General features: G+C 64.8%; 50 protein-coding genes and 1 pseudogene (1 of these 51 running past the window's edge). 30 read left to right on the top strand and 21 right to left on the bottom strand.

Annotation, left to right across the window (positions count from 1 at the left end; translation table 11 throughout):
• From H2052_RS06885 to H2052_RS06845, 9 genes are all read left to right on the top strand, one after another.
• On the top strand, positions 1-116 hold the end of the coding sequence (locus H2052_RS06885) for an efflux RND transporter periplasmic adaptor subunit (RefSeq protein ID WP_293779521.1). 1,054 nt of this gene lie to the left of the window's left edge; the window shows 116 of its 1,170 coding nt (coding positions 1,055-1,170); its start codon lies beyond the left edge, outside the window; the stop codon is at positions 114-116.
• Position 117: 1 nt separating this feature from the next.
• Entirely contained in the window at positions 118-3,402 is a 3,285-nt protein-coding gene (locus tag H2052_RS06880; protein WP_293779519.1) for a CusA/CzcA family heavy metal efflux RND transporter, read from the top strand.
• Between the two features lie 82 nt (positions 3,403-3,484).
• Entirely contained in the window at positions 3,485-3,880 is a 396-nt protein-coding gene (locus tag H2052_RS06875; RefSeq protein ID WP_293779517.1) for a DUF305 domain-containing protein, read from the top strand.
• 1 nt (position 3,881) lies between these two features.
• On the top strand, positions 3,882-4,523 hold the full coding sequence (locus tag H2052_RS06870) for a cation transporter (RefSeq protein WP_293779515.1): 642 nt from the start codon (positions 3,882-3,884) through the stop codon (positions 4,521-4,523).
• A 55-nt stretch (positions 4,524-4,578) separates the two neighbouring features.
• Positions 4,579-7,068, top strand: coding sequence for a heavy metal translocating P-type ATPase (locus H2052_RS06865; RefSeq protein ID WP_293779513.1), 2,490 nt, complete (start codon positions 4,579-4,581; stop codon positions 7,066-7,068).
• 38 nt (positions 7,069-7,106) lie between these two features.
• Complete coding sequence (locus tag H2052_RS06860) at positions 7,107-7,589, top strand: SRPBCC family protein (protein ID WP_293779511.1); 483 nt, start codon at positions 7,107-7,109, stop codon at positions 7,587-7,589.
• Positions 7,590-7,594: 5 nt separating this feature from the next.
• Positions 7,595-8,032 (top strand): disulfide bond formation protein B, encoded by a 438-nt coding sequence (locus tag H2052_RS06855; protein ID WP_366484326.1) that lies wholly within the window; start codon positions 7,595-7,597, stop codon positions 8,030-8,032.
• Entirely contained in the window at positions 8,029-8,673 is a 645-nt protein-coding gene (locus tag H2052_RS06850) for a thioredoxin domain-containing protein (protein WP_293779507.1), read from the top strand. The genes H2052_RS06855 and H2052_RS06850 overlap by 4 nt, the downstream gene beginning before the upstream one ends.
• 180 nt (positions 8,674-8,853) lie before the next feature.
• Entirely contained in the window at positions 8,854-9,159 is a 306-nt protein-coding gene (locus H2052_RS06845; protein WP_293779505.1) for a hypothetical protein, read from the top strand.
• 27 nt (positions 9,160-9,186) lie between these two features.
• Here H2052_RS06845 and H2052_RS06840 read toward each other — a convergent pair whose 3' ends face one another.
• Together H2052_RS06840 and H2052_RS06835 are read right to left on the bottom strand one after the other, a co-directional pair.
• Complete coding sequence (locus H2052_RS06840; RefSeq protein ID WP_293779503.1) at positions 9,187-9,846, bottom strand: class I SAM-dependent methyltransferase; 660 nt, start codon at positions 9,844-9,846, stop codon at positions 9,187-9,189.
• Between the two features lie 47 nt (positions 9,847-9,893).
• Complete coding sequence (locus H2052_RS06835; protein ID WP_293779501.1) at positions 9,894-10,448, bottom strand: AraC family transcriptional regulator; 555 nt, start codon at positions 10,446-10,448, stop codon at positions 9,894-9,896.
• A gap of 343 nt (positions 10,449-10,791) precedes the next feature.
• Between H2052_RS06835 and H2052_RS06830 the strand changes: the two genes are divergently transcribed.
• Positions 10,792-12,744 (top strand): cytochrome c/FTR1 family iron permease, encoded by a 1,953-nt coding sequence (locus tag H2052_RS06830; protein ID WP_293779698.1) that lies wholly within the window; start codon positions 10,792-10,794, stop codon positions 12,742-12,744.
• Between the two features lie 68 nt (positions 12,745-12,812).
• On the opposite strand, the gene H2052_RS06825 is transcribed toward H2052_RS06830, so the two are convergent.
• Positions 12,813-13,451 carry a cation transporter gene (locus tag H2052_RS06825; protein ID WP_293779499.1) on the bottom strand — a complete coding sequence of 213 codons (639 nt, stop codon included), beginning with the start codon at positions 13,449-13,451 and terminating at the stop codon, positions 12,813-12,815.
• Positions 13,452-13,519: 68 nt separating this feature from the next.
• Between H2052_RS06825 and H2052_RS06820 the strand changes: the two genes are divergently transcribed.
• Positions 13,520-13,978 (top strand): helix-turn-helix domain-containing protein, encoded by a 459-nt coding sequence (locus H2052_RS06820; protein ID WP_293779497.1) that lies wholly within the window; start codon positions 13,520-13,522, stop codon positions 13,976-13,978.
• On the opposite strand, the gene H2052_RS06815 is transcribed toward H2052_RS06820, so the two are convergent.
• The 10 genes from H2052_RS06815 to H2052_RS06770 form a co-directional block, all read right to left on the bottom strand.
• On the bottom strand, positions 13,947-14,309 hold the full coding sequence (locus H2052_RS06815) for a copper-binding protein (RefSeq protein WP_293779496.1): 363 nt from the start codon (positions 14,307-14,309) through the stop codon (positions 13,947-13,949). The genes H2052_RS06820 and H2052_RS06815 overlap by 32 nt on opposite strands.
• Positions 14,310-14,330: 21 nt before the next feature.
• The gene (locus tag H2052_RS06810; RefSeq protein ID WP_293779494.1) at positions 14,331-17,465 is read right to left on the bottom strand and encodes an efflux RND transporter permease subunit; all 3,135 of its coding nucleotides are present in this window, start codon (positions 17,463-17,465) and stop codon (positions 14,331-14,333) included.
• The gene (locus H2052_RS06805) at positions 17,462-18,697 is read right to left on the bottom strand and encodes an efflux RND transporter periplasmic adaptor subunit (protein WP_293779492.1); all 1,236 of its coding nucleotides are present in this window, start codon (positions 18,695-18,697) and stop codon (positions 17,462-17,464) included. The genes H2052_RS06810 and H2052_RS06805 overlap by 4 nt, the downstream gene beginning before the upstream one ends.
• Positions 18,694-19,923, bottom strand: a complete 1,230-nt coding sequence (locus tag H2052_RS06800) for a TolC family protein (protein WP_293779490.1) — start codon at positions 19,921-19,923, stop codon at positions 18,694-18,696. Before H2052_RS06800 ends, H2052_RS06805 begins: the two co-directional genes overlap by 4 nt.
• A 64-nt stretch (positions 19,924-19,987) precedes the next feature.
• The gene (locus tag H2052_RS06795) at positions 19,988-20,254 is read right to left on the bottom strand and encodes a hypothetical protein (RefSeq protein ID WP_293779488.1); all 267 of its coding nucleotides are present in this window, start codon (positions 20,252-20,254) and stop codon (positions 19,988-19,990) included.
• Between the two features lie 66 nt (positions 20,255-20,320).
• Positions 20,321-20,686, bottom strand: coding sequence for a hypothetical protein (locus tag H2052_RS06790; RefSeq protein ID WP_293779486.1), 366 nt, complete (start codon positions 20,684-20,686; stop codon positions 20,321-20,323).
• Between the two features lie 110 nt (positions 20,687-20,796).
• Positions 20,797-21,567, bottom strand: coding sequence for an arsenical resistance protein ArsH (gene arsH / locus H2052_RS06785; RefSeq protein WP_293779484.1), 771 nt, complete (start codon positions 21,565-21,567; stop codon positions 20,797-20,799).
• 5 nt (positions 21,568-21,572) lie between these two features.
• Complete coding sequence (gene arsB, locus H2052_RS06780) at positions 21,573-22,634, bottom strand: ACR3 family arsenite efflux transporter (protein ID WP_293779482.1); 1,062 nt, start codon at positions 22,632-22,634, stop codon at positions 21,573-21,575.
• A gap of 3 nt (positions 22,635-22,637) precedes the next feature.
• Positions 22,638-23,066 (bottom strand): arsenate reductase (glutaredoxin), encoded by a 429-nt coding sequence (gene arsC, locus H2052_RS06775; protein ID WP_293779480.1) that lies wholly within the window; start codon positions 23,064-23,066, stop codon positions 22,638-22,640.
• Between the two features lie 10 nt (positions 23,067-23,076).
• The gene (locus H2052_RS06770) at positions 23,077-23,406 is read right to left on the bottom strand and encodes a metalloregulator ArsR/SmtB family transcription factor (RefSeq protein WP_293779478.1); all 330 of its coding nucleotides are present in this window, start codon (positions 23,404-23,406) and stop codon (positions 23,077-23,079) included.
• A gap of 617 nt (positions 23,407-24,023) precedes the next feature.
• Here H2052_RS06770 and H2052_RS06765 point away from each other — a divergent pair.
• From H2052_RS06765 to H2052_RS06750, 4 genes are all read left to right on the top strand, one after another.
• Positions 24,024-24,467 carry a DUF2958 domain-containing protein gene (locus tag H2052_RS06765; RefSeq protein WP_293779476.1) on the top strand — a complete coding sequence of 148 codons (444 nt, stop codon included), beginning with the start codon at positions 24,024-24,026 and terminating at the stop codon, positions 24,465-24,467.
• A gap of 93 nt (positions 24,468-24,560) precedes the next feature.
• Positions 24,561-26,294 (top strand): ParB/RepB/Spo0J family partition protein, encoded by a 1,734-nt coding sequence (locus H2052_RS06760; protein ID WP_293779474.1) that lies wholly within the window; start codon positions 24,561-24,563, stop codon positions 26,292-26,294.
• A 159-nt stretch (positions 26,295-26,453) separates the two neighbouring features.
• Positions 26,454-26,915 (top strand): MucR family transcriptional regulator, encoded by a 462-nt coding sequence (locus H2052_RS06755; protein ID WP_293779472.1) that lies wholly within the window; start codon positions 26,454-26,456, stop codon positions 26,913-26,915.
• Between the two features lie 364 nt (positions 26,916-27,279).
• Positions 27,280-27,606, top strand: a complete 327-nt coding sequence (locus tag H2052_RS06750) for a DUF736 domain-containing protein (protein WP_293779696.1) — start codon at positions 27,280-27,282, stop codon at positions 27,604-27,606.
• Positions 27,607-27,657: 51 nt separating this feature from the next.
• Here H2052_RS06750 and H2052_RS06745 read toward each other — a convergent pair whose 3' ends face one another.
• Positions 27,658-28,968, bottom strand: coding sequence for a tyrosine-type recombinase/integrase (locus tag H2052_RS06745; RefSeq protein ID WP_293779470.1), 1,311 nt, complete (start codon positions 28,966-28,968; stop codon positions 27,658-27,660).
• Positions 28,969-29,412: 444 nt separating this feature from the next.
• On the opposite strand from H2052_RS06745, the gene H2052_RS06740 reads away from it, so the two are divergent.
• The 5 genes from H2052_RS06740 (at position 29,413) to mdoH (ending at position 38,392) form a co-directional block, all read left to right on the top strand.
• Entirely contained in the window at positions 29,413-32,241 is a 2,829-nt protein-coding gene (locus H2052_RS06740; RefSeq protein ID WP_293779468.1) for a TonB-dependent receptor, read from the top strand.
• Between the two features lie 125 nt (positions 32,242-32,366).
• Positions 32,367-33,773 (top strand): metallophosphoesterase family protein, encoded by a 1,407-nt coding sequence (locus H2052_RS06735; protein WP_366484324.1) that lies wholly within the window; start codon positions 32,367-32,369, stop codon positions 33,771-33,773.
• 2 nt (positions 33,774-33,775) lie between these two features.
• Positions 33,776-34,822 (top strand): phytase, encoded by a 1,047-nt coding sequence (locus H2052_RS06730; RefSeq protein WP_293779464.1) that lies wholly within the window; start codon positions 33,776-33,778, stop codon positions 34,820-34,822.
• 97 nt (positions 34,823-34,919) lie between these two features.
• Positions 34,920-36,464 (top strand): glucan biosynthesis protein, encoded by a 1,545-nt coding sequence (locus tag H2052_RS06725; RefSeq protein ID WP_293779462.1) that lies wholly within the window; start codon positions 34,920-34,922, stop codon positions 36,462-36,464.
• An 83-nt stretch (positions 36,465-36,547) separates the two neighbouring features.
• A complete protein-coding gene (gene mdoH / locus H2052_RS06720) occupies positions 36,548-38,392 on the top strand; it encodes a glucans biosynthesis glucosyltransferase MdoH (RefSeq protein WP_293779460.1) in 1,845 nt (614 codons plus the stop codon).
• On the opposite strand, the gene H2052_RS06715 is transcribed toward mdoH, so the two are convergent.
• Positions 38,343-38,732: a YbaN family protein gene (locus H2052_RS06715; RefSeq protein WP_293779458.1), complete on the bottom strand. Its 390-nt coding sequence runs from the start codon at positions 38,730-38,732 to the stop codon at positions 38,343-38,345. The genes mdoH and H2052_RS06715 overlap by 50 nt on opposite strands.
• A 136-nt stretch (positions 38,733-38,868) precedes the next feature.
• Here H2052_RS06715 and H2052_RS06710 point away from each other — a divergent pair, with 136 nt between their 5' ends.
• Both H2052_RS06710 and H2052_RS06705 read left to right on the top strand, forming a co-directional pair.
• The gene (locus tag H2052_RS06710; protein WP_293779456.1) at positions 38,869-39,168 is read left to right on the top strand and encodes a metalloregulator ArsR/SmtB family transcription factor; all 300 of its coding nucleotides are present in this window, start codon (positions 38,869-38,871) and stop codon (positions 39,166-39,168) included.
• Positions 39,150-39,806, top strand: a complete 657-nt coding sequence (locus H2052_RS06705; RefSeq protein ID WP_293779454.1) for an SdpI family protein — start codon at positions 39,150-39,152, stop codon at positions 39,804-39,806. Before H2052_RS06710 ends, H2052_RS06705 begins: the two co-directional genes overlap by 19 nt.
• A gap of 42 nt (positions 39,807-39,848) precedes the next feature.
• On the opposite strand, the gene H2052_RS06700 is transcribed toward H2052_RS06705, so the two are convergent.
• Positions 39,849-43,061 carry an autotransporter domain-containing protein gene (locus H2052_RS06700; protein ID WP_293779452.1) on the bottom strand — a complete coding sequence of 1,071 codons (3,213 nt, stop codon included), beginning with the start codon at positions 43,059-43,061 and terminating at the stop codon, positions 39,849-39,851.
• A 157-nt stretch (positions 43,062-43,218) separates the two neighbouring features.
• On the opposite strand from H2052_RS06700, the gene H2052_RS06695 reads away from it, so the two are divergent.
• Genes H2052_RS06695 through H2052_RS06685 form a run of 3 tightly spaced genes read left to right on the top strand, consistent with a single transcriptional unit; the run spans position 43,219 to position 48,576 of the window.
• Positions 43,219-43,983 (top strand): hypothetical protein, encoded by a 765-nt coding sequence (locus H2052_RS06695; RefSeq protein WP_293779450.1) that lies wholly within the window; start codon positions 43,219-43,221, stop codon positions 43,981-43,983.
• Positions 43,883-45,391, top strand: a complete 1,509-nt coding sequence (locus H2052_RS06690) for a DNA polymerase Y family protein (RefSeq protein ID WP_293779448.1) — start codon at positions 43,883-43,885, stop codon at positions 45,389-45,391. The genes H2052_RS06695 and H2052_RS06690 overlap by 101 nt, the downstream gene beginning before the upstream one ends.
• Positions 45,388-48,576, top strand: coding sequence for an error-prone DNA polymerase (locus H2052_RS06685; RefSeq protein ID WP_293779446.1), 3,189 nt, complete (start codon positions 45,388-45,390; stop codon positions 48,574-48,576). Before H2052_RS06690 ends, H2052_RS06685 begins: the two co-directional genes overlap by 4 nt.
• Positions 48,577-48,579: 3 nt before the next feature.
• Here the strand turns inward: H2052_RS06685 and H2052_RS06680 are convergent, their stop codons facing one another.
• The 4 genes from H2052_RS06680 to H2052_RS06665 all read right to left on the bottom strand — a co-directional run bounded on the left by H2052_RS06680 (position 48,580) and on the right by H2052_RS06665 (position 52,587).
• Positions 48,580-49,365 carry a GNAT family N-acyltransferase gene (locus H2052_RS06680; RefSeq protein WP_293779444.1) on the bottom strand — a complete coding sequence of 262 codons (786 nt, stop codon included), beginning with the start codon at positions 49,363-49,365 and terminating at the stop codon, positions 48,580-48,582.
• 85 nt (positions 49,366-49,450) lie between these two features.
• The gene (locus H2052_RS06675; protein ID WP_293779442.1) at positions 49,451-50,611 is read right to left on the bottom strand and encodes a serine hydrolase; all 1,161 of its coding nucleotides are present in this window, start codon (positions 50,609-50,611) and stop codon (positions 49,451-49,453) included.
• A 10-nt stretch (positions 50,612-50,621) separates the two neighbouring features.
• Positions 50,622-51,200 carry an NAD(P)H-dependent oxidoreductase gene (locus H2052_RS06670; protein ID WP_293779416.1) on the bottom strand — a complete coding sequence of 193 codons (579 nt, stop codon included), beginning with the start codon at positions 51,198-51,200 and terminating at the stop codon, positions 50,622-50,624.
• 7 nt (positions 51,201-51,207) lie between these two features.
• Positions 51,208-52,587, bottom strand: coding sequence for an L-serine ammonia-lyase (locus H2052_RS06665; protein WP_293779694.1), 1,380 nt, complete (start codon positions 52,585-52,587; stop codon positions 51,208-51,210).
• Between the two features lie 241 nt (positions 52,588-52,828).
• Between H2052_RS06665 and H2052_RS06660 the strand changes: the two genes are divergently transcribed.
• Both H2052_RS06660 and H2052_RS06655 read left to right on the top strand, forming a co-directional pair.
• Positions 52,829-53,326, top strand: a complete 498-nt coding sequence (locus tag H2052_RS06660) for a MarR family transcriptional regulator (protein ID WP_293779414.1) — start codon at positions 52,829-52,831, stop codon at positions 53,324-53,326.
• Positions 53,323-54,003 (top strand): GNAT family N-acetyltransferase, encoded by a 681-nt coding sequence (locus tag H2052_RS06655; protein WP_293779412.1) that lies wholly within the window; start codon positions 53,323-53,325, stop codon positions 54,001-54,003. Before H2052_RS06660 ends, H2052_RS06655 begins: the two co-directional genes overlap by 4 nt.
• Here the strand turns inward: H2052_RS06655 and H2052_RS06650 are convergent.
• On the bottom strand, positions 53,944-54,552 hold the full coding sequence (locus H2052_RS06650; protein WP_293779410.1) for a GNAT family protein: 609 nt from the start codon (positions 54,550-54,552) through the stop codon (positions 53,944-53,946). The genes H2052_RS06655 and H2052_RS06650 overlap by 60 nt on opposite strands.
• Before the next feature lie 323 nt (positions 54,553-54,875).
• Here H2052_RS06650 and H2052_RS06645 point away from each other — a divergent pair, with 323 nt between their 5' ends.
• The 3 genes and pseudogenes from H2052_RS06645 to H2052_RS06635 form a co-directional block, all read left to right on the top strand.
• Entirely contained in the window at positions 54,876-56,243 is a 1,368-nt protein-coding gene (locus tag H2052_RS06645) for a site-specific integrase (protein WP_293779408.1), read from the top strand.
• 160 nt (positions 56,244-56,403) lie between these two features.
• Positions 56,404-56,760, top strand: a complete 357-nt coding sequence (locus H2052_RS06640; protein ID WP_293779406.1) for a hypothetical protein — start codon at positions 56,404-56,406, stop codon at positions 56,758-56,760.
• Between the two features lie 128 nt (positions 56,761-56,888).
• Positions 56,889-57,671: pseudogene (locus tag H2052_RS06635) on the top strand (TolC family protein); the annotation flags it as partial.

Genomic DNA, 57,671 nt, shown 5'->3' with positions numbered 1-57,671 from the left:
AGCGCGGCGGCGGCCGCATCGAGATCGTCGACGGCGTAAAGCCTGGCGAGGTCATCGCAACGCGCGGTGCCTTCCTGCTCAAGGCCGAAATCGGCAAGGGCGAGGCGGAGCATTGAGATGATCGAAAAACTCCTCGACGCGTCGATACGCTTTCGCTGGGGTGTGGTCATCCTCACCCTCATCATCTCGGCTTATGGCCTCACGCAGCTCTTGAAGCTGCCCGTCGATGCCGTGCCCGACATCACCAACAAGCAGGTGCAGATCAACACCGTCCAGCCCAATCTCGGGCCGCTCGACATCGAACGCCTCGTGACCTTCCCCATCGAAACCGCGATGGCTGGCATTCCGGGACTGGAAAGTTCGCGATCGATCTCGCGCAACGGGTTCAGCCAGGTCACGGTGATTTTCGAAGATCATACCGATCTCTATTTCGCGCGGCAGCAGGTCGCCGAGCGCCTCAATCAGGCTCAGGGCACCTTACCCGACGGCGCCGAACCCCAGATGGGGCCGGTCTCGACGGGCCTTGGCGAAGTGCTGATGTACACGGTCGATTTTGCGCCGACCGCGACCAAGGACAATCCGAAAATTCCAGGGAAGCCGGGTTTCCAGCCCGACGGCTCCTACATGACTCCAACCGGCGAAATCCTCGTCGATGATGTTGCCAAGCTTGGCTATCTGCGCACCGTGCAGGATTGGGTTATCCGTCCGCAGCTGCGAACGGTGCCGGGTGTCGCCGGCGTCGATTCTATCGGCGGCTATGAAAAACAGTTCGTCGTCCAGCCCGACGCGACCAAATTGGCGAGCTACGGCATCTCTTTCTCCGAGCTTGCCGAAGCTCTCGAGCGAGCCAACATCTCGGTCGGCGCGAACTTCATCGAACGCGGCGGAGAGGCCTTCCTCGTCCGCGCCGACGGCCGCATCCGCTCGCTCGACGAAATCGGCCGTGCGACCGTTGCTAGCCGCGGCGGTGTTCCCGTCATGGTCCGCGACATCGCGACGGTGCAGATCGGCGGTGAACTGCGCACCGGCTCGGCGTCGGAAAATGGCAAAGAACTTGTCGTTGGCACAGTGTTGATGCTTGCCGACGGCAACAGCCGGATCGTGGCCTCGGCCGCCGCTGAGCGCCTGAAGGATGTTGCGAAATCGATGCCGCCGGGCATCGTCGTAAAACCGGTGCTCGACCGATCGCAGCTCGTCGATGCAACGATCGGCACCGTCGAGAAGAATCTCGCCGAAGGCGCGCTACTCGTCGCGGCGGTGCTGTTCTGGCTGCTCGGTAATTTCCGCGCCGCGGTAATCGCGACCTTGGTGATCCCGATCTCGTTCCTGATCATGGGCACGGGCATGAATATTACCGGGACATCGGGCAATTTAATGAGCCTTGGCGCGCTCGACTTCGGACTGATCGTCGATGGTTCGATCATCATCATCGAAAACTGCCTCAGGCGGCTGGCGGAACGACAACATCATGAAGGCCGATTGCTTTCGCTGAGCGAGCGGCTGCACGAGGTGTTCGAAGCCTCGCGCGAAATGGTGAAGCCAACGATCTACGGGCAGGCAATCATCTTTCTCGTATTCGTGCCTTTGCTCACCTTCACCGGCGTCGAAGGCAAGACCTTCTCGCCGATGGCGATTACGGTGCTGCTGGCGCTCGCCGGTGCGTTCGTTGCATCGCTCACCTTCGTCCCGGCAATGGTCGCGCTGCTCATTCGCGGCGAAGTCGCTGAGAAGGAAGTGCGCGCGATCGCTTGGGTGAAGACGCGCTACGAGCCCGTGCTCAAGCGCGTCATCGCGCGCCCTTGGCCGTGGATCGGTGCAGGTGGCGGGACTTTTGCCGCCGCCATCCTCGTCTTCGGGATGCTTGGCAGTGAGTTCATCCCCGTGCTTGGCGAGGGCAATCTCGCAATGCAGGCGCTGCGCATCCCCTCGACATCGCTGAACAAGTCGCAGGAAATGCAGCTGCAGGTCGAAAGGGCGGTCTCGTCGCTTCCCGAGGTCGCCTTCATCTACTCGAAGACGGGTACGGCGGAGGTCGCCAGCGATCCGATGCCCCCCAACGCGTCGGACACCTTCATCATCTTGAAGCCGCGCGATGCCTGGCCCGATGGCGTGAGCACCAAGGACGACGTCATCGAGCGGGTGGAGAAGAAGCTCGAACCGCTCGTCGGCAACGCCTTCGAGATCAGCCAGCCGATCCAGCTACGGTTCAACGAACTGATCGCGGGCGTACGCGGTGACATCGCGATCAAACTCTACGGCGATGATCTCGATGAAATGGGCCGCGCCGCGCAGCAGGTGGCGGCGATCCTGAACACCGTTCCGGGTGCCGCCGACGTCAAGGTCGAGCAAACCGCGGGCTTCCCCGTGCTTGATGTCCAGTTCGACCGCGACGCGATCGCGCGTTACGGCCTGACGCTTCAGGATGTCAGCGATACGGTCGCCGCGGCCCTTGGGGGGCGCGAGGCAGGGATCGTGTTCGAAGGCGACCGGCGCTACGATATTGTCGTCCGGCTCGACCGGGCCACGCGCGACGATCTCGACGCGGTAGGTGCGCTTCCCGTGCTCCTTCCGGGCGAAGGCGGCGCGCGGGCATCGGTGCCGCTCAGCGAATTGGCGAGGTTCGGCTTTTCGGAAGGCCTGAATCAGGTCAGCCGCGAAAACGGCAAGCGGCGCGTCGTGGTGCAAGCCAATGTCCGCGGCAATGACCTGGGCTCGTTCGTCGCCGAAGCGCAGGAAAAGGTGAATGCGCAGGTCAAGCTTCCCACCGGGAGCTTTATCGAATGGGGCGGGCAGTTCGAAAATCTGCAAGCTGCGTCGGCGCGTCTGTCGATCGTTATCCCGATCATCTTCGTCGCCATCTTCGGCATATTGTTCATGGCACTGGGCGGCGTGCGCCAGGCGATTGCTGTCTACTCGGCAATTCCCCTCGCGCTCGCCGGCGGCGTCTTCTCGCTGCTCCTGACCGGGCTTCCCTTCTCGGTCTCGGCGGCGGTGGGCTTCATCGTGCTGTCGGGCGTGACGGTGCTTAACGGTCTTGTCGTGATGTCGAGCATCAACCAGCGCATCGACGAAGGCAAACCTGTCGATGTCGCCATTGGTGAAGGCGTGATGGAGCGTGTCCGGGCGGTGCTGATGACGGGGATCGTCCCCGCGATCGGCTTCGTGCCGATGGCGCTGGCCACCGGGACCGGCGCCGAGGTGCAAAAACCGCTCGCGATCGTCGTGATCGGCGGGTTGATTACCTCGACGCTGCTGACCTTGTTCGTCCTCCCCGCTATCAGCCATCTGCTGCTCCGCGGACGACACAACAAGCATGTGGCTGGCGACTACACCGACGTTACCGCGCTCGGCGAACGGGTCTTCCTGCCGGGCGACGACAAGAAGGGCGGGCAGCCCGAGTGAGCAAAGTTCATGTTAGTGCTGCGCGATATGGCGAAACCGATGGTGGCTATCCGCCGCCATCGGCTTTTCCGGAGGCCGTCCGATGAAGTTTCAAATTCTCCTGCCGGCAATGTTCCTCGCTGCGTGCGCGCCCGCGAAACAGGATAGCGCCGCGGACGGCGCGGGGCATGGCGCCATGCAGCATGCGGCGGCGACCTCCACTTCCAAGGCCTTTGGGGCGGTCGCCGATGGGATGTACAAGGATATGGCGGTCGTCCTCACCGGCGACGCCGATACCGACTTCATGCGCTCGATGGTCCCGCATCATGAAGGCGCGGTGGCGATGGCCAAGGTCGTGCTTGAACATGGCAGTGGCCCCGAAGTGCGCGCGCTCGCCCAATCGGTAATCGCGGCGCAGGAAAAGGAGATCGCTGTCATACTAAACTGGCTGGAACGGCGCGACCAGGCGGGGCGCCCAAGTCCGGGCACGGCGAACTAAAATGGCTGCGGCACCCGAACCTCCCGCCGCCGCAATCGATCCCGATGACGGCGGCGAACGCCCTGACGAACGGCGCACCTTGTGGGCCGTCCTCCTGCTTAACGCCGCCATTGCCGGCGGCTTCTTCGCCAGCGGCATTTTCGCCGATTCGAGCGCGCTCGTCGCCAACGGGGTCGACAACACGGCCGATGTCGCGGTCTATGCGATCAGCTTGGCCGCGCTAACTCGCGGCGACCAGTGGAAAGCCCGCGCTGCGAAGGCATCGGGCGTCATGCTACTGCTGTTCGCGATCGCCATCCCGATCGATGTCGGCCGCCGCTATATCATGGGTAGCGAGCCTATCGGAGCGACAATGATGATCATATCCGCGGTCGCCGCAGTCGTGAACTACATCTGCCTGCGGTTGCTGCAACGGTTGGAGAAGCCCGACGTTAACGTCCGTGCGGCGAAGACGTTCAGTTTCAACGACTTCGTTTCCAACGGAGGGATTCTTGTCGCCGGCGCGCTCGTTCTGTGGCTCGGCAGCAACTTGCCCGACCTGCTCGTCGGCCTCGCCACCGCCGGGATCGCGATCAAAGGCGCCGTCGAGATTCTGCGCGACGCACACGGCGAAGAGAAAAGTTCTAATGGCGGCTCGATATAGCGGGAACACGAATGGTTCCCGGCATGCGCAAGTGGTCAACTAAAAGGATCGAAAGATGACGGAAACGGTCAGGCTCGATATCGAACTCTTGCTTCCGGAGGTGCCCGATGAGGCGGACCGCTGTTTAGAACGGTTGTCCGGCGAACTGCAGGGCCGGCCGGGCGTCGAAAAGGCGCATGTCGTTGCCGCGCAGGGCGACGCACCCGTCCAGCTTTGTATCCACTATGATCCCGACGTCGTGCCGCTCGAACGGGTGCGCCAGCTCGCCCGAAGTGCCGGGGCGGCACTGACCGACCAATATCAGCATCTTCTCTGGACCGACGTCGAGGGGCTCGGACACACGCGGCGCGCCCGAACGGTGAGTGATCGTTTGCGCCAGCTTCCCGGCGTCGTCGAAGCCGAGGCGAGCGCGGCGGGGATGATCCGCGTCGAGTTCAGCCGAACCGACATATCGCTCGACCGGATCCGCGCGGCGCTGGCCGATATGGGCGTCTATCCGAAATCGGCGACCGCAATAGCGGCGACGCCGGTGAAGGACGCACACGACGAGATCGGCGATCATAGTGGCCATGATCACGCCGAGCATGCCGAAGGGGAGCATGTACATGCCCATGGCGGCATTTTTGGCGCGAACCCCGAGCTTTATGTCGCGCTGCTGTGCGGGGCGGTGCTCGGGGTCGGCTTCGCGATCGAGAAGGTGGCCGACGCGCCGACCTGGGTTTCGCTCGCTTTCTATATTGCCGCTTATGGCCTTGGCGGCTGGTTCACCCTGCGCGAGGCGATCGAGAATCTGAAGCTCAAGCGATTCGAGATCGACACGCTGATGCTCGTCGCCGCGGCGGGTGCCGCCGCGCTTGGCGCTTGGGCCGAAGGGGCGCTCTTGCTCTTTCTCTTCAGCTTCGGCCATGCGCTCGAACATTATGCGATGGGGCGTGCCAAGCGGGCCATTGAGGCGCTGGCGGAACTGGCGCCGCAAACCGCGCTTGTTCGCCGCGACAGTGAAGTGCGCGAGTTTCCGGTCGAGGAACTGGTGGTCGGCGATATCGTCATCGTCAAACCCAATGAGCGGCTCCCGGCCGATGGCTTCATCGTCCTCGGCCGATCGAGCGTCAACCAGGCGCCGGTGACCGGCGAGAGCGTGCCGGTCGACAAGGAACCGGTCGCCGATGCCAAAGAGGCCGCGCTGCGCGCCGACACGCTCGATGCGAAACATCGCGTGTTTGCCGGCACCATCAATGGCGAAGGCGCGATCGAAATCGCGGTCACCCGGCTTTCCACCGACACGACGCTCGCGAAGGTCGTGAAGATGGTCAACGAGGCCGAGACCCAGAAATCCCCGACCCAGCGCTTTACCGACAAGTTCGAGCGGATATTCGTGCCGAGTGTTCTCGGCCTCGTCTTCCTCCTTCTCTTCGCAGGGTTCGTCGTCGACGAGCCGTTCCGCGACAGCTTCTACCGCGCCATGGCCGTCCTCGTCGCGGCGAGCCCCTGCGCGCTGGCGATCGCCACCCCCAGCGCCGTGCTCTCCGGGGTCGCGCGCGCCGCGCGCGGCGGCGTCCTCGTCAAAGGCGGCGGGCCGCTCGAAAATCTCGGTTCGCTGACCTCGCTCGCTTTCGACAAGACGGGAACGCTGACCGAAGGACGGCCGCGCATAACCGACACGATCCCGGCGCCTGGGGTCACCAAGGAAGAGCTGCTTGCCATTGCAGTCGCAGTCGAGAGCCTGAGCGATCATCCGCTCGCGGCCGCCATCGCACGCGATGGCCGGGAGATTTTTCCCGGCGCCGCGCTTCCGGTTGCCACCGATCTGAAGAGCCTGACGGGCCGCGGGGTCGAAGCCAAGGTCGACGGCGAAATCGTCAGCATCGGCAAGGCCGAAATGTTCGGCACCGACGGCATCGCACCGCTATCGGCCGAAATGGCGACCGCCATCGCCGAGCTCCGTGAGAAGGGCCGAACAACGATGGTCGTGCGCAGGGGAACGCGCGATCTCGGTGCGATCGGCCTCATGGACACGCCGCGCGCCGCGGCGCGCGAGACGATCGCGCGTCTCAGCAAGCTCGGTATTCGTCGCATGATCATGATTTCTGGCGATCATCAGAAGGTCGCTGAATCGATCGCTGCAGAAGTCGGTCTCAGCGAGGCATGGGGTGACCTGATGCCTGAGCAAAAGGTCGATGCCATCAAAAAGCTTCGCGCCGAGATGCCCGTCGCGATGGTAGGCGACGGCGTCAATGACGCCCCGGCGATGGCGAGCGCGACCGTCGGGATCGCGATGGGCGCCGCGGGTTCGGACGTCGCACTCGAGACCGCCGACATCGCGCTGATGGCGGATGACCTGTCGCATCTGCCTTTCGCAATCGGACTTAGCCGCTGTACCCGCTCGATCATCCGGCAGAATATGGTCGTCAGCCTCGGCGTCGTCGTCGTGCTGGTGCCGGCGACGATCTTCGGCCTCGGGATCGGTCCGGCGGTCGCGGCGCATGAAGGCTCGACCCTCATTGTCGTCGCCAACGCGCTGCGGCTTCTGGCTTATCGCGAATAACCGGGCCGCGGCGGCGTAGCCAATACGGGAGGGTGAGTGTGTTTGAGATTGCAAAGGAGACGCTGCTGCCGTGGTCGCCGGCGCAGCTTTGGGACGTTTTGGTGAATTTCGACCACTATGGGCGCTGGAACCCCTATGTCCGGCCCAAAGGTCTCGCCGAACGCGGGGCGGTGGTCGAATATTCCTTCAGGATGAATCCGGCCAATCCGCGCTTCTGGCGCGTGACGGCAACCGTGTCCGAATGCGAGCCGGGTGCGCACCTCGCGTTCGACGTAAAGCTGAGCCGGCTGCTGCTTTCGATCGAGGAACATTTCCGGATAGAGCCCGCGCCGGAAGGGGCGCAGTTGGTCCACTCCATAAGCTGCAAGGGCCTGATCGCGCGGCTCAGCCTGCCCAAGACGCGCCGAAATTTTGAAGTCCTTCTCAGCGAAACCGACCGCTTCCTGACCCAATATCTCGCTCGGCCGCGCGCCAAGCCGCCGGCGAAGGTCATGCGACCGAAAGGCGGGCGGCGACCGTGAGCCGGATTGTCCGCGAAGCGCGGGCCGGAGATCGCGCCGCTTGGTCAGCGTTGTTCGTCGCCTGGCTGGTTGCGCTCGCCGCGAGCCTCGGGGCCATCTTCATCGGCGAGGTGATGGGGCAGGCCCCGTGCGTCCTTTGCTGGTTCCAGCGCGCCTTCATGTTTCCGCTGGCAATCATGCTTGCCATCGCCGCCTTCCGGTCAGACCGCCATGTCGTGCCCTACGGGCTCGCACTGGCGGCGGGGGGCGGGCTTGTCGCCCTCTATCACCTGCTCCTTTTCGTGGGATTCATCTCCGCACCGATCGTTCCGTGCGACGGCGGGCCGTCTTGCTCGGGCGAAGCGATGAGCGTCGCTGGCGTGCCGTTTCCGCTGCTGTCGCTCGCTGCCTTCTCGGCCATTTTCGGGCTTTTGCTCATTTTCCAAAGGAGACTGAAATCATGAACAGACGTTTCGGCGTGGTAGCCACCCTCGTCGTATCGGCGCTCGCATTCACCGGCGGCGCCATGTTCTACAGCGGATCGGTCGCCGGCGAACCTGCGCCAAAGGTGATCGCCGGTCCCGTCGATGCGCTCATCCGGCCGCATTCGGCCGTCATCGGGCCGAAAAATGCGCCGGTGACCATCGTCGAATTCTTCGATCCGTCATGCGAAGCCTGCCGCGCATTCTTTCCCAAGGTGAAGGAAATCCTCGCCGCATATCCGAAAGATGTGCGGCTGGTGATGCGCTATCTTCCCCTCCACCCTGGATCGGCCGAAGCGATCGTTATGCTTGAGGCCGCACGTGTCCAGGGCAAGCTCGAGCCCGTGATGGCCGCGGTCCTCGAAGCCCAGCCCGACTGGCATGACGGCAGGATGGACGCGGCATGGGCGGCTGCCGAAAAGGCGGGGCTTGATGTCGCGAAGGCGCGCGCCATGCCCTCGGCCGAGGCGATGGCATGGGCGGAGCAGGACATCGCGGATGCGCGCGCTGTCGGCGTGCGCGGAACGCCCACCTTTTTCATCAATGGACAAAAACTGCCCAATTCCTCGCCGGAACAGCTCGAAGCTGTGGTTCGCGCGGCGGTCGCTGCGAAGGGCAAGTGATAATTCCCGTCCCGGCGAAGGCCGGGGCGGGGCCTCCGCACCGCAATTGATGCGCAAGATTCCGGCCACCTTGCCGCAAATATGACCCGGATCGCCGCCCCGTCGCGGGCGAAGACGGCATATTCAGAAGGCATTCAAAGACGAGGGCGAATTGCTGGAAGCCGAAAAGGAGAGACTGACATGCGCAAATTCTTGACCATCGTGGCGGCGATGCTCGCTTTCGCCGTTCCGGGCACAGCCCTTGCCCAGCATCGTGACGATCGTGGCGGCTGGAGCCGCGACCATAACGCCCCGCGGGGGCACGACCGCGATTATCGCTCGGCGCGCCACGACGTACCCAATCATGGCTGTGACCGAGGCTATCGCTCGAATGATCGCTATTATCGCGGCAATGATCATCGCTACGAGCGGCGCGATCGCTATGAACGACGCTACCAGAAGCGCCGCATGCACCATCATCATCGCGGGCGCCACTGGCGCGGCTAGGCCCGATCGCGCGGTGGGCGAAGGCCGTTACCGCTCCGCCCGATAGATTGAAATCGAACCGGTCGGCGTCGCGATGATCTTTGCCTCTTCCACGGCGTCGAACCCGGCGGCTGCGAGTGTGTCTGGCATGCAGCCGCGGGCATTGGGTTCGGTATATTCGACCCCGTCGAGCCACTGGATCTGGCGAAACAGCATGCGCATCAGGGGCGCGCGCTGCTCGCCGTAATCGGCGATGAACAGTTGGCCGCCCGGCCTGAGCAGGCGATGCATCTGCGCGGCTATGGCTTGCTTGATCTCCATCGAACATTGATGAAAAACGAGGCTTGAGACGATCTTGTCGCATCCCTGAAGCGCGGCGATCCCATCCAGCTCATCGCCCATTGCCTCGAACCAATGGATATCGGCGCCGACAGTGCGGGCTTTGGTTCGAGCGATCTCGAGCACGGCCGGGTCGGGGTCCACTGCCAAAATCTCGCTTTCCGGCTCGCCTTCCTTCAACGCGATCGCCAGGGTCCCCGTGCCGCAACCGATATCGACAATCCGATCGCCCGGTTGCGCTGCGACAAGCTTCAGCAAGTCTCTTCGCCACCTTTTCTCACGGGTCATGAGTGCGATTGCGGCGTCATAGCGGTCGAGCGAACCGCTCTTGCCAAGCGCGGGTACGAAATCTCTGTCGGTGTCGGTCATGACCCTTCTTTAACGGCGGCCATCCCATCCGCGCTTGAACGGAGGGGCTATCCCTCGATCATGAGATCACTCGCGCAAATGCCGAACATCGTCTTGATCGTGCGCGCGAAATGGGCACTGTCGCTGAACCCCGCCATGTGCGCCGCCTCCGTCGCGCTCCGCTGCCTGCCGATCGCGTCGAACGCGATCAGCAAACGGCGCCACAGTACATAGCGTTGGAACGGCATTCCGATTTCGGCGGTGAAGAGATGGCGGAACCGTCCGAGCGACAGATCGCTCTCCCGGCCGGCGTCGGCAAGCCGGACGGGTCCTGCCCCGATGAGCCGATCGATCGTCGTCGCGGCTTGCACGATGCGCGCATCGAGCGGTCGGCGCGATTCCAGTGCGAGCCAAGCCTTCCAAAAGCCCGTGCCGCGGCCGGTTGGGATATTGATCGGCTTCACGCCGCTCAGGCGCGTTTTCAGATCGTCGGGCGGACCGAATTGGATCGTCGGCTCGACATACCAGAGCTCCGCCTCGCTCGCCGGAAGAAGACAGTGAACGGCTTCGGGCTCGATGAGCAGGCACCGACCTTTGTAGCGTTGCCCCTGGCTGTCGGTCACTTCGACCGGATCGTCGGCAAAGACCGCCTGCGCGGCGAAGTGCCGATGGGGAACGGCATCGCCGACCGAGCCCGACCAGCAGGCAAGGAAATCGCCAATGCGAAGTCTGCCTTTCCAATGCGCATATCTTCCTGAAGGGGCGGCATCTGGTCAGGAAGGAGCTCGCATGGACCGAGCGTAACTCGGTTCGAAGCAGCGCAAGACGCTCGCGCCCGTTGGCGTTGCGCCCTCGGAAGTTTGGTCCTGTCGATCGCAGGTTAGCCAAAGATGCCGATTCTATGTTGATTGCCAAGACTTAATCAGTCAATGCAAATCATTCTCAATAAAGGTGGCTTGCGTGGCGATGACCCTGAACCGAAATTCATTCGCACCGATGCGGGCGCTGGGGCGCGGCGCTCTGGCTGTCCTGCTCTTGGCCCTGATCGCGCTCCAGCCGGCCCGCGCGAGCGAACCCGAAGTTCAGACCATTTGGCGGCTGCTCGATTATGTTGCCGTTGATTATCCCGGTGCGGTGTCGGGCGGCAAGGTAATCAGTCCAGCCGAATATGCCGAGATGACCGAGTTTGCCGCGCAGGTCGAAGCGCGTTTGAAGCGACTGCCGCAGAAAACCGCGAAGCCGAATTTGGTGGCTCGCGCCGCCACCTTGCGCCAATCGATCGCTGCGAAATCTGCGCCGGCGACGGTCGAAGAACAATCGCGGGGGCTCGCCGAGGCGTTGCTGGGAAGCTATCCCGTACCGCTGGCGCCGCGGTCGGCTCCCGATCTGGCGCGCGGCGCGAAGCTTTACGCGGAAAATTGTTCCGTGTGTCATGGCGCGACCGGCGCTGGAAACGGTCCGGGCGCCGCGGGGCTCGATCCGCCACCGATCGCTTTCACCGACGCGGCGCGCGCGCGCGAGCGCAGCCTGTTCGCGCTCTATCAGGTGATTTCGCAAGGCCTTGAGGGCACGTCGATGGCGAGTTTCGAAGACCTTCCCGACGGCGATCGCTGGGCGCTGTCCTTTTATATCGGCAGCCTTGCCTTTCCCGAATCTTCGCGATCCTCCGGTCGGCAGATATGGGACAGGGACGCGCCGGTTCGGGCCGCCATACCCGATCTTGCGACCCTCGTGGCCAAGACTCCCGCCCAGCTTGCGCGCGAGTTTGGGGATAGCAAGGCCGGGCCGCTGACTGCCTTCTTGCGTCGCCAGCCCGAAGCCGTCGTTGCGAAACCGGCCGGCTCGCTGGCGCTGTCCCGCCAGCGCCTCGAAGCGAGCCTGAAAGCCTATGCCGCCGGCAACCGCGGCGCCGCGTCCGATCTGGCGTTATCCGCCTATCTCGATGGATTTGAACCAGTCGAACCGGTTCTTGCCGCGCGCAATCCCGACCTCATGGCAAAGATCGAGCTGGCGATGGGAAATTTGCGTTCGGCTATCGGAAGGGGTCGCCCGGTCGCGGACGTCGAGGCGGCAAATGCCGAAGTGGCCCGGCTGTTCGTCGAAGCCGAGGCGGCCCTCGCGCCCGAGCGGGCGAGCGCGTCTTCCAGCTTTCTCGGCGCGTTCGGCGTCCTTCTGCGCGAAGGCCTTGAGGCATTGCTGATCGTCATCGCCATGATGGCCTTTCTTCGCAAAACCGGGCGAACCGACGTGATGGGATATGTCCATGGCGGCTGGGTTTCGGCTCTTGCCGCAGGGGCGTTGACCTGGTTCGTGGCAACCTACTTTATCGGGGTCAGCGGGGCATCGCGCGAGCTCACTGAAGGCTTTGGTTCGCTCTTCGCCGCGATCATCCTGATCTCGGTCGGTATCTGGATGCATGGCAAGAGCAATGCCGAAGCTTGGCAGCGTTATATCAAGGAGAAAATCTCCGCCGCGCTGTCGCGCCGGTCGGCATGGTTTCTGTTCGGCCTGACCTTCCTCGTGGTCTATCGCGAGGTGTTCGAGACCATCCTTTTCTACGCCGCCTTATGGGCACAGGGGAATGGCGGCGCTCTGCTGGCAGGGGCTGCGACGGCTACGGTTCTGCTGGGCCTGATCGCCTGGGCGATGCTGCGCTACAGCGCTCGACTTCCGATCACGCAGTTCTTCTCATGGAGCGCGGCGTTGATCGCTATCTTGGCAGTCGTGCTGGCCGGAAAGGGCATTGGCGGATTGCAGGAGGCTGGCCTGTTCGGCGTTACGCCGCTGGCCGGATTTCCCCGGGTTCCGATCTTGGGGATATACCCGACGTTTCAGACGGTGCTGGCGCAGCTTGCGGCCGCAATCATCCTTACCGCCGGTTTCTGGTTCAATCGGGCAAGGGCGCCCCGCGCGGTTTAGCTGCGCGCCGCGAGGAACATCGTCGGCATACCGTCAGTGGTACGAGTAAACGACGGGTTTCCAGCACGTCACTCTGCGGCCACACCAGCCTTGTGCGAGGAAATCTCTCCAAGCGCATCGCGGATGATATCATAGGCCGAGTGGAGGAAGAGCAGCGCGATGACGCCCGCGACGAGAAGGTCGGGCCAAGCCGCACCGGTCACGGCGACGAGGCCGGCCGCCACGATGACGGCGACATTGGCCAAGGCGTCATTGCGCGAAAACAGCCAGATGGCGCGCGCGGTGGCATCGCCTTCGTTGCGGAAGCGGCTGAGTACGAGTGCGGCGGAGATATTGACCAGCAGCGCCGCGATGCCGATGCCGCCCATGAGATCGGCTTCGGGTGGGATCGCATGGAAGGAGCGCCAGATCGCCGAACCGATGACGCCGAGGCCGAGGATGGCGAGGAAGCAGCCCTGGACCAATGCCGTGCGGCTGCGCGCGACCGCGGTCCAGCCGAGCGCGATCAACCCGACGAGGGTGATCGATCCATCGCCGATGAAATCGAGCGAGTCGGCCTTGAGCGCCTGCGATCGCGCGAGGAAGCCGCCGGCCAGCTCGATCACGCCGAAGCCGAGGTTGAGGATGACGACGATCCAGAGCGCGCGCCGATAGGCCGGGTCGACGCCTGCCCGCTTTTCGTCGGCTTCGCAGCCACAATCGCTCATGCCGTTCGTCCTTTCCCGCTTCGAGTCGGACAGCTATATGCACCCTCTAGCAACTAGAGGGTCAAGCGATGAAAATCGGCGAACTCGCGCGTGCCACCGACACCAAGGTCGAAACCATCCGCTATTATGAAGGCGCGGGTCTGCTGGCGCCGCCCGCGCGGACGGACGGCAATTATCGCTCCTATGGGACCGAAGAGCTGTTGCGACTGTCCTTCATCCGGCGCGCGCGCGATCTCGGCTTTTCGCTGGACGAGGTCCGCGAGCTTCTCGCGCTAGCAGACGATCGCGACCAGCCTTGCGGTGCCGTCGACGCGGTCGCAAGCAGCCATCTCGCCACGATCGAACGCAAGATCGCCGACCTTTCCCAGATGCGCGACGAACTGGCACGCGTCATCGGCGGCTGCCGCTTGGGAAAGGTGGGCGATTGCAAGATCATCCAGACTCTCGAGCCGCTGCGCGAAATTGATGCGCGACGCCAAGCCCGGGGAGGCTTGATCAGGACGCGGGAAGCGCCTCGATCCGCGTAATGCGTCCCGTTGCGCCGTTCCAGTCAAGTTCGAAGGCGACGCGGTCGCCGACCTTCAGGCCCTTGAGCAAATCCGCGGGTGCCTCGAACCCCATCGCCATCGGCGGCCATTTCAGCGCGGCGATCTCGCCATGATCGAGCGTGACGGTGCCCTTGGCTTCGTCGATCGCGGTGATCTTTCCTTCGCCCTTGCCATGTTGGACTACGGAAGCCGGGGCGTCCGCGGCGGCATCCTTGGGAGCGGTCGTTTTTTGCTTGTCGGCTTCAGGGCTGCAAGCCGAGACGGCAACTAGCAGCAGGAAGCTGCCGGTTAAAATGTGTATCGATTTCACGTTCATTCTCCTTTTTTTATTTCACGTCTTCGGGGCTTTTAATGGTGGTTGATCGGGCCAGCGCCGGCGCATCAAGAGATAGGCGGCGGGGATGATGAACATCGAGAGCAGCGGCGCAGTGATCATCCCGCCGATCATCGGCGCGGCGATCCGGCTCATCACCTCGGATCCGGTCCCGGTGCCGACGAGGATCGGGAACAGGCCCGCGAGAATGACCGCGACGGTCATTGCCTTCGGCCGAACCCGGAGCAGGGCACCGTTGCGTACTGCCGCTTCGATCGGGCCGTCGCCGCGCGCCGCAAGCGCCTGCTTGAGATAGATGAGCATCACGACGCCGAACTCGGCGGCGACTCCCGCCAGCGCGATGAAACCGACCGCGCTCGCGACCGACTGGTTGTAGCCGAGCAGGTAGAGCAGCCACAGCCCGCCGGTGAGCGCGAATGGCAGCGTCGCCATGATGAGCAGCGCCTCGTCCCAGCGCCTGAAGGTCAGGTAGAGCAGGACGAGGATGATCGCGAGCGTGACGGGTATGACGATCTTCATCCGCTCGGCCGCGCGGACGAGGAATTCGAATTGGCCAGTGTAGGAGACGCTGATGCCCGGCGGCAATTTTACGTCGCGCGCGACCGCCTGCTGGATATCACCGACCAGCGTCTGCAGGTCGCGGTCGCGGCCATCGACATAGATCCAGGTTACCGGCCGCGCGTTCTCGCTGCGCAACATTGGCGGGCCATCGCTGATCCGCACCCTCGCCACGGTGCCCAGCGTGATCTGCTGGCGCGATGGGGTGAGGATGGGCAAGTTTTCCAGCTTTCCGAGACTGTCGCGAAGCTCGCGCGGATAGCGCACGCTGATCGGGTATCGCGCTAGCCCCTCGACCGTCTGCCCGATCGTCTCACCTCCAATGACGCCGCCGACGATGGATTGCACGTCGGCGACATTGAGCCCGTAACGGGCGGCGGCGGCGCGATCGATGTCGACATCGATATAGCGCCCGCCGGTCAGCCGCTCGGCGAGAGCCGACGCGACCCCTGGCACCTTGCGGACGACGTCTTCGATCCGCTTCGCAGTGCGGTCGATCTCGGCCACATCCGATCCTGCGACCTTGATGCCGACCGGGCTCTTGATTCCGGTCGCCAGCATATCAATGCGGTTGCGGATCGGCGGGATCCAGAAATTGGCGAGGCCGGGGACTTTCACGCGCGCGTCGAGTTCGGCGACCAGCTTGTCGGGCGTCATGCCCGCGCGCCATTGATCGCGCGGCTTGAAGCGGATTGTCGTCTCGAACATTTCGAGCGGCGCAGGATCAGTCGCGGTGTCGGCGCGGCCGGCCTTGCCGAACACGCTCTCGACCTCGGGCACCGTTTTGATGAGCCGGTCGGTCTGCTGGAGCAGGCTCGACGCCTTGGCGGTCGAGATGCCGGGCAATGCCGAGGGCATGTAGAGGAGATCGCCTTCGTCGAGCTGCGGCATGAACTCGCCGCCGAGCTGGGTCAGCGGCCACAGGCTGCTCGCGAAGATCAGCCCCGCGAACCCCAAGGCCCTTTTGGGATAACGCAGAACCAGGTCGAGCGCGGGGCGATAGGCGTGCGTCAGCCAGCGATTGACCGGATTGGCCTGTTCGCTGGGAATCCGTCCGCGGATGAGCCAGCCCATGAGCACCGGGACGAGGGTGATCGAGAGGATCGCCGCCGCTGCCATGGCATAGGTCTTGGTGAAGGCGAGCGGCCCGAACAGCTTTCCTTCCTGTCCTTCGAGCGTGAAGATCGGCAGGAAGGAAAAGGTGATGATGAGGAGGCTGAGGAACAGCGCCGGACCGACCTCGGCGGCGGCGTCAGTGATGACGCGCCAACGCTCCGGCCCAGCGAGCTGCTCGCCGGGATGATCCTTTTCCCAATGTTCGAGATGCTTGTGGGCATTCTCGATCATCACGACCGCGGCGTCGACCATTGCGCCGACTGCGATCGCGATGCCGCCGAGTGACAATATATTGGCGTTCAGCCCCTGGAACCGCATGACGATGAAGGCGATCAGGATTCCGAGCGGCAGGGTGAGGATCGCGACCAGCGCCGACCGCGCGTGCCAGAGGAACAGCGCGCAGACGATCGCGACGATGATGAACTCCTCAATGAGCTTCGAGGTGAGATTGTCGACCGCGCGGTCGATGAGACCCGACCGGTCATAGGTGGTGACGATCTCGACGCCCGGTGGCAGGCCGCGCTTCAGCTCGGCGAGCTTGGCGCGCACACCCTCGATCACCTCGCGGGCGTTCTGGCCCTGGCGCATCACGATCACCCCGCCCGCGACTTCGCCTTCGCCGTTGAGTTCGGCGATGCCGCGCCGCATCTCGGGGCCGATCTGGACGGTTGCGACGTCGCCGATCGTCACCGGAATCCCGTCCGCTGCCGTGCGGAGCGGCACCGCGCGAAAGTCGCCCAGACTTTTGAGATAGCCGCTGGCGCGCACGATATATTCGGCTTCGGCCATTTCGACCGTCCCGCCGCCGCTCTCCTGATTGGCGCGCTGGAGGGCCTCGGTTACCTCTTGCGCGGTTACCCCATAGGCGGCGAGCTTCGTCGGATCGACGACGACCTGATATTGCCGCACCATGCCGCCGATGCTCGCGACCTCGGCGACGCCGGGGACCGCCTTGAGTTCGAAGCGCAGGAACCAGTCCTGCAGGCTGCGCAGCTCGGCGAGATCGTGGCGCCCGCTCTTGTCGACCAGCGCATATTCGTAGATCCAGCCGACGCCGGTGGCGTCGGGGCCGAGCGACGCTTTCGCCCCTTCGGGAAGGCGGCTTTGCACCTGGCTCAGATATTCGAGCACCCGGCTGCGCGCCCAATAAAGGTCGGTGCCGTCCTCGAACAGCACATAGACGAAGCTGTCGCCGACGAAGCTATAGCCGCGCACAACGCGCGCCCCCGGGACCGAGAGCATCGTCGTCGTGATCGGATAAGTGACCTGATCCTCGACGATGCGCGGCGCCTGGCCGGGATAGGTCGTGCGGATGATGACCTGCACGTCGGAGAGATCGGGGAGGGCGTCGACTGGCGTCGTCCGCACGGCGGCGATCCCGATCAGCGTCAGGATCAACGCCGCCGCGACGACCAGCCCGCGCGCGGCGACCGATGCGCGAATGATCCGTTCGATCATTTCGCATAGCCCAGGGACCGGACCGCGATGCCGGTCAGGCTCGCTTCGGAATCGAGAAGGAACTGGCCCGAGGCGACCACCTTCTCGCCCGCCGCAAGGCCGCGCAAGATCTCGGTCTTGCCGCCGCCCTCGCGTCCGGTCTCGACTTCGGCGGGATGATAGCGGCCGTCGCCCATCTCGAGCATCACGATCGTGCGCGTTCCGGTGCGGGTCACCGCCTCGCTCGGCACGAGCAGCGCTGGCTTGGCGTCGCCTCCCAATGCGACGGTCGCGAACATGCCGGGGCGCAGGCGCCCGCCGCGGTTCGCGAGTTCGACCCGCGCGGTCAGCGTCCGGCTGTCCGCCGCCGCGGTCGGCAGGATCGCGACGACACGGCCGGCGAAGGTCTCGCCCGGAAAGGCGGTGAGCTTGGCGTTCGCGCGCTGGCCGATCTGCACCGTTCCGGCCTGGACCTCGGGAAGCGCGGCATTGAGCCACACCGTTCCGAGGCCGGAGATTTCGGCAAGCGTCTGGCCTTCGGCAAGCGTCACGCCGGCACGTGCGCTGAGCGTCTGGACGACGCCCCCGATCGGCGCGCGCACGGTGACAGTGCCGCTCGTGCGACCGCTGCGGTCGACCTGCGCGATCACCCCTTCGGGCATGCCCATGAGGCGGAGGCGCTGCCGCGCTGCTGCGGTAAGTTCGGGCCTGCCGAGCCGCTTGACGCTCAGATATTCGGTCTGCGCGCCGCCCCATTCGGGCGACTGCACGTCGGCGATCGGCGCGCCCGCGCGGATCACATCGCCTGGCGCGAGCCGGTAGACGCGCTCGACGAAACCGCCGGAGCGCGCCTGAACGATCGCGAAGTCGCGCTGGTTGAAATCGACCGTCCCCGTGACGTCGAGCGTCGCCGCAAGGCTGCCCGTTTCGGCGGCGACCACGCGGATGCCGAGGCTTTGCCGCGCCGAGGGATCGACCGCCACGCCCGGCGCAGCCTCACTTCCGCCGCCCCCGTCGGCATATTTGGGCACAAGTTCCATATCCATGAAGGGCGACTTGCCGGGCTGGTCGAACTTCTGGTTCGGGAACATCGGGTCGTAATAATAGAGTATCTTGCCGCCATCGCCGCTCGCCGCCCCCGACGCCATCTCGTCCGTGCCGCGCTGTCCGAGCCAATAGCCCCCGCCGCCAGCCACGAGTACGGCAGCCAATATTGCGGCACGCCACCGTGCCGCTGTCGTTGCATCGGTCATCGCCGTGCCTCCCCATAAGTGTAAATGATCCGCACTCCGTCGCGCGCCACTTCGGCTTCGCGGGCGAGCGCATCGACCTCTGCTTCAGCAAGCGCGAGTGTCGATAAGAGGGCGGTCCCGAGATCGAGACGGCCCGCCCCGAAGCTCTCAAGATCGAGCTGCGCACGCTTCTTGGCGAGCGGCACCAGTCTGGTCCGCGCATTGGCTAGCTGCTCGTCGTGCATGCGGTGCATAGCGAGATCGGCGGAAAGCGCTGCCGCGACCTCGCGTTCGGCCGCTTCGCGGTCGAGGCGCGCCCGCGTCGCTTCACTCGCGCGGGCGGCAATTTTGGGGTCTTGCCGTTTCTTCGCAAACAGCGGCAGGTCGATCGTCACCCCGACCGTGACGAGGTCGCCAAAATTTGGCTCGCGCCGGCCATAGGCGGCATTTACCGTCCAGTCGGGTCGCTTCTCGGCGCGCGCGAGGCCGGTTTCGGCGTCGGCGGCGATTGTCCGTGCGTCATAGGCGCGCAGCAGCGGCAAGGCGGCGAGCCCGGCGCGAAGCGCGTCGCCATCGACCACAAGCGGCGGCAGATCGCCCGTCGTATCGGCGGCGGCATCGCCGGTAAATCTGGTAAGCTGCGCCCGGTATCGCGCGATTTCGGAGGTGAGCGCACTGCGCCGGTCGGCGAGCCCGGCGCGCAGTTGCTCGGGCTCGAGCGCCTGCGCCGGACGCGCCGCGCCGCTTGCGAGCCGGGCGGCCACCGTTGCTTGCAGGTCGTCGAGTTCGGCGTCGAGCAGATCGAGTTCCTTCAGCCGCTTCTTCGCATAATGGAGATCGATCCATGCCAGTGCCGTTGCGAGCCGGACATCCTGCGCGGCGACCGCCTGCTCGGCCTCGGCGACGTCGATGTCGGCGCTCGCGCGCAAGGCGCGGGCGCGGCGCTTGGCGGGATTGGTGAATTCCTGGCTCACGCCGATGACTTGCATCGTGAAGTCGTCGCGGTTGAACCGGCCCGCATCGGGGCCGGTCACCGGGAAATCCTTGACCGCGAGATCGAGCTTCGGGTCGGGCAAGCGGTCCGCCGCGATGGCCGCGGATGTGGCCGCATCGACGCCCGCTTCGCGCGCGCGAAGCTCGGGCGCCTGTGTTTCGGCGCGCCGAAGCGCTTCGTCCAGCGACATGGGTTCGGCGCGAAGCACCGTGGGCAGCAGCGCCAGGGCGGCGGTTGCAAGCAATATGCGCATGATGTTCCCCTCTCCGGGCGAAGGCAGGTCCGCCCCCGACGCGTGCGCCGGGGGCGGCACAGCGTCAGCCCTTCGCGGGCATCATCTGACGAGCGGAAATGGTCTTCATGCAGTTGGCTGCATGGGACTTCATCATGTCGCAGTCGCAACTCGCCATCTCGGGCGGGGCGTCATCGACCCAGACGCGAACGCGCGGCGAGATGTTGGACTTGTTCGGTCCGGGAAGTTGGCGCTCGCGCCATTCATAGTGACCGCCCGATTTTTCCTGGGCGAAGGTCGGCGTTGCAAGGCCGACGGCCGCAATCGCTGCGGCGAACAATATTATTTTCATTTTGAATTTCCTCGATTGAAAAGCCGGGAATTGCGCGCCGCGACGAGGCGGCACGCAATGCGCGATTCAACCGAGGGCTAGCGGTGGCTCGGGTTCTGGGCCGAAGCTGCGTCCAACCAAGCGCTGCACGGCAAGCGGATCGACCAGTTCGCGCCGATGACCGGCGACCACAAGCGGCGCGCCGGGCGTGACGACCGCCAGCGGAACGGCGCAGCCCATCTTGGCGATGCAGTCGAGCGTCATGCCCTTGCACGGCTGATCGGGCTGCGCGGTGTCGACGCCCATCATTTCGGCGCACTCGGGACTCATCGCTGGCGAAGCAACGGGTTGCTGAGCTTCGACGACCGGTCTTGCCATCGCGAACGCCGCCTCCTGGCCAAAGAGACCAAGGAGCGCTCCCGCAAGGAGCATCAAGGTAAGCCAGTGCTTCACAAATTCCCTTCTCGGCGCGGAGGCTTCCTGAGTCAATTCGTCGCGCGTAGCGATCGGTTACACACCGAGGAGTGCGAAAGCGGGATGATGACGGCGCAACCACTGAGCTTTTACCTCTCGGTCCGCCATGTCCCCGGAAGCTCTGCAAGTTGCGCCGGCGTCACGACCGGTTCCTGGCGGTCCTTTCTTTCCGAATAGCGATCGACAAGCTGGTCGGCATGGCCGCGCGTCAAAACGGTGAATCGAACAAGCTCTTCGGCGACATCGACGATCCGGTCGTAATAGCTCGAAGACAGCATGCGGCCCGCTTCGTCGAACTCGGCATAGGCCTTGGCAACGCTCGATTGGTTGGGGATCGTAATCATCCGCATCCAGCGGCCGAGAATGCGCAGCGTGTTGACGCTATTGAACGACTGCGATCCTGCGGAGACTTGCATCACCGCCAGCGTGCGCCCCTGCGTCGGGCGCAGACCCTTGTAGGCGAGGGGCAGATGGTCGATCTGCGCCTTCATGATCCCGGTGATCTGCCCGTGGCGCTCGGGGCTGCACCAGACCTGGCCTTCAGACCAGAGCGAATGCTGGCGCAGTTCTTCGACGGCGGGATGATCGTCGTCGGCGATCAGGTCGGGCATCGGCAGGTCCGAGGGATCGAAGATGCGCGTCTCGCAGCCGAAAAGCTGCAGAAGGCGGGCAGTCTCCTCGACGACTAGCCGCGAGTAGGAGCGTTCACGCAAGGAACCGTAAAGGAGCAGGATGCGTGGTGCGGGATCGAGGGGGCCGAGGCCGAGACCGGGTTGTGCGCGGACATATTCCGCGCTCAGTGCGGGAAGGTGGTCGGGGTCGGCGAGCGCGCGCAGGCGGGAGAAAGTCGGAGCTGTCATGAAGTTCAGTCTTTTGCGGGAGTGGAACCTGGAAACCAGCGCCGACCTAACCGGAAGGCGACATGGACGAGAAGGATGAGGATCGGCACCTCGACGAGCGGGCCGATGACCGCGGCAAAGGCTACGGGCGAGGCGAGGCCAAAGGCAGCGATCGCGACGACGATTGCGAGTTCGAAATTATTGCCCGCCGCCGTGAAGGCGATCGCCGTGGTGCGTGGATAATCGGCTTCGATCAGCTTGCCCATCCAGAAGCTGATGACAAACTGGACCACGAAATAGATGGTCAGCGGGATCGCGATACGGACGACGTCGCCCGGAATAGTGACGATCTCGCTCCCCTTGAGGCTGAACATCGCGACGATCGTGAATAGCAGCGCGACAAGCGTGATCGGCGCGATCTTGGGCAGGAAGCGGGTCTCGTACCAGTCGTTCCCCTTTGCACCGGCTAGTATCTTGCGGGTGAGGAAGCCGGCGAGGAACGGGATGCCGAGATAGATGAGGACCGCCTCGGCGACGGTCCAGAAGCTGACGTCGATGACGCTGCTTTCGAGCCCGAACAGTGGTGGCAGCACGGTCAGGAAGAACCAAGCGTACACGCTGAAGAAGAGAATCTGGAAGATCGAATTGAAGGCAACGAGCGCCGCGACATATTGATTGTCGCCCTTCGCAAGCTGGTTCCAGACGATCACCATCGCGATGCAGCGCGCGAGGCCGATGAGGATCAGGCCGGTCATATATTCCGGCTTGTCCGACAGGAAGATCACCGCGAGCGCGAACATCAGCACCGGGCCGATGATCCAGTTCTGGATCAGAGAGATCGCGAGGACCCGCTTATCTTCGAACACCCGCGGCAGCTCTTCGTAGCGCACGCGCGCCAGCGGTGGATACATCATCAGGATGAGGCCGATCGCGATCGGGATGTTGGTCGAGCCCCAGGAGAGGCTGTCGATCGCGGCGGGAAGTCCGGCGAAGGTCGAGCCGAGCAGGACGCCCAGCGCCATGGCGAGGAATATCCACAGGGTCAGGTACCGATCGAGGAACGACAGGCGTTCGCGCTTGCTGGCCATCGATCAGAGTCCGACGCGATTGCCGGCGTCGTCGACGACCTGCTCGCCATCTTCCTTGGCGAAACTGCTGCGCTGCTGCGCCGGGATAAGGTCGAGCACCTCCTCGGAGGGGCGGCAGAGCTTCACGCCGAGCGGCGAGACCACGATCGGCCGGTTGATGAGCATCGGATGCAGCATCATGGCATCGATGAGCGCCTCATCGTCGAGGCTTTCGTCGCCGAGACCGAGTTCGGCAAAAGGCGTCCCTTTCTCGCGGAGGAGTGCGCGGGGCGCGATGCCCGCGCGCGCTATCATTTGTTCGAGCAACTCGCGCGATGGCGGCGTCTTCAGATATTCGACGACGTGCGGCTCGATGCCGGCGTTGCGGATCATCGCCAGCGCGTTGCGTGACGTTCCGCAATCGGGATTGTGGTAGATGACGATGTCGGTCACATGAGGTCCTTCAGCAGCAGGCAAGTTCGGCGAGCAGCGGTTCGCAAAGCTCGGGTCGTCCCTGGCAGCAGTCGTTAGCGAGGAAGAGCATCAGGCCTTTCAGCGTGTCGAGTTCGGCGCGCTGGTTGATCTGCCGGCCGCGCTTCTCCGACGTCACCAGCCCCGCTTTCGCGAGGACCGCCAGATGCGTCGAGAAGGTACTTTGCGAGAGACCCGACGCGTCGACGAGTTCGCCGGTGGAAAGGCCTTCCGGCTCGTGCTGGACCAGCAGTCGGAACGCGTTGAGACGCGTGGGATGTGCGAGGGCGGCCAAGGCCGACAGTGCCGAATCGCTGTTCATTCATCGGCATTATCCGATGCATTTATCGCCGTCAAATCCCATCGGGAAAATCCGATACTAAATATGGAAAGCGAGGGGAAAACCTTCCCCTGACGGCCAGCCGCGTCTGGCCGTACCCCATCCGCTGGGGCTGGACGCCCCCGCGACGCCCCCTGATGAAGGAGCGCGGCAGTTGATGGGCGCTCGCTGTCGGCGGCAGGCGCCGACAGGGATCGTATGTTTGTTTTGACCGCGCTGCGCACTCGGTGCGCCTGTCTTGGCGGTGCGACGGCTAAGCACAGCTGCGCGCGCACGCCGCACCGCCGGCGGTCGCGCCGAGAGCGCGATCCTTCTCTTAGTTCGCCGTCGCGGCAGATCAGTCGTCATAGCTGACGAGAATAATGGCGCCGCGCAGTGCGCGGCGGCGTTTTCGATCGGCCTCCCGTCTGTCGCTGGGTTGGCCGGCTCTCCCCTCTGGGCGCGTCCCGGCGTCCCGCAAGCCGCTGCACGGCTCTTCCTCTTCGTTCCAGCCCTTTGGGTGCGGGCCGCCTTCCTGGCCGCGCCCGGCAGGTCGTTCTCGCCGCCCACCCCCGCTCCGCCGGGGGCCTGATGGTTAGGGGGCGGGAATGGAGGATGACATGGGAAAGACCAACGAGCGCCGCGATGGGTGCAAGCCTCTGTCCGCTGAACTACATGCCGCCTTGCGCGCGAATGACGAAGCGCGGCGTACTGCCGTGATGGCGGGTGCGGTGGAGCCGGATTTCGTGCCGGTTGCTAAATTCTTCTCACCGGTCGGTGCGGCGACTTGGCTGGCGACCGAATTGGGCGAGGATGGCGATACGCTGTTCGGGTTGGCCGATCTTGGGTTCGGCTGTCCCGAACTCGGTTCGTTCAGCCTGTCTGAACTCGCGTCGGTGCGGCTGCCCTTTGGCCTCGGCATCGAGCGCGATCAAAGCTTTGCGTCCGAGGTTCCGCTGTCGGGCTGGGCCGCTGCGGCGCGCCGCGCGGGGTCGATCATCACCGCCGAACAGAATTTCCGTCGCGCTGCGCGTGGCGACGAGCTTCCGAAGCCAAAGGGCTGAGGCTGACGCAGGCGGCGCGTTTCGCCGTCATCCATAGTCGGTCCCGCCACGCTTCAAGACACAACGGGACCGACGCTCACAAGGAGCAAGACCATGAAACTCGACTTTATCGATCTTGGCAAGCTGTCGATCAGCAAAACCAACATGCGCTACGCCAAAAAGGCGCCCGACGTTGCTGATATTCTGCCGACCGTCCGTGCTCGCGGCGTTCTCGTTCCGCTGATCGTCCGTCCGAATTGCGCCGAGGGCGCGTTCGAAATCGTCGCAGGGGCGCGGCGCTTCACTGCGGCGACCATTGTCGCCAGCGAAAAGGGTGAGGCCGAGCCGATGCCTTGTGCGATCCTCGAAGAAGGCGATGATGCCGCCGCGCTCGAAGCTTCGTTGATCGAGAATGTCGCGCGGCGCGATGCCGACGAGGTCACGCAGTGGGTCACTTACACGCGGCTCGTTCGCGAGGGGCGTAGCATAGGGGATATTTCCGATACGTTCGGAATGCCCGAGGCAATGGTGAAACGCATCCTCGCGCTCGGCAATCTCTTGCCCCGCATCCGCTCGCTTTACGCCAAGGAGAGGATCAGCGTGGGCACGGTGCGGCACCTAACGATGGCCTCCAAATCGCAGCAGCGAGCATGGCTGGCGCTGTTCGATGACGCGAATGTCTATTGCCCGCAGGGTCAGCAACTCAAAAATTGGCTGTTCGGCGGCGGCGCGATCCGCGTTGAGCACGCGCTATTCGACGTCGAAGCAAGCGGCCTTTCGATCATTGCCGACCTGTTTGGGGACGAGCGCTATTTCGCGGACAGCGATGCTTTCTGGACCGCCCAGCTTCCTGCCGTCGAGGAACGCCGGTCACGATTTCTGGACGAGGGGTGGAGCGATGTCGTCGTCCTGCCCAAGGGTGACCACTTCCCCGAATGGGAGCATCGCCACGCCGCGAAGCGCAAGGGCGGGCGCGTCTATATCGAGGTCCGCGATAGCGGCGAGGTCGATATCCACGAGGGCTATGTCACCGCGAAAGAAGCGGCGCAGCTTGAAAAGGGCGAGAAGTTCGAGGCGGCGGCCAAGGTGGCTCGCCCCGAGATGACCGCGCGCATGCAGACCTATGTCGACCTACATCGTCATGCCGCCGTGCGTGCGGCGCTGACCGGTCATCCTGCCGCCGCACTGCGGTTGATGGTTGCCCATGCCGTCGCCGGATCGCCGCTGTGGAATGTGAAGATCGAACCGCAGTCGGCGAAGGACCACGATGTTCGCGAAAGCGTCGAGGTTTGCCGCGCAGAGACGGTCTTCGACGAGAAGCGCCGTGCGGTGCTGGCGCTCCTCGGGTTCGACGCCGAGGAGCCGAGCGTGACCGGCGGCAATCGGATGACGCTCGCGGCGCTGTTCCAGCGTCTGCTCGACCTTCCCGACCGTGCGGTCATGGACGTGATCGCCATCGTGATTGGCGAGACGTTGTTTGCGGGAAGCGCCGCCGTCGATGCCGTGGGCCTCCACATCGGTCTCGACATGGCCAAATGGTGGAGCGCCGACGATGCCTTCTTTGAAGGCTTGCGCGACAGGGAGGTGCTGACCGCGTTGGTCGCCGAGGTGGGCGGAGCCGAGGTCGCCGCTGCCAATGCCAAGGAGAAGGGCGCGACCTTGAAGACGATCATCCGCGACCATCTAGACGGCACCAACGGCCGGACCAAGGTCGATGGCTGGGTCCCGAAATGGATGGCCTTCCCGCCCGCCGCCTACACGGCGCGCGGCGGGGTAGGGACCGTGACGGCACATGGCGAACTGACTGTGCCGGAGGCCGAGGACCGGCCGCGGCGCGAAGCCGCGTGACGGTCGAGGGCGGCGGCGCGTGCCGCCGCCCATTCCATCTGGCAAAAAAATCGCGCGCCGCGCGCCCCTTGGGCGCACGGCGCGATACCCTAACGGCCAAATAGTCGTGGCCGGACGGTAACACAGGCGATAGGGCATGGGTCGAATAGGAGATGACCGATGGCCGAAGACACTCAGGATATGCTGCTCACGCTCACCGCCGATATTGTCGCGGCGCATGTCTCGAACAATGCCGTCGGCCTCGCCGATCTTCCCGACCTGATCGCGCGCGTTCATGGCGCGCTGGCGGGACTGGGTTCGCCGGTCGTCGAGCCGGTCGAGGAGCAGAAACCGGCGGTTTCGATCCGTTCGTCGGTTAAGCCCGACTATATCGTCTGTCTCGAGGACGGTAAAAAGCTGAAAATGATGCGCCGTCATTTGATGAACGCCTATGGCATGACGCCCGACGACTATCGCGCAAAGTGGAATCTCCCCAAAGACTATCCGATGGTCGCGCCGAACTATGCCGAGACGCGGCGGGCGCTCGCCAAGCAGATCGGCCTTGGCACCAAGGGACGCGGCGGCGGCCGCAAGCCAGCAGCGAAGGCGCCGGCTCGCGGGCGCGCAAAATCCGGCGCCTGACGGCACCCTGCCTAGGAGTTGGTGAGCCGGTCGGCCTCCAATTTCGCGCCGGTCTGCTCAAAGCCGAACGCGCTAGCCAGTCTCCTTTGCGCCTCGCGAGACCATGCCCTTCATGGCCTCTTCGAAAGGCTTGATGACCGAAACCGGCTGCGCCTCTGCCGCTTGGGGCCGCAACGGCAGGTTCGCCCTTTTTTCCCCTGCCGGCGGCGAGCGCCGTCATTCCTCGCGAGGCAAAAAAGAGCGCCCCTCGCCGTCCTCCAGCTTTGCTTACGGGCCTTCGGCTGCGGCCGCGGCAGTCCCGGTCATGTCCCAAGCCATCGAGGCCATGAAGGGCATGGTCTCGGAGCAAGGAAAGGATATCATCATGGCTACCATCGGCACTTTCAAGAAGACCGCCAAAGGCGAATATGTCGGCGACATCGTGACACTCAGCGTTCAGGCCAAGGGGGTTCGCATCGTCCCCGATCAGAACCCGCCCAGCGAGAACGCCCCCACGCACCGGGTTTACACCGGTAACGCCGAAGTCGGCGCTGCCTGGACCAAGCAGTCGAACGAGGGCCGCGCATATCTGGGGCTAAAGCTCGACGATCCCAGCTTCGCCGCACCGATCTACGCCAACCTCTTCGACGATGAAGGCGGCGAGACTTTCAGCCTGATCTGGTCGCGTTCCAATCGCCGGACCGGCGACTGACCTACCAGCGCAAAGCCCGTCCGGTGCGCCGGGCGGGCATTTTTCCAGAAATCAGGCGGGGATCGTTTCCATCGCCTGCTTTGGTAGAGGGCGGCCCAATGCTTCAGCAAGAGGGCCGGTTACGCGATCGGCCGCCAGCCGCGCCGGATCATGAGAGATATGAGCGTAGATCGCTGTCGATCGTGCATTCGCATGTCCGAGAAGCGAGCCAACCATCAGCAGGGCCTCGCCCGCAGACGCAGCCGCGCTACCGAGAGTGTGGCGGAGAACGTGAGGCGTCACGCCGGGAAGCGCCGCCTTCTTGATTGCAGCCTGCCACACGGTCTTCGTGCCCTGGTAGAACCCGTCGCCACGCTCCGCCGGGAAGACATAGCCTTCGGCCTCTTCGGGTTTCAAAGCTTCGAGTAGCGCTATGGCCGCAGCGCCGAGCGGGCGGACGCTTCTGCCGGTTTTCGTGTCATCGAAAACGAGCAAGCCGCGATCAAAATCGACTTCCGACCATTTCAGGCCGGCGATTTCGTTTCGGCGACAGCCGGACAACGCCCAGAGCCGGGCAATATTTACTGCCTTGGCGTTTACGCCTTGGGCCTCCAGCGCATTGAGAGCTTCGCCTAGGCGCTTCACCTCTTCTATCGAGAGAAAGCGCGTGCGCTTATTGTCCGTCTTTCGGACGCTTGCGTCTTCTACCGGATTGTGAGTGACCCGTGTCTTCCTCTTATGCGTCTTTAAGAAGGAATAGACCGCGGACAGGTCGCGCACGACCTTCCGCGCGGCGCCTTCGCCGCCGCGGACGATAACGCGCTTACGCTTGCCGGTTTCGGGATCGACGATCCACTCGTCGCGCGCGGTCTTTCCGGCGCTCACATCTCGCACGAACGTGGTGATGTCGCCCTCGTCGATTTCGGTGATACGCCTTTTGCCCAGCAGCCGAACGACGTGATGGCGCAGACGGGCGAGAGTATAGTCCTTCGTCATCGGTTTCATCGGTTCGCCCTGCCGAATGCCGCGCTGCACGAAGCAGCCTTCCTGCTCATAGAAATCGATGGCCTGCGACACGGTCATTTCGGCGCGCTTCGTAATGCGCTCGCCGCTGGGATCTTCGCCTAACCGCACGCGCGCCAGAGCAATTTCGGCGGCCTTGCGCGCGTCTGTGGCAGGCGTCTCGGGATAGGTGCCGATCGTATACCAGCGGACGGCGGCGGTCCGGCCGCCTTCACCTACGCGATACTTCACTGCCCACGACTTCGCGCCAGCGGGGGTCACCCGAAGGGCGAACCCGGTAAGCTCGGAATCCCAGATGGTATACCGCACTGATTTCGGCTCGGCGATGTCTGCGGCAGTCTTGGAAAGTTTGGTCTTCATGACCGAACCTATAGCATGATTTTGCCTTCTGGGCTACCACCGGGCTACCACCGAGCGAATATTCGTCGCTGTCTGCTACTGATCATTTTAACAGAAAACGGCAGAATACTAGGATATTTGAAGTCAAAGGCAGTCAACGGCAATCAGCCAAAAACGCGTTTTTGCAACCTTGCCAAGGTTGGGGTCGAGGGTTCGAATCCCTTCGCCCGCTCCAGATTTCCATGCTTTAGAAGCAATTTCGACTTCGGATCCACCCTCCGGGGGAGCCGATTTGCACGACTTATAAACCGTCGCCAAGCAGCGCACGCGCGCTGTCTCCATTCTGCAATTTTTCATGCATGTTTCCGTCATGCAAACGACGCCTGCCCGTAACGACGCACCCCTAAGCGGTCGCCGCGAGGGGGCGGCACACGGACCGCGCCCCTGTGTACTAGGGGGTAATTCATGTCGCACCAGATCCGCGTCCGCCGCAGTCGTCTCATGGCTGCACTCTTCGCTGTCACCTCCCTCTCGACTCCCGCCTTTGCCGGCACGCTCGTCGGCAGTGTCGTCGACGCCGGCGGTGTTCGCGGCCTGCAGGGCGCGGAGGTGGAACTTGTCGAGCTTGGCCGCCGCACATCGGCGGGTCCGGATGGCAGCTTCCGGTTCGCGGATGTTCCCTCGGGCAGCTACACGCTGCGCGCCATTTATGCGGGTGCTGACGAAAGCAGCACTTCGGTGAGCGTCACCGAGGACGGGACCACGCGCGTCGATGTCGCGCTCAGTGCGGGTGACGACAGCCTCATCCTCGTCATCGGCCAGCAGGCGAACCTCGGCAGTGCGATCGCGCGCCAGCGCGCGGCGGACGGCGTCGCCTCCGTGCTCACGCGCGATGCGGTCGGCCAGTTCCCCGATCAGAACGTTGCGGAATCGCTGCGCCGCCTTCCTGGCGTCAACATCCTGAACGATCAGGGCGAGGGGCGCTTCGTTTCGATCCGCGGCCTCGATCCGGAACTGAATGCGTCGTCGCTGAACGGAGTCCGTCTGCCCGCGCCGGAATCGGATGTGCGCTCGGTCGCGCTCGATGTGATCTCCAGCGATCTCATCGAATCGATCGAGGTGAAGAAATCGCTGACGCCGGACATGGATGCCGACACGATCGGCGCGTCCATCGAGATCAACACGACGAGCGCGTTCGCGCGCAAGAAGGATCTGCTGAAGCTGAGCGCGGAAGGCAGCTACAACGATCTCACCGATCATCTTTCGCCCAAGGGCGCGGTCGATTTCTCGACCAAGCTCAGCGACAACATCGGCGTCGCCGGCGGCATCTCCTACTACAAGCGCAAGTTCGCGACCGACAATATGGAGATGGACGGTTGGGACGAAGACGACGGCATCGTCTACGCCGACACGGCCGAATACCGCGATTATGATGTGGAGCGCGAACGCATTTCGGCGTCGCTCTCGTTCGATTTCAGGGCGGGTGAAAGCACCACGCTTTATGTGCGCGGTCTCTACAGCCAGTTCGACGATCACGAGTATCGCCGCCGCCTGACCTTCGAGATGGACGAATCCCCCTCGGAGGGCACGGACACCACCGCGACCTTCCTCTCCGACGATGGCGAGATCAGCGTACAGCGCGATTTGAAGGACCGCTTTGAATCGCAGAAGATTCGTTCGCTGACGTTGGGCGGCGAGACCGAGACAGGACCGTGGAAGCTTGTATATTCGGCGAGCTGGGCGAAATCGAGCGAGCGCGAGAACGGCTCGATCGACCCGGTCGTGTTCGAGCGCAAGTTCGAAGATGAGGGCGAATTCGGCGTCACCTTCGATTACAGCAAGCCGATGTTCACCGGCCACACGATCACCGCCGGCAACGACCTGTTCCTCGACCCGTCCGAATATGAATTCGACAAGGTGGAGATCACCACGCTCAGCGACGCGCAGGACGAGGAATACGCCCTGAAGGCAGACGTCTCGCACGTGTTCGCGCTCGGCACCGGCGAATTCACCGTGCAGGGCGGCGCCAAGTCACGCTGGCGTGAGAAGTTCTACAACGGCACGTTCGACATCTACGACGGCTTCGACGGTGATGGCGACCTGACGCTTTCCGATTTCCTCGGCGCGCAGGACTATGGCCTCGCCGTCATCGACCCGGTGCCGGGGAAGACGTCGTTCCGGAAATTCTGGAACGACAATCAAAATCTCTTCGAGATCGATCCGTTCGACAGCGCGGCAGCCTCGGCTGAATCCGACTACAGCGTCGATGAAGACGTTCTCGCGGCCTATCTGCTCGGCCGCTGGGACAGCAGCACGCTCCGCATCATCGGCGGCGTCCGCATGGAGCGCACGAAGAACCGTATCACCGGCAACGTGGTGACGCTGGTCGAGGAAGGCGGCGAGTTCGGCGGCGAACCGGTTGAGGAAGATACGGCCTTCGTCACCCCGCAGACGTTCGATCGCAGCTACACCGATTGGCTGCCCAGCATCACGATCCGCTACGAACCGGTGCGCAACCTCGTGCTGCGCGCGGCGGGCTACAAGAACCTGGTGCGTCCGAAGCTCTCGAAGCTCGCGCCGCGCGCGGTCATCGAGGACGATGAAGGCGAATTCGGCAATCCCGACCTCAAGCCCTACCGCGCATGGAACGCCGATCTCTCGGTCGAATATTATTTCGGCCGCAACGCTGCCATGTCGGCTGGCGTCTTCTACAAGGACATCAAGGATTACATCGTCGATTATACCGAAGACGATGTCCTCTATAACGATGTGCTGCTCGATTCCGCGACGACCTCGATCAACGGCAAGACGGCGAAGATCCGGGGTTTCGAATTCAGCTACAATCAGGCGTTCGATTTCCTGCCCGCACCGTTCGACGGGCTGCTCGCGCAGTTCAACTATACGTACACCGATGCCGAAGGCGAGGTGCCGAACGACGGCGATCTCGGCGATCTGCGCAAGGTGGGTCTGCCCGCATCGGCAAAGCACACGTTCAACGCCGTGCTCGGTTACGAGAAGGGTCCGCTCAGCCTGCGCGTGGCGGGCACCTACCGCGACAAGTATCTGGACGAGCTGGGCGACGCGCCCGAGGAAGACCGCTACGTCGCCAGCCACTTCCAGCTCGATCTCAGCGCGAAGTACAAGGTCACCGAAAACATCCAGCTGTTCGGCGAATGGGTGAACATCACCGACGAGCCCTATTTCGCCTACCAGAACTTCGGCGGCTCGCGGCGTCTGCTGCAGTACGAGGAGTATAGCTGGACGGCGAAGTTCGGCGTGAAGGCCACCTTCTGATGACATGTACGCTGCCGGTGCTGCCGCGTCCTGCGGTGGCACCGGCAGCGGTGTGCGTTGTCGACCGGATTGTGCCGCGAATGTCGTCAGCGATCCGTCAGTTCGGCCTCAGTAAGGGAAGCGCGATGCTGCGAACATTCACCCTTTCTCTGGCGCTCTTGGCCGCTTTGGCGGCCCCGCCCGCCCTTGCCGAAACGCAGGTCGCGGTCCCGCGCTCGCCGGGCCTGCCCTACGCGGCGAAGTCGCTGCCTGATCGCATTGTGCTTACCGCCGGCGCGGACCCGTCGCGCGAGATGGCGGTCGCGTTCCGCACCGATGCGGCGCAGCAGACGGCGGAAGCGGAGATCGCCCCCGCGATCGACGGCCCTTCGCTCGGCGCACGCGCGGTCCGTGTCGTCGGCACGAGTTCAGCCATCGAGAACGAAAACGGCAAGGCGCTTTACCATCAGGTCCGCTTCGCCGGGCTCGAACCGGGCCGCGCCTACGTCTACCGCGTGAAGGGCAGCGCCGGCTGGAGCGAGTGGCTGCAATTCCGTACCGCGAGCGCGGAGGCGCGGCCGTTCCGCTTCCTCTATTTCGGCGACACGCAGAACAATATCCTCAGCATCGCCTCACGCGTCATCCGCGAGGCGTTTTATGCGACCGCCAGCCCGGCGCTCGTCGTTCACGCAGGCGACCTCGTGGCGCAGCGCGACAATCTCGCGCACGATGACGAGTGGGGCGAGTGGACGCAGGCGGGCGGCTACAATTACAGCATCGTCCCGCAGCTCCCCGCGACCGGCAATCACGAATATGTCGACAACGAACTGCCCGACGGCACCGAACAATACGTGCTCGGCCCCCACTGGTCGCGCCAGTTCGCGCTGCCCGCGAACGGCGCCGATACCGCGAAGGCGACGACGTACTTTGTCGATTATCAGGGCGTGCGCTTCATCATCCTCGATGGCACCGCCGCGCTCAATCTCGGCGCGCTCGAAAACCAGACACGCTGGCTCGACAGCACGCTGGCGCAAAGCCCCGCGCGCTGGAACGTCGTGCTGTTCCACCAGCCGATCTTCACCTGTGCGCGGCCGAACGACACTGCGAAATTGAAGGCGGCGTGGAAACCGGTGTTCGAGGCGCGGAAGGTCGATCTGGTCCTGCAGGGCCACGATCATTGCTACAGCCGTCTCACCGCCGAAGCCGGCAAGACCGCGTCGGCAAAGGCGCGCGCGGACGGCAAGGTGCAGGGCCCGGTCTATCTCGTCTCCGTCACCGGCTCCAAGATGTACGGCCTTAACGATCGCGCGGGCACGCAGCCCGATCGCGTCGCCGAGGATACCGAACTCTTTCAGGTCATCGACGTTACGGCGGACAGGCTCCAGTTCCGCACCTTCACCGCTTCGGGCCGCCTCTACGACGGCTTCGATCTCATCCGCCACGCGGACGGCAATCGCCTCGTCGAAATCGCAGAGGCTGCAGGCCCCGTGCGCCGCTGCGCGGGACAGGCGGGGCCGGACGGCGTACCCTGCACGGCAGACCCCAAGGATTGATGATGAAGATACTCCCCGCCCTCCCCCTTGTCCTGCTCGCTGCTTGCTCCGCGCCGGAGATCGAACTGCCGCAGGGCACCGCCGCGCGCGGCGATCCCGCGAAGCCCGTTGCGGCGGCGGTTGAAACCGTCGTCACCACCGACGCCGCCGTCGATGCCGATGATCCCGCGCTCTGGGCCGATCCGCGCGATCCCTCGCGCGCCGTGCTGTTCGGCACGGACAAGACCGACGGGCTTTATGTGCACGACATGGACGGCAAGGTCCGCCAGTTCCTCCCCGATGGCCCCCTCAACAATGTCGATCTGCGCCCCGGCTTCACCGTGAACGGCAAGGAATACGTCCTCGTCACCGCGACCGAACGGAAGACCTTCACGGTCATCGCCTATCTCTTCGATCCCGACACGCTCGAAACGCGCCGCTACGGCGTGCTGCCGCTCGGCATGGGCGAGCCCTACGGCTATTGCATGGGCAAGCTCGGGGGCGATTTCTACCTGATCCCGAACAACAAGGCCGGCGAGGTTCGCGCGCTGCGCCTCGCGAACGGCGCGGCGCTCGAAACGGCGACGCTCGCCTACAGCTTCAAGGTCGGCAGCCAGCCCGAAGGCTGCGTCGTCGATGACGAGGCCGGCCGGCTTTATCTCGGCGAGGAAGACGTCGCGATCTGGCGCTTCGACCTTACACCCGGCGCGCCCGCACAGGGCATCAGGGTCGCCGCCGTGGATGGCGAACGCCTCACCGCCGATGTCGAAGGCATGTCGATCCTCCGGGATCGCGGCGCGAAATATCTGATCGCCTCCAGCCAGGGCGACGCCACCTATCCCGTCTGGCAGATCGAAGGCGACAGCTACACTTACAAGGGCCGCTTTGCCGTCGAAGGCGGCACGATCGACAACGTCACGGGCACGGACGGCCTCGACGCATGGAGCGGCCCCATCGGCCCCTTCCCCGAAGGCGCGATCGCGATGCACGACACGGACGACGGCGGAGAGCAGCAGAACTTCAAGATCGTCGACTGGCGCGCGGTGCGCCGCGCGCTGTCGCTACCCTGAAAGCAACCGTTCGCCGCAGGGCTGCGCGCTCCTGTCGCGCCGGCCCTTGCATCCATTTCGCTTGCGGGGCGTTCGCGGCAACGCAATGAAAACACGGATGAACAACGATCGCGCCCGCTGGTCGCGCCGGGATGCGCTCGCCGGCCTCGCCGCGCTCGGCCTCCTGCCCGCGCTCCCGGCGCTCGCCGCGCCGCGTCTCGGCCGGGCCGAAGCCTTTTCGTGGGATGCGCTGAAGCAGCAGGCGATGGCGCTGTCGGAGCGGCCGTTCGTACCGCTTGGTCGCGTCGAGGCCGCCGCCGCCGTCGACTACGACGCGCTGAACGCCATCCGCTACCGCGATTCCGCCGCGCTCTGGCCGCATCGGCCGGGCCAGTCGGTGCGCCTGTTCCCGCTCGGGAAATATGCCCGCGAGCCGATTGCGATCCATGTCGTCGACCGCGGACGTGCCCGGCCGCTGTCCTATTCGCCCGATCTCTACGACATGCCTGCGGACAGCCCGGCCCGCGCGCTCACAGCGAAAAACGGCGGTTTCGCGGGCTTCCGCGTCATGAACCCCGGCGATGTCGGAGACTGGCTGGCGTTCCAGGGTGCCTCCTATTTCCGCACGGCCGGACCGCTTCACCAATACGGTCTTTCCGCGCGCGGCCTTGCCGTCGACACCGGGCTTTCGACACCCGAGGAATTCCCCGTGTTCCGCGCCTTCTGGCTGGAACCGAGCGACGACGCCTTCACCGTCTATGCCCTCCTCGACGGTCCGCGCGTCGCGGGCGCCTACCGTTTCGTGAACCGCGTGATCGAAAACGAGATCGTGCAGGAGGTGACGCTGTCCATCCGCTTGCGCGCCGACGTTGAACGCCTTGGCTTCGCGCCGATGACAAGCATGTATTGGTACGGCGAGACCGAGCCCGGCCCGCGCCGCGACTGGCGGCCGGAAATCCATGATTCCGACGGGCTGCTCATTGCAAACGGCGCGGGCGAGCGGCTCTGGCGCCCGCTCGTCAATCCGCCGCGCACTGCGCTCAACGCCTTCCTCGACAAGAATCCGCGGGGCTTCGGCCTAATGCAGCGCGATCGGAATTACGACAATTACGAGGACGACGGCGTCTTCTATCACAAGCGCCCGTCGCTATGGGCCGAGCCGATCGGCGACTGGGGCGAAGGCACGGTCGATCTCGTCGAGATTCCCACGCGCGGCGAAACGGACGACAACATCGCCGCCTTCTGGCAGCCGAAGGTCCCGGCGCGCGCGGGAATGCGCTACGATCTCGCGTATCGCCTCCGCTGGCTCGGCGGCGAGCCCGATGCCTCGCCGCTGGCGCGTGTCATCGGCACGTATCGTGGTCTTGGCGGCAGGCCGGGCCATCCGGCACAGGAGGACGTCCTCAAGCTCGTCGTCGATTTCGAAGGCGAAGGCCTGAAAGGCCGCGCCCGTGAAGAGGTGACGGCCCAAGTCGACACGAACGGCGAAATCCTCATGCAGTCGGCCTATCCGGTTACCGGACGACCGAATCGCTGGCGGCTGATGATCGACGTCGCGCCTCGAAACGGCGCCGCAACGGACCTGCGCGGGGGGCTCGTCTGCTGCAGTGCACAACTCACCGAAACGTGGCTGTATCAAATACCTGCGATCGGGAACGGGTGATCTCCGCGCGCATTTTACGGACGGGTCGGCCATGCCGCGTGAAGACGGTGAGCCGGGGAACGAAACCAAGGTCGGTACTGAATATGCGACATGAAGTCCTGCTGGCTGAGGGCGTATCCGGTGGCTACGACGCGGTCTCCTTCAATACTCTGCAGCGGCGCGCCGAAGGGCTTCCGCCCGAAGCGCCGCTTGCGATGCCGCTTCAGGATTGGAACGCGTGCGCGGCTACGCCGCTGCGTTCGGAAACCGCGCCGCAGGGCATCGCGCTGCGCCGTTTCCTGCTGATTGCGGGAGCGCTGCTCATCGCGCTCACGGGTGGATTCGAGATGCTGCGCGCCGCCGCGCCGGGCGGCTTCGCGCTGGACGAGCTGCTGCTTGTCGCGCTGTTCGTGCCGCTCTTCGCGTGGATCGGCTTCGGTTTCCTCACTGCGCTTGCGGGCTTCGTTCGCCTTCTTGCCGGCGCGCGGGATTTCGCTCTCGTGGCGGATACCGTGCCCGTAGGCCGCACCGCTATCCTCGTTCCCGTCTACAACGAAGACGTGTCCGCCGTGTTCGCCCGCATCCGGACGATGGCGCTGTCGCTCGCCCGCGAAGGCCGCGCGCGCGATTTCGATATCTTCGTGCTCAGCGACTCCAGCGTCGCGAACGGCTGCGCAGAATACGCGGCCTTCCTGTCGCTGCGACCGACGCTCGCCCCGCGCCTCTACTATCGCCGCCGCGAAGCGAACATCGAGCGCAAGCCCGGCAACATTGCCGACTGGGTCCACCGGTTCGGCGGCGCGTACGATTACATGCTCGTGCTCGATGCCGACAGTCTGATGGACGGCTGCACGATGGCGCGCATGGCCGCGACGCTGGACGCGAACCCCGGCGTCGGCCTCATCCAGACCGTTCCGGATGTCATCAACGCACGCACGCTTTTCGCGCGCTGGCAGCAGTTCTCGGGGCGCCTCTACGGCCCGGTGGCGACGGCGGGCATGATCTGGTGGTCGGGCAGCGAGGCGACCTTCTGGGGTCACAATGCCATTATCCGCACGCGCGCCTTTGCCGAAAGCTGCGGGCTCGCCGCGCTTCCCGGTCGCGCGCCGTTCGGCGGCGCGATCATGAGCCACGACATGGTCGAAGCGGCGCTGCTCCGCCGCCGCGGCTGGGCGGTGCACATGGTCGCCGCGCCCGGCAGCACCGAGGAGTTTCCGCCGAGCATCGTCGATTTCGCGAAGCGCGATCGGCGCTGGTGCCAGGGCAATCTCCAGCACCTCCGCATTCTGCGCAGCGCGGGCTTTCACTGGGTGAACCGCCTGCAGCTCCTGATGGGCGGCTCCGCCTATTTCACCTCGCCGCTGTGGCTGTTGCTGATCGTTGCGGGCGTCGTTCACCATGTCACGCAGGGTGCCGCTGCCGCGCCCGCGCCCTGGCTGCTCGGCGTCACGCTCGCGCTGCTGTTCGGCCCCAAGCTGCTCGGCCTCGTCTGGACGCTGATCGATCGGCGCCGCCGCACCGCGCTTGGCGGCGTGCGGCGGATCGCGGCGAGCGTTGTGGTGGACGTACCGCTCTCGGCGCTCGTCGCCCCGCTTATGATGCTCACGCAGACGCTGAACCTTGCCGATATCCTGATGGGCCGCAGCAGCGGCTGGTCGCCCCAGCGGCGCGAGACGGACGGCATTGCCCTTGCCGACGCGCTACGCCAGTATCGCCCGCACGTTGTGATCGGCACCGCTATGCTGGCGGTCGCGGCAGCCGGTATCGGATCGTCGCTGTGGGTGCTGCCCGTCGCCGTCGGCCTCGTGCTCAGTCCGTGGATCGAGATGCTGACCGCCCGCCAGTCGGCGTTTACCGCGCTGTTCCGCGTTGCCGACAGGCCCGTGCTCGCCGCGTCGGCTAACGCGCCTGTTCCGCTTCGCGCTCCGCCGTCGGCCTTGGCCGCGTAACTACGAAGATCGCCGAGGCGACCAGCCCCGCCGCTGCAAGCCCGCGCCACACCGGCGATGGGTTCCCGGTCAGGTGGAAAACCGCATAGCCGAAGGCCATGCCCGTGCACGCCGCGATCTTGGCGCGCGTGCCGATCGCACCCTCGCGCCGCCATGCGACCACTGGCGGACCCAGTTTTGGATGCGTCAGGATCTTCGCCTCCAGCTGCTCCGAGGACCGCCCGAAGAAATAGGCCGCGATGATGATGAAGATCGTCGTGGGAAGCAGCGGCAGAAACGCCCCGACGATGCCGAGCGCCAGCGAAGCGAAGCCGAGCGCAAGGTAAAGGTGGCGAGTCATGCCCCGTTTATGGCCGGGCATGTGGGCTTCGTCGATACGCTATCGCCAATCATTCGCGGCCAGACGGAGCGTATCGGCTTGACGCGCGGCATCCGTCTATGATTTAGTCATTTCGCTAACAGGCAAAAGAGGTGTTGTGAACGCAGTTTTCGACGCATTGGCGCATCCAATTCGCCGGCAGGTGCTGGAGATGCTGAAGGAAGGCGGCAAGTCCGCCGGAGAGCTTGCCGATGCGTTTCCGGTTTCGAAGCCCACGATGTCGGCGCACTTCGCGAAGCTGAAATCGGCGGGGCTCATTCAGGGCGAAAGCCGCGGCGGCGGTATCATTTACACGCTCAACCTGTCGGCGGTGGAGGAGGTCGTGATGGCCTTCATGGGGCGGCTCGGGGTGGGCGAAGCAAAGGAAGGAGCAGCGGAATGCGCGAGCACGCAATGATCGTCATCTCGTGGGTCACTGTCGCGGTGCTCGCCGCGATTGCAACGCTCGCGCTCGCGCTGCTGCCTGATGGTACGCAGCTTCCGATGCACTGGAACCTCGCCGGAGAGGCGGACCGACATGGCGATGCGGGCTTCGCCCTGTTCGCGCCGGTGGTGATGTGCGCCGTGCTGTCGCTGGTCCTCGCCGTTCTACCGCGCCTCGAACCGTTGCAGAACCGCATGGAAGGCAGCGCGGCGCTTTATCGCGCGGCTTGGATCGGCCTCCTCGGCATGATGACCATGGTGGAGCTTCTGGTCGCCGCCCCCGCCTTCGGCTGGACCATTCCGATCATGATGCCCTTGGCGGGCGTGGGCCTGTTGCTCATCTACGTGGGCAACGTTCTGCCGAAATCGCGTCCGGGCTTTTTTGTGGGCATCCGTACGCCGTGGGCGCTGCTCGATACGGACAACTGGATCGCGACGCACCGCCTTGGCGCGTGGACGACGATGGCGGGCGGCCTGGCGTTGCTGCTCGCCGGGCTGCTTCCGCTCACCCCTGCTGAGCGCGGCGCACTCGTCGTGGGTGCGCTGCTCGTCAGCACGCTTCCGCCCGTTTTCTACTCCTGGCTTCTCTGGCATCGCCGCCAGAAAATGTAAGGGGGAGGCCGGGGCTTGTGCCCGGCCTCCCCTTGCGTATCGTCAGAGCTTGAAGGCGACCGTCGCGCGGACGCCGTGGTCCTGGCCATGGTCGCCCAGGTTTCCGGTGTAGCGCGTGCTGAGCGTCAGGCGCGGCGTGGCGCGCCAGTCGAGCCCGGCTTCGGTGTGCACGCTGTTCTTCGAAAGCGGCGTGCCTTCGATGCGGAAGGCTGAGCCGCCCGCTGCGAAGCGCAGATCCGAAGTCACGTCCACGTCGCCGAGTGCGTGTTCCCAGCCCACCTGCACGCGGCCGACAACGGGTGCGCCCGCGTCGCCGATCGTCGCCCGCAGGCCAAGTGAGGACCAGCTGTAGCTGCGGCGGCGGCCATCGCCTTCAACGGCGGCGGTGCCGCCGGTTTCAGCGAAGTCCTTGTCCTTCAGCCACAGGCCGTTCACCCCTGCGAACGGCTCCACCGAGCCTTTGCCGAGCGGCAGCGTGTAGCCGATCTCGCCGAACAGCTGCACGGCCGTTCCGCCGTAGCTTGCCGTCAGCTCTTCGCTGAAGCTGCGGAAGTCGACATTGCGCGTCGTGTCGGTGTCGAGGTCGGCGTAGCTTGCGCCGGCGCGCAGCGTCAGCGCGCCGAAGGCGGCGCTGCCGTAGACCGCGCCGTGGAGGCTTTGCGTCTCAGCCTTCGATCCGCGCGCGTTCAGCTCCACGTCCGCTTCCGCCGTGCCGCCCGCGATGCCGATCTTCACGGTGTCGCCGACATTGGCTTCGATGCCGAGCAGCAGCGAATAGCCGGAGCTGTTCACGTCGGCGGCATTGCCGTTGCCGTCGCGGTCGATCCAGCTGCCGCCCGCTTCGGACCACAGCACGATGCCCCGGCCTTCGCTGGTGGCTGCGGCACCCTGCGAACGGCCGAGCAGCGAACGGCGAAGCTGTGCCGCGCCTTCGGATGCGATCGAAAGGGTCGATGCGTGGATTTCGCCCGAGAACGCGTCGAGGCCGTATCCGGCTTCCGCCGTAGAGGCGCCGACGAGCGCCGCATAGACGGCGCTTGCCGGGCTGAACGCGCCGTCGATGGCGGTGCCTGTGGCGATCTGGTTCGGCGTGGTGCCCGCTCCGGCGAAGGTGACGTCGTTGCGGGTCAGCGTCAGCGTCACGGCATTCGGGCCGTAGCTCAGCGTCGGCGTCAGGAAGGCGAGGTTGCTGGTCACGTCCTCGAACGTGCCGGTCACTCCGCTACCTGCCGTCACGATCTGATAGGAGGTTTGCGGCAGATAGTCGCCGTCTTCCGCCAGCACCGACACGGTGCCGCCTTCGATCGTCGCCGTTTCGGTGGCGACGATCCGGTCGGTGTTGCCGGCCGCATCGACTTCCACTTCATAGGTGGAGCCCGCTTCGAAAACCACGAAGGTCGCCGACGTCAGCTCGCCAATCGAGTTGCCCGGGGCAGCGGTCGCGCCCGTGCGCACGATCAGCCCGCCGAGCGTGCCGTTCCCGCCGATGCTGCCGCCGCTCTGCACGTCGACATCGGACGCGGCGAGGGAGCCGTTCACTGCGAGGCGGCCGGCACTCACCGTCGTCGTGCCGTTGAAATCGCTTGTTCCGGTCAGGTTCAGAAGGCCCGCACCCGATTTTGTGAACGCGCCGCTGCCCGAAATCTCGCCTCCGAAGCTGCCGTTTGCCGTTTGGTCGAAGACGAGCGCGGCATTGTTGACGATGTCGCCCTGCAGGCTCGCCGTGGTGCCGACGAGCGTGCCGCCCGCGATCGTGGTGCCGCCCGTATAGGTGTTGGCGCCGGTCAGCGTGAGTGTGCCCGCGCCATCCTTTGTGAGTGCGCCCGAGCCAGAGACGTTGCCTGCGAAGGTGCCGTTCGCCCCCTGGTCGAAGACGAGCGCGGCGTTGTTGACGATGTCGCCCTGCAGGCTCGCCGTGGTGCCGACAAGCGTGCCTTCAGTGATCGTGGTGCCGCCGGTGTAGCTGTTGGCGCCGGTCAGCGTGAGTGTGCCCGCGCCATCCTTTGTGAACGTGCCCGAGCCGGAAACGACACCGCCGAACGTGCCGTTCGTCGCCTGATCGAAGATGAGCGCCGCGTTGTTCACGATGTCGCCCTGCAGGCTCGCCGTGGTGCCGACGAGCGTGCCGCCCGTGATCGTGGTGCCGCCCGAATACGTATTGGCGCCGGTCAGTACGAGTGTGCCCGCGCCTGCCTTGGTGAGCCCACCCAAACCGGAAATCACGCCCGTGAAGGCGGCGTTGTTGCCGTCCGTGTCGATAGTGCCGTCATTGTCGGTGATGCTGAGGTCGACGCCGTAACTGCCCGGTGCGTCCACAAGCAGCGTGCCGCCGTCGAGCACGGGGTTGACCGAACCGTTGATGAGATCGGACGTCGTGCTGGTGCCGGTGATGTTCTGGCTGATCGCGGCGTTGATGTCGGTGCCGAAGATGTAGGAATAATCGAAGGTGATCGTGCTGCCAGTCAAAAGGTCGCCGAGATCGAAGCCGAGGCCGATGGTGTTGTCGCCGTTGCCGATGTCCGTGCCGCTCAGATAGGACGCGGTGTCCTTTGTCCAGAAGGTGATGGCCGAATTGTGCGTGTAGCTGCTGTCGGTGTAGAGGCCGATCACGTACTTCGAAACCAGCGCTTCGGCATAGACGAGATCGTTGGCGGAAACCGATCCGTTGCCCCGGAAATTGTTGGTGAAGCTCGAATCGCCCGGCGCCGCGACCGCATCGGGATCGAGCTGGCGCGAGAAGGTGATGTCGGTAAGGTCGCTGAGCGCGGTGATCGTGGTGCGGATCTTCAGCCGCTGATCGCCCTCATCGAAATAATAATCGTTTGTGATCGTGAACAGGCCGGCTGCCGTTCCCGTCCACACAGCACGCTGATCGTAGGTCGCACCGTTGAAGGCGACGCCGCTGTAATCGGTCAGCGTACCGCCCGTGATGTTGAGTGTGCCGTCATTATTGTTGGCGAGCGAGAAAGCCGAACCGCCGTTGCCTGCAACAACAAAGCCTTCGAACGGCGTGCCCGGCGTCAGATAATCGTAGGCGTCATTAAAAGTTCCCGTGCCCGTGCCGTCATAGAGAATGCCGGGCGAGGTATTTCCCGAATAGCCGAGCGTGCCGCCGTCGTTGAGACCGATCTTCATGTAATCGCCGCTCAGCACGAGCGAGGCGGCGAGTGCGGGCGATGCCGCGAGCAGGGCGATCGCTGCGCCTGAATAAAGGGCGGCTTTGCGAGACAGGGATACGGAATTCAGCAGTTTCATCGCGTTTTTCTATCCTTCGTTGGACTGGGGGGAAGTGTCATTCGGGAGCGGTAAGTCGCGATGATTAAAAAGGGATTTACGATAAGCTGAACTGCTTCCGGTTCGGTCTTGACTCTTTTGCGCCCGGGAAACGATACTGGAACAAATAGAGAACAATATGCCCGATTCGCCATCTTCCCTCGCCGATCTGCGCGGCATCGTGGCCGAGATGGAAGGCCGCGGCGTGCACGGCCGGGGTGCGGGCATCGTTACCGGACATGCAGGCCTCGATGCGGCGGGCGTGGTGCGCGGGCGGCTGCACGAGGTGTTCGGCGATGGTGGCAGCGGCGCGGCCGCGGGGTTCGCGGCGCTGGTGGCGTTTGCGGCGGCGGAAGGTGCCCCGGTCGTCTGGTTGCGGACGGATACGTCCGCGCGGCGGGCGCCGCTGTATGGGCCGGGCCTTGCAGCGCTCGGTATCGATCCGGCGGCATGCATCGTTGCGCAGGCGCCGGACGAAGCAACGCTCATTGCGGCGGCGGCGGATGCGCTGCGTGTTGCAGCGCTCGGCGCGGTGATCGCTGAAAGCGTGGGCCACACGCGTCTGTTCGGGCTCACCGGCACGCGGAAGCTGACGCTCGCAGCCGAAGCATCGGGCGTGCCGCTGTTCCTGCTGCGGCTCGATGCGGAGCCTGCGCCGAGCGCGGCGGAAACTCGCTGGCGCGTGGCGGCGGCACCGTCCCGGGCGCTGGCGGCGGATGCGCCGGGTCCTCCGGCATTCGATGTGGAATTGCTGCGCCGCCGTGCCGGGCCCTCCGGCCTCGGCTGGCGCGTGGAGTGGGATCGTGACGCACGTGTCTTTCGTGAAGCGCCGCTACCTGGCGCTCTGGTTCCCGTGGCTCCCGGCGGAGCGGCTGGCGCGCGCCGGGCGCACGGGGTCGCCTGAACGTCCGCTCGTCATCGCAGAGCCGGTGAAGGGCGCGCTGCGGCTTGCTGCGGCCGATCGTCACGCCGAAGCGCTCGGGCTCCTCCCAGGCCTGCCGCTCGCTAACGCCCGCGCGCGCGTCGCGGGCCTTGTCGTGGAGGAGCATGATGCGCCGGCCGACCGGCGCCTCCTCGAACGGCTTGCCGATCTCTGCATCCGCTACACGCCTATGGTGGCGCTGGATCTGCCCGATACGCTGATCCTCGATATCGCGGGCGCGGCGCATCTCTTCGGCGGGGAGGACGGGTTGGTGAGCGCCGCCCGCGCGCGGCTCCGGCGGCATGGTTTCAGCGTATGTACCGCCTTTGCCGACACGCCCGATGCGGCCCGGGCGTTCGCGCATTTTGGCACGGACACGTTCGATGCGCTCCCCGTCGCGGCGCTTCGCCTCGGCGAAGAGCGCGAAACCGCGCTACGCCGCGCCGGGCTCTATACTGTCGGCGACCTCGCCTGCCGGCCTCTTTCCGGACTTGCCGCGCGCTTCGGGGCGGAAGCGGCAACGGCGGTGCGCCGTATGACGGGCGAGGCGGAAAGCCCCATCGCACCGCGCCGCGTGCTTCCGCCCGTCGAGGTCGAACGCCGCTTCCCGGAGCCGGTCGCCCGCACCGATTATGTGCTTGGCGTGCTCGCCGACCTGCTCGCCGAGGCGTGCCGGATTCTGGAGGCGCGCGGAGAGGGCGGGCGCCGCTTCGAGGCCGTGTTTTTCCGCAGCGACGGCAAGGAGCAGGAGGTCTTCGTCCAGACCGGCACGCCAGTGCGCCATGCCGCGCCGGTCGTCACGCTGTTCGCGCACAGCCTCGCGCGCCTCGAAGACCCCCTCGATCCCGGCTTCGGGTTCGATGCCGTGCGTCTTGCCGTGCCGGTCACAGAGCCGCTTGCCCCCGGCCAGCCCGATCTCGACCGCGCACCGCCGCCCGGCCCCGCGCTCGATGCGCTGGTCGATCGCCTCGCTGCCCGGCTCGGCCCCGAGCGTCTGCTGCGCTTTCATCCGTGCAATAGCCATGTTCCGGAGCGCGCAGCCCGGCTCCGTCCCGGAATTCCCTCCGGGGACTGGCCGGTTCCGCCCCCCGATGACCCGCCTTTGCGCCCGCTTGCGCTCCTGCGTCCGCCGCGTCTGCTTTCGAACGTCGTCGCGGACGTGCCCGACGGCCCGCCCCGCCGCTTCCGCCTTGGCCTCCACTTCGTCCACATCGTCCGCGCCGAAGGGCCGGAGCGCATCGCAGCTGAATGGTGGCGCCGCCCCGGCCTCACGCGGGACTACTACCGCGTCGAGGACGAAACCGGCCGACGCCTCTGGATCTTCCGCCACGGCCTTTACGACCGCGAAGAGACGAACCCGCGCTGGTATCTGCACGGCCTGTTCGCATGAGCATCACTTTCGCCGAGCTGGTCGCCGCGACCAACTACTCCTTCCTGCGCGGCGCCTCCCACCCCGCCGAGCTGGTCGCCACGGCGCTGGCGCTCGGCCACGCCGGCATCGGCATCGCCGACCGCAACAGCGTCGCTGGCGTCGTGCGCGCGTGGGCGGCGCTGAAAGGCGTTGGTGCGCCCGGCTCCTTCAAGCTCGCCGTCGGCGCCCGCCTCGTCTTCGCAGACGGCACACCCGACATCATTGCCTATCCCGAAACCCGTCATGGCTGGGGGCGGCTCACACGTTTGCTGACGCTCGGCAATCGCCGCGCCGCCAAGGGCGACTGCATCCTCACGCTGCGCGACCTCCTCGATCACCGGGAGGAGCTGCTGCTCATCGCGATGGCGGATGATGTGCACGAGCTTGCGCTCCGCCAGCTCGCGAAGGCGTCGCCCGGCAATGTCTGGCTCGGCGCCGCGATGCCGCGCGCAGGCGCCGACCGCCGCCGCCTCGCGCGTCTGATGGCGCTCGCGGCGCGCACCGGCGTGCCGCTCCTCGCCACCAACGATGCGCTCTACGCCACCCCCGCCGCGCGTCCGCTCCACGACATCCTCACCTGCATCCGCGAGAAGACGACCATTCACGCCGCCGGCCGCCTCCTTGCCGCCAACGCCGAACGCCACCTGAAGCCGCCCGCCGAAATGGCCCGCCTGTTCCGCGATTGCCCGCAGGCGGTCGCGGAAAGTACCCGGCTACTGGATCGCATCAGCTTCTCGCTCGAACAGCTCAAATACGAATATCCGCACGAGCCTGTCCCCGAAGGCTGGACCCCGCAGGCCTGGCTCGAACATCTGGTTATGACGGCGGCGCGCGAGAAGCACCCGGAGGGTATTCCGCCGAAGATGCGGGCGATCCTCGACGAGGAATTCGGCCTGATCGCCAAGTGCAACTACGCCTATTATTTCCTCACCGTTCACGACATCGTCCGCTACGCGCGCAGCAAGGAGATCCTCTGTCAGGGCCGCGGCTCGGCGGCGAATTCGCTTGTCTGCTACCTGCTCGGCATCACTGCGGTCGATCCGGTGAAGGAGAACCTGCTCTTCTCGCGCTTCCTTTCGGAAGAACGCCGGGAGCCGCCCGATATCGATGTCGATTTCGAACACGAGCGCCGCGAAGAGGTGATGCAATACATCTACGAACGCTATGGGCGCGAACGTGCGGGCATTGCAGCCACCGTCATCCACTACCGCGCGCGCAGCACGCTGCGCGAGGTCGGCAAGGCGCTCGGCATCAGCGAGGACGTCACCGCGCGCCTCTCCTCGTCGGTGTGGGGCAGCTACGGCGGCATGGAGGACCGGCGTTACGAAGAGGCCGGGTTCGACGGCGACAATCCGGAGATCGCGCGGCTCCGCGATCTCGTTGGCCAGCTCCTCGAATTCCCGCGCCATCTCTCGCAGCATGTCGGCGGCTACGTGCTCACCGAAGGCCGCCTCGACGAGATGGTGCCGATCCACAATGCCGCGATGGAAGACCGTACCTTCATCGAATGGGACAAGAACGACATCGATGCGCTCGGCCTGATGAAGGTCGATGTGCTCGCGCTCGGGATGCTCACCTGCATCCGCAAGAGCTTCGATCTGATGCGCGCGCACGGCTTCGGCGATTATGAGCTCGCCACCGTTCCGCAGGAAGATCCCGCGACTTACGAGATGCTGTGCAAGGGCGACAGCATCGGCGTTTTCCAGGTGGAAAGCCGCGCGCAGATCAACATGCTGCCGCGCCTCAAGCCGCGCATCTTCTACGACCTCGTCATCCAGGTCGCGATCGTCCGCCCCGGCCCGATCGAAGGCGACATGGTGCACCCCTATCTGAGGCGGCGGAATGGCGAGGAGAAAATCGACCTGCCTTCGCCCGCGCCGCCACACGATCCCGATGAACTGAAAGACGTGCTCGAAAAGACCTTCGGCGTGCCGCTGTTTCAGGAACAAGCGATGAAGCTCGCCATCGTCGCCGCCGATTTTACCCCCGACGAGGCGAACGGCCTGCGCCGCGCGATGGCGACGTTTCGCAACGTCGGCACCATCCATCATTTCCGCGACAAGATGATCGGCGGCATGACGTCGCGCGGCTATACGCAGGATTTCGCGGAACGCTGTTTCAAGCAGATTCAGGGCTTCGGTAGCTACGGCTTCCCGGAAAGCCACGCCCAGTCCTTCGCGAAGCTCGTCTACGTCTCGGCGTGGATCAAGTGTCATCACCCGGCGATGTTCACCTGTGCGCTTCTCAATTCTCAGCCGATGGGATTCTACGCGCCCGCCCAGCTCGTGCGCGACGCACGTGAGCACGGCGTCGAGGTACGCGCTGCCGATATCAACGCGAGCGATTGGGACAGCAGCCTCGAAGCCCGCGCCGATGGGAGCCTCGCGCTCCGCCTCGGTCTTCGCCAGATCGATGGCTTCCGAAAGGACTGGGGGATGGCCATGACGGCAGCGCGCACAGGCGGCGGCTTTGTGTCTGTAGAAACGCTCGCCCGCCGCGCCGCGCTTCCTCAGCGCGCGCTGAGGCTTCTTGCCGATGCAGATGCCTTCCGTTCGATCGGCATCGATCGCCGTGCCGCGCTGTGGGAAGCGCGGCGGATGCCGCAGGATGAACTTCCCCTGTTTGCCGCTGCCGGCGCGCGCGAGCTGGGTGATGAGCCCGATGCCGCACTGCCCGCGATGCCGCTCTCCGAGCATGTCGCCACCGACTATCAGGTGACGCGTCTCTCCCTGAAGGCGCACCCGATGCAATTTCTGCGGCCGGTCTTCCAACGCGAGGGCGTGCTCAGCTGCGCGCAAACCGCGGCGGCGCGGAACGGCGCGCGCGTGCGCACGGCGGGTGTGGTGCTCATCCGCCAGCGCCCCGGCAAGGGCAATGCCATCTTCATCACGCTGGAAGACGAAACCGGCATCACCAATGCGCTTCTGTGGGCCCGCCTGTTCGAAGCCTATCGCCGCCCGGTCATGTCCGCGCGGCTGATGGTGGTGGAAGGCGAGGTGCAGAAAAGCCGCGAGGGCGTCGTCCACCTGATGGCGTCAAGAATCATCGACCGCAGCGACGAACTCGCGCGCCTTTCCGAAGCCTCGGCCATGCCGGTGCGCAGCCGCAGCCGGGGGCATCCGCGCAACGTGCGCATCCTCCCCGGCTCGCGGGATTTCCACTAAGGTTTAAGCCGCCGCGCCGAACCGCTTCGCATAGCGCGCCGCAATGGCGTCCACCGGCATCATCATAAACACGTCGATGGTGTTGAATTGCCGATCGATGAAGGCGCCGCTGCCCACCATCGCGCCGACGCGCAGGTAGCCCTTGATAAGCGGCGGCAGCGTGCGCCATGCCGCCTTGGGATCGTAACCGCCGATGGGAAGCCGCGCCATGTCCGTGAAGTGCCGCGCGTGCGCGTTCACGCGCTGGTCCTGCGGCGCGAGGTGATTGTGGTGGAGATAGGCGAGCGCGACGGCGTGCACGTCGGGATCTGTGCCGGGAAAGCTGGCGCAGCCGAACATGTGGCCGATGCTGCGCTGCATCAGATAATCGCCGATGCCGCGCCACAGCAGCTGAATCGTCGCCGTGTCGCGGTATTCCGGCGCCACGCACGAGCGGCCGAGTTCCAGAAGCTCGCCGCCGTGCCGCGCTGCGTGCGCCTCGAGCGGAGCGAGGTCATATTCGGCGGCGCTATAGAAGCCGCCGTGGCGTTGCGCGACGCTCTGGCGGAGCAGCCGGTAGGTGCCCACCACGCGCGCACCCTCCGCGCTGGTTTCCTCCACCAGCAGGTGGTCGCAAATCCGGTCGTATGGATCGACGTCGAGGCCAGCCGCCGCGCCGCTGGGCACCGCGCCCATGTCGCGGAAGAAGACCTGATAGCGCAGCGCCTGCGCGGCGCGCACGTCGGCCTCGCTGTCTGCAAGCCGGATCGTGAGGCAAGTGTCGCGGGCCGTATTTTCGATGAGACGCATGGCGTTTTCCCCCCGGGAGTGTGACCGCGCGTGGATTTCGCACGGGCATGTTTCGCCTGCGCGTCTCTCTTGCGACAGAAATGCGTCAGAGGTGGGCGCGCAGCGCCGCGAACGCGCGGCCGTGCAGGGGATCGCTCGTGATGTTGGAGGGGAGCGGGGTGGAGGCGACACGGATGATCGCGAGATCGTTCTCGGGCTCGATGTGCAGCCGCTGGCCGTAGACGCCCATCGCCATCAGCGCAGCCGGCGGTGCGTGGTTCACCCACCAAAAGCTGCGATAGGAATGGTCCGGCCGCATGTTCGCAGCGCCTGCCGCGAACAGAGCACGGTCGCCGCCGTCGATCAGCGTTTTCGCGGCGGGGGCTCCCGCCATCAGAAACCGGGCCAGCCGCGCGAGGTCGCGCGCCGTCGCGTTGAGCCCCGATCCGGCGATCTCGTGGCCGCCCGTGTCGAGCAGGAAATGCGCCGCGTCGCCGCAGCCTGCCGGTTTCCACACGCGCTCGGTGACAAGGTCAGCAAGCGAACGTCCGGTGGCGCGCCGCAGCACCCACGCGGCAGCGTCTGCAATCGGTGTGCGGTAGCGGAAAGCCGTGCCCGGTACCGCTTCGCGCCGGTTAAGCGTTGCCAGCATGGGCAGCGTGCCGCCCCGAGCCACCTCCGGCGTCCAATAGCTCGCCGAATAGCGGTGAACGTCAGAGGCAAGGTTGGCGTAATCCTCGTCGAAGGCGATGCCGTCGGTCATGTCGAGAAGCTGGCGCAGCGTCGTTCCTGCGAAGGCGCTTGTCGCAAGCTCGGGCACCGCGTCTTCCGTGGCAAGATCGGCCGCGATCTCGCCGTCGGCGATCAGCATTTCGGCAACCAGCCCGACGATCGATTTGGTGATCGAAAACAGATGGTGCGGCGTCGCCGCCGTCATGCCGTTGCGGTAGGTTTCATGGATCACCGCGCCCCGGTGCAGCACGATCATCGCGTCCGTGTAGGTGGAAGCAACATAGGTTTCCCAGCCGATCGTCTCGCCGTTCTCGCCCGTGAAGCGCAGCGCGGAAAGGTCGGTGGGGCGCTCGGCAAGCGGGGCCGGGGTATCCGCGCCCGCCAGCTGCACGGAGGGGACCAGCTGCCGCGTATGCTGAAACGCCCAGCGATTGAACGGCCACGTCCGCCAGTTCGCGCCCGTCACGCGCCGGTCCTCGGGCACGGCCTCGCCCATGCCGAGTCCGGCTTCGCGCCAGTCGATGGGGGACGGCACGCTCACGTCGTCAGGCGGCGTCGGCTCCGAGCCGCCGCATCGATGCCAGGGCTTCCGCGCGGTTCCCGGCGCTGCCTTCCACATTGCCGATCAGCGTCTCGCGGATCGGCCCGATGCCGACGAAGCGCAGGATATTGCTGCGCAGGCTCTTCAGGCTGTGCGCGCGGTACACCCAGCGGTAGAACAGCGCAGGCATCCCCATGGTAACGATGACGCGTGCGGACTTGCCCTTCAGCAGCCCGGCGTCGGGCTTGCGCGGGCCGGTCGGGAACGCGAAGCCGGGGCGGAACACCTGCTCCAGGAACGCCTTCAGTAGCGCGGGCACATCGCCCAGCCACAGCGGAAACAGGATCACCAGATGCTCGGCGCGCGCGATCATTGCCTGCGCGTCCCTGATGGCAGGCGATGCCTCGCCCTCCTCCCAGTCCGCGCGGCTGCGGAGCATGGGAATATCGATTGCCGAAAGCGCCAGCCGCTCGACCGCATGACCCGCGCCCGCAGCGCTTTCCGCATAGACATCGGCAAGCGCGTGGCAGAAGCGCGCCGGATCGGGGTCCGGATGCGCGTCGATCACCAGGACGTGCGTCATGTGCCGCTCAACACTCGACGACGTTGACAGCAAGCCCGCCGAGGCTGGTTTCCTTGTACTGCGAGCGCATGTCCTCGCCCGTCTGCCGCATCGTCTCGATCACCGCGTCGAGGCTCACCACATGCTGTCCGTCGCCGTGGAGCGCGAGATACGCGGCGTTGATCGCCTTGATCGCGCCCATCGTGTTGCGCTCGATGCAGGGGATCTGCACGAGCCCCCCGATGGGGTCGCAGGTGAGGCCGAGGTTATGCTCCATACCGATCTCGGCGGCGTTCTCGATCTGGCGGTTGCTGCCGCCGAGCGCCGCGACGAGGCCGCCCGCCGCCATAGAGCAGGCAACGCCCACCTCGCCCTGACAGCCCATTTCAGCGGCCGAGATCGAGGCGCGTTTCTTGTAGAGGATGCCGATCGCCGAAGCCGTCGCGAGCAGCAGCCGGCTTCCGGCGGGCGTCGGCGCGCTCGTGAACACCTCGTAGTATTTCAGCACGGCGGGGAGCACGCCTGCCGCGCCGTTGGTGGGCGCCGTCACCACGCGGCTTCCGGCGGCGTTTTCCTCGTTCACCGCGAGCGCCCACAGGCTCACCCACTCGAACACGGCCGACGGGTCGATGCGCGGCCCGCGCGCCGTCAGCGACCGCTGGATGTCGCTTGCCCGTCGTTTCACCTTCAGTCCGCCGGGGAGCATGCCCACCGACTGGCAGCCGCGCTCGATGCAGCCGAGCATCGCCGCGCGCACGCTGTCGAGGAAACTCTCCGTCTCCTCGCGGCTGCGCCACGCGAGTTCGTTCTCAAGCAGCATGTCGCCGATCGAAAGACCCGTCGCCTCGCCGAGCCGCAGCAGGTCCGCGGCGGATTCGAACGGATGCGGCAGGCGGATGTTGACGCGCTGCGCGGTTTCGCCCTCGCGCAGGATCGCGCCGCCGCCGATCGAAAAATAGGTCGCCATCCACGTCTCGCCGCCTTCGTAATGCGCCTCGAAGCGCACGGCGTTCGGGTGGCCGGGCAGGAACTCGCCCATGCGGAAGCGCAGGTGATCGGCCTCGCGGAACATCACCTTGCGCCCGCCCGCGAGCGGCAATTTCTCCTCGCCCCGGATTTGCGCGAGTATCGCGGGGGCGGCGTCCGGGTCGAGGCTCTCCGGCGTGTTTCCGGCAAGGCCCAGGATGATCGCCGTGTCCGTGGCGTGCCCGCGCCCGGTGAGCGCAAGCGAACCGTAAACGTCGCACGCGACCGCGCGTACCTTCCCGCGCTTCACCGCGGCCTCGGCGAACGCGAGCGCTGCGCGCATCGGCCCCACCGTGTGGGAGCTGGAAGGCCCGATGCCGATCGTGAACACCTCGGTCACGCTGATCGGTCGCTCGGCCATCGCTCTGCGCGCGGCACTCATCGTCGCCGTGCTTGTCACCGCCTGCTCCAAAGTCATGCGCGCGTTCCGGTCCCTCGTCCAACGTCGAGGGTCTTTTAGGCGCAAAGCCTTCGACTCGCCACCTGCGGCTTTCAGGCCATCGCGATCGTGCTGCCCATCGCCAGCACCGTTGTCATGCGGACTTCTTTGCGTCTTGCCTCTTGTCTGCCGTCATGTGCTTTTATATAAATAGTTATATATCTATTTATGGATTGAACGAATCATGGTCGAAGATGTGGTGCGCGCGCTCGGTCACTTGTCCCTCGGCACCAGGTTGCGAAGGATCGGGGAACAGCTGCAATCGGAAACGCAGCGCGTTCTCGATGCGGGCGGACTCTCCGTTCAGGCAAGCCAGTGCCCGGTGCTTGTGGCCGTCGAGCGGCTCGGCCCCGTCACCGTCGGCGATCTCGCGCTTGCGCTCGGCATCACGCAACCGGGTGCCACGCGCGCGGTCGGTATTCTTGTCGAGGCGGGCTCTGTTGAAGTCCTGAAATCCGAAGGCGACGCGCGTGTACGCCTCGTCGCACTCACGCCGGCCGGAAGCGCGCTCGTGGCGCGTCTGCGGGCCGAATTGTGGCCACAGATCGACCGCGTGGTCGCCCATCTATGTGCACCGCTCGCAGGGCCGCTGCTCGATCAGCTCGATGCGCTGGAAGCGGCGCTCCAAGAAATCCCCCTGCCCGAACGCATCGCCGCGCTGAAAGAGGAGCCGTCGCTGTGACGCACGTTCTCGACCGGCCGATCTGGCAGGCGCTCAGCACAACGCACGCGGATGTTGCAGAGGGCGGTGCCCTGGCGCGCCGCTACCGCACGTCGATCGGCCCGATGGCGGCAAGCATCGACAACAGCCCGGCCGCGCTCGCCGCGCTCGGTGCGCTTGCAGCGCCGGGTGAAAGCCTGGTCCTTCTGATGGCAGATCCCATCGTGCCGCCGCAGGGCTTCGAAACCGTAATGTCCGCGCCTGGCGTGCAGATGCTCGCAGCACAGCCGCCCCGGCCGCTTCTCGATGCGGAGATCGTACCGCTCGACCACGCCGATGCAGCAGCGATGCTCGCCCTCGCGGAACTGACGAAACCCGGCCCCTTCTCGCTCGAAGCGTTGGCGCTCGGCCGGTTCTGGGGCGTGCGCCATAACGGCGCGCTCATCGCAATGGCGGGCGAGCGGATGCGCCAGCCCGGCTACACAGAGCTGAGCGGCGTCTGCACGCATCCCGACCACCGCGGCAAGGGCCTCGGCAAGCGGCTTTCGCTCCATGTCATGCAGGCGATCTTCGAAAGCGGCGCGCAGCCCTTCCTCCATGCCTTCGCGTCAAACACGCCGGCGATCACGCTCTACGGGTCAATCGGCTTCACCCTGCGCCGCCCCATGAACGTCGCCTTCCTCCGCCGCCCGGACTGAGCGTTCGCCGCCCGGCATCCATTCGCGGCGCAGGATGGCGTATTGCATGGTGTTTTCGTAGATCGGATTGCCCGCATCGTCATTGGTGAACGATACGAACTCGATAAACACGCCTTCCCGGCGCATACCCAGCTTTTCGCAGAGGCGCTGCGAGGGCGTGTTGTGGTCTTCGACATAGGCGTAAATTCGGCGAAAACCCTTTACCCGGAAAAGATGGTCGAGCAGGGCCTTTGCGGCTTCGAATGCATATCCCCGACCACAGAATTGCGGATTGAGGTGCCAGCCGACCGAGGCCGTCCCGTCCTCCTCATCGTCTCCGCCGCCGCCGAACAGATCGCCGATGACCTGACCGGTCTGTTTCAGGCATATTGCCACGCTGCCCTCGTCAAGGGCGCGTTTCCTGACCTCGATCTCCGCCTCGGCGAGGTCCGCGAGTTTGAGCGAGAGGAAGCAGGGGGCGGCAGGCGCGCGCAGATAAGCGAAGAGGTCGGCTGCATCGCCCTCTCGGAAGGGCCGCAGGATCAGACGCTCGGTTTCAATGATCTGCATGTCCGATACTCTGCAAAAAGGCGTCAATGATGCGCACGGGAAGGGCGCGATACCCCGCAAAGATAAAGAGCGCAGTTTTGACGGCAATCAGGGTATTTGGCGCACCCGACAGGATTCGAACCTGTGACCTCTGCCTTCGGAGAATTAGAATAGAGGCCACGCTGCGGCTCGCTATTCTACGTCAATCTACGCCAATGTGCCGTATTCATTGTGTTTTTCTTCAAATAGAATGCGCCGTCAGCACGCTGCTCTAACCCGGTGTTCGCTCCCACCTGCTTCCGCTGTGCTTCCGTGGAAGCAGGTATGCTGTCGGAGTATTTATCATGGCTAAGATCAACAAGCGCAATGTAGATGCGGCTTCTCCGAGGGAAAAGGACTATTTTCTCTGGGATGATGACCTGCCCGGTTTTGGGGTGCGGATATTCGCTTCTGGCAAGCGCAGCTACCTCGTTCAGTATCGCGCGCTCGGAAGAACGCGGCGGTTCACAATCGGGCTGCATGGCGTGTGGACACCCGAACTGGCGCGGAAGGAAGCGAAGGTGCTTCTCGGCCGGATCGCACAAGGCGACAATCCCGCCGAGGAAAGGCAGCTCGATCATAAGGCCATCACGGTCAGGGAACTGTGCAAGCTCTATCTCAAGGATCTGGAGAGCGGACTTATCCTCGGTAAAGGCGGGCGACCGAAGCGGCCGGGAACGATCGTATCCGACAAGGGGCGCATCAATCGACACATCATTCCCCTTATCGGGCTGCGACGCGTGAAGGACCTGACCAAGGCTGACGTGAACAAGCTGCTGAAGGACGTGATGGCAGGGAAGACCCGGCAGAACGTCAAGACCAAGATCCTACGCGGCCGTTCGATCGTCAAAGGTGGCGTCGGCACGGCCACCCGCACGGTTGGTCTGCTTGGCGGTATCCTGACTTATGCCAAGGACGCAGGGATCATCGACAGCAATCCGGCCGCAGGCGTGAAGAAACCGAAAGATCAGGTCCGCACGCGTCGGCTGACGGAAGATGAGTATCGCCTGCTTGGCAAGATTCTCAACGAAGAGGGACGCAACCCCAACCATGCGATGACCGTCGAGATTGCGCGACTCATTGCGCTGACGGGAGCGCGGCGGAGCGAGATCATCGGGCTGGAGTGGAGCGAGTTCGACGCGGACAGTAGCTGCCTACGGCTCAACGACAGCAAGGAGGGCGCATCGGTCCGTCCGGTTGGTTTGCGCGTGGTCGAGAGACTGGAGAACCTGCGCCCCGATGACGGGCAGACCTTCGTGTTCCCAGGGATTCGCAATCCCGATCAGGCGTTCGGCGGCTTTCCACGCCAGTGGAGAGTGATCTTCCAGGGTACCGGACTGGAATGGATGACACCTCATGTCCTGCGCCACAGCTTCGCCAGCCTCGGCAACGATTTGGGGTTCACCGAGGCGACAATCTCGGCAATTGTCGGACATTCACGCCACAGCGTGACGAGCAAATACATCCACACGCTCGACACGGCGCTCATCATGGCCGCCGACACGATCTCGGGTTATATTCAGGGGCTCCTGCACGGTATGGCATTCAGGCACACGTCCTACGCGCTGGACCGCCAGTCGCGGCAAGCCGCGCTGATGCGCTTTCTCGGACTTGAAGATGAGGAAAGTGCCGTCGACGAAAGCGGCCCGATGGCTGCGCTGATAGCCGCATAAGGGCAACCACAGTGCCCGAACTGTATCCCGCTGCCCCTATCTTCCATCGAGCCCCAGATGATAGCGGGTTGTTATGTGTCTTGCAGACCGGTAGCATTCAGCAATGCGCCTCACGAGGAAGTTTTTGCCGATTCGAGTATACGGGATGCTTTGCATTGCGTTGACGCTCGTTTTCGCCGCTGCTTCGTTGTCGGGTAATATCAACGCAATCCAGCATATTTCGGGCGATACGGGTTACCATCAGCATACGATGTTGAGTAGCGCATCTGCGGTGCATGACCATGTTGACGACCATCACGACGCGTCGCCTGATGAAGAAAGTCGTTCCGACAATGTGCACGGAAACCATCACCACCACGGTGACAGCGGTTCGAGCGCATTAGCCCATCTGCAGGACGCCGACACGGACGTTGTTGCGATCACTGAGCCGCAGCTCTTGGCGCAAGATAACCAAGTTCCAGGCTCTCATATTCTGGGACTGGAACGACCTCCAAAACAACTGACGCTGAACGCCTGACCCTGCGTCGTTGACCGGCGCGGGACATCCCACGCCTGTCAATGAGGCTTCACGTCATGTTTTCATCACATTGCGTACGCGCCTGCGCACGCTTCTCATGGGCGCCGGCGCTTTGCGCCGCGCTTCCCATGCTTCTCGTTGCGCAATCCGTTCAAGCGCAAACTCTAACGCTGGCGGAGGTTCTCGACCGTGCCACCACCAGCGATCCGTCCGTCGTCGCCAATGCCGCCCGGTTGCAGGCCGCGAATGCAGCTATCATGCAAGCGGATGTCAGGCCCCGCGATGTTGCCGGATTTGAGCTCGAAGATTTTGCCGGTACTGGCGCCTATTCACCGGTTGGCAACTCGCAGGCTACTGCCTGGTACGAGCGGACATGGGAACGTGGCGGCAAGCGCGATGCGCGCATCGGCCTTGCGCAGGCTGGGGTCGAGGCCACGTCTTCGCGTAATCGGTTACGCAGCCTTGATCTCCTCGCTTTGGTTCAGGAGACTTGGGTCAATGCTCTCGCAGCAGAAGCGCTGATACCGATCACCGAAAACCGCCTCGTCGCAGCCCAACAGGTTGAGGGAGAAGTCACTCGCCGTGTTGGCCGCGCACTGGACCCGCTCTTTGCCGGGGAACGCGCTCGAACCGCTGTGGCAGAAGCGCGAAGTGCGGTCGATAGAGCGCGGATAAATGCCCGCATTGCTCGCACTACGCTTGCATCCTTCTGGGGCGGGACTGCCGAGTTTGAGCTTGATCCAGCGCCATTCGCGATAATCAACATCGAGACGGTAGAAAGCGCAGAGTTGCCAGACATCGCCCTGCTCAAAGCAGAGCGTGAGGTCGCAGGCGCTCAGATGCGGCTTTCGGAAACTGGAAATGCCGGGGACCCGACCGGGCGGGTTGGGCTCAGACATTTCGGTCAGGGT

This window comes from Sphingosinicella sp. (assembly GCF_013911755.1).
Lineage (GTDB): Bacteria > Pseudomonadota > Alphaproteobacteria > Sphingomonadales > Sphingomonadaceae > Sphingosinicella.
Note: the sequence above shows the minus strand (reverse complement) of the source record. Positions and strands in the feature narration are given on the sequence as shown.

Bases quoted from the DNA above. Each gene is read 5' to 3' on its own strand.
- H2052_RS06725 (WP_293779462.1), top strand. From the start codon at position 34,920: ATGAACAACGATCGCGCCCGCTGGTCGCGCCGGGATGCGCTCGCCGGC.
- H2052_RS06865 (WP_293779513.1), top strand. From the start codon at position 4,579: ATGACGGAAACGGTCAGGCTCGATATCGAACTCTTGCTTCCGGAGGTG.
- H2052_RS06760 (WP_293779474.1), top strand. From the start codon at position 24,561: ATGAAACTCGACTTTATCGATCTTGGCAAGCTGTCGATCAGCAAAACC.
- H2052_RS06755 (WP_293779472.1), top strand. From the start codon at position 26,454: ATGGCCGAAGACACTCAGGATATGCTGCTCACGCTCACCGCCGATATT.
- H2052_RS06685 (WP_293779446.1), top strand. From the start codon at position 45,388: ATGAGCATCACTTTCGCCGAGCTGGTCGCCGCGACCAACTACTCCTTC.
- H2052_RS06735 (WP_366484324.1), top strand. From the start codon at position 32,367: ATGCTGCGAACATTCACCCTTTCTCTGGCGCTCTTGGCCGCTTTGGCG.
- H2052_RS06660 (WP_293779414.1), top strand. From the start codon at position 52,829: ATGGTCGAAGATGTGGTGCGCGCGCTCGGTCACTTGTCCCTCGGCACC.
- H2052_RS06880 (WP_293779519.1), top strand. From the start codon at position 118: ATGATCGAAAAACTCCTCGACGCGTCGATACGCTTTCGCTGGGGTGTG.
- H2052_RS06695 (WP_293779450.1), top strand. From the start codon at position 43,219: ATGCCCGATTCGCCATCTTCCCTCGCCGATCTGCGCGGCATCGTGGCC.
- H2052_RS06830 (WP_293779698.1), top strand. From the start codon at position 10,792: ATGACCCTGAACCGAAATTCATTCGCACCGATGCGGGCGCTGGGGCGC.
- H2052_RS06645 (WP_293779408.1), top strand. From the start codon at position 54,876: ATGGCTAAGATCAACAAGCGCAATGTAGATGCGGCTTCTCCGAGGGAA.
- H2052_RS06730 (WP_293779464.1), top strand. From the start codon at position 33,776: ATGAAGATACTCCCCGCCCTCCCCCTTGTCCTGCTCGCTGCTTGCTCC.
- H2052_RS06820 (WP_293779497.1), top strand. From the start codon at position 13,520: ATGAAAATCGGCGAACTCGCGCGTGCCACCGACACCAAGGTCGAAACC.
- H2052_RS06650 (WP_293779410.1), bottom strand. From the start codon at position 54,552: ATGCAGATCATTGAAACCGAGCGTCTGATCCTGCGGCCCTTCCGAGAG.
- H2052_RS06805 (WP_293779492.1), bottom strand. From the start codon at position 18,697: ATGACCGATGCAACGACAGCGGCACGGTGGCGTGCCGCAATATTGGCT.
- H2052_RS06670 (WP_293779416.1), bottom strand. From the start codon at position 51,200: ATGACGCACGTCCTGGTGATCGACGCGCATCCGGACCCCGATCCGGCG.
- H2052_RS06840 (WP_293779503.1), bottom strand. From the start codon at position 9,846: ATGACCGACACCGACAGAGATTTCGTACCCGCGCTTGGCAAGAGCGGT.
- H2052_RS06800 (WP_293779490.1), bottom strand. From the start codon at position 19,923: ATGCGCATATTGCTTGCAACCGCCGCCCTGGCGCTGCTGCCCACGGTG.
- H2052_RS06810 (WP_293779494.1), bottom strand. From the start codon at position 17,465: ATGATCGAACGGATCATTCGCGCATCGGTCGCCGCGCGCGGGCTGGTC.
- H2052_RS06875 (WP_293779517.1), top strand. From the start codon at position 3,485: ATGAAGTTTCAAATTCTCCTGCCGGCAATGTTCCTCGCTGCGTGCGCG.
- arsH (WP_293779484.1), bottom strand. From the start codon at position 21,567: ATGACAGCTCCGACTTTCTCCCGCCTGCGCGCGCTCGCCGACCCCGAC.
- H2052_RS06740 (WP_293779468.1), top strand. From the start codon at position 29,413: ATGTCGCACCAGATCCGCGTCCGCCGCAGTCGTCTCATGGCTGCACTC.
- H2052_RS06715 (WP_293779458.1), bottom strand. From the start codon at position 38,732: ATGACTCGCCACCTTTACCTTGCGCTCGGCTTCGCTTCGCTGGCGCTC.
- H2052_RS06750 (WP_293779696.1), top strand. From the start codon at position 27,280: ATGGCTACCATCGGCACTTTCAAGAAGACCGCCAAAGGCGAATATGTC.
- H2052_RS06765 (WP_293779476.1), top strand. From the start codon at position 24,024: ATGGGAAAGACCAACGAGCGCCGCGATGGGTGCAAGCCTCTGTCCGCT.
- H2052_RS06870 (WP_293779515.1), top strand. From the start codon at position 3,882: ATGGCTGCGGCACCCGAACCTCCCGCCGCCGCAATCGATCCCGATGAC.
- arsB (WP_293779482.1), bottom strand. From the start codon at position 22,634: ATGGCCAGCAAGCGCGAACGCCTGTCGTTCCTCGATCGGTACCTGACC.
- H2052_RS06795 (WP_293779488.1), bottom strand. From the start codon at position 20,254: ATGAAAATAATATTGTTCGCCGCAGCGATTGCGGCCGTCGGCCTTGCA.
- H2052_RS06850 (WP_293779507.1), top strand. From the start codon at position 8,029: ATGAACAGACGTTTCGGCGTGGTAGCCACCCTCGTCGTATCGGCGCTC.
- H2052_RS06745 (WP_293779470.1), bottom strand. From the start codon at position 28,968: ATGAAGACCAAACTTTCCAAGACTGCCGCAGACATCGCCGAGCCGAAA.
- H2052_RS06825 (WP_293779499.1), bottom strand. From the start codon at position 13,451: ATGAGCGATTGTGGCTGCGAAGCCGACGAAAAGCGGGCAGGCGTCGAC.
- H2052_RS06665 (WP_293779694.1), bottom strand. From the start codon at position 52,587: ATGAGTGCCGCGCGCAGAGCGATGGCCGAGCGACCGATCAGCGTGACC.
- H2052_RS06770 (WP_293779478.1), bottom strand. From the start codon at position 23,406: ATGAACAGCGATTCGGCACTGTCGGCCTTGGCCGCCCTCGCACATCCC.
- mdoH (WP_293779460.1), top strand. From the start codon at position 36,548: ATGCGACATGAAGTCCTGCTGGCTGAGGGCGTATCCGGTGGCTACGAC.
- H2052_RS06680 (WP_293779444.1), bottom strand. From the start codon at position 49,365: ATGCGTCTCATCGAAAATACGGCCCGCGACACTTGCCTCACGATCCGG.
- H2052_RS06705 (WP_293779454.1), top strand. From the start codon at position 39,150: ATGCGCGAGCACGCAATGATCGTCATCTCGTGGGTCACTGTCGCGGTG.
- H2052_RS06700 (WP_293779452.1), bottom strand. From the start codon at position 43,061: ATGAAACTGCTGAATTCCGTATCCCTGTCTCGCAAAGCCGCCCTTTAT.
- H2052_RS06845 (WP_293779505.1), top strand. From the start codon at position 8,854: ATGCGCAAATTCTTGACCATCGTGGCGGCGATGCTCGCTTTCGCCGTT.